51 protein-coding genes and 2 pseudogenes (1 of these 53 only partly in view) are annotated in these 57671 nt (G+C 51.5%); 18 read left to right on the top strand and 35 right to left on the bottom strand.

Annotation, left to right across the window (positions count from 1 at the left end):
- Window positions 1–808: the 3' portion of a benzoate/H(+) symporter BenE family transporter gene (locus tag GUC46_RS11535; protein WP_003020244.1), read on the top strand. The gene continues 359 nt to the left of window position 1, outside the view; the window shows 808 of its 1167 coding nt (coding positions 360–1167); its start codon lies beyond the left edge, outside the window; its stop codon occupies window positions 806–808.
- On the opposite strand, the gene GUC46_RS11530 is transcribed toward GUC46_RS11535, so the two are convergent.
- Window positions 791–1660: an AraC family transcriptional regulator gene (locus GUC46_RS11530; RefSeq protein WP_003836123.1), complete on the bottom strand. Its 870-nt coding sequence runs from the start codon at window positions 1658–1660 to the stop codon at window positions 791–793. The genes GUC46_RS11535 and GUC46_RS11530 overlap by 18 nt on opposite strands.
- A 185-nt stretch (window positions 1661–1845) precedes the next feature.
- Here GUC46_RS11530 and GUC46_RS11525 point away from each other — a divergent pair.
- Window positions 1846–2754 (top strand): annotated as a pseudogene (locus tag GUC46_RS11525) (DMT family transporter).
- Between the two features lie 37 nt (window positions 2755–2791).
- Here the strand turns inward: GUC46_RS11525 and GUC46_RS11520 are convergent.
- The 3 genes from GUC46_RS11520 to tehA form a co-directional block, all read right to left on the bottom strand.
- Entirely contained in the window at window positions 2792–3463 is a 672-nt protein-coding gene (locus GUC46_RS11520; RefSeq protein WP_003020253.1) for a DUF3313 domain-containing protein, read from the bottom strand.
- A 168-nt stretch (window positions 3464–3631) separates the two neighbouring features.
- Window positions 3632–4228, bottom strand: coding sequence for a tellurite resistance methyltransferase TehB (gene tehB, locus GUC46_RS11515; protein ID WP_003836119.1), 597 nt, complete (start codon window positions 4226–4228; stop codon window positions 3632–3634).
- On the bottom strand, window positions 4228–5229 hold the full coding sequence (gene tehA / locus GUC46_RS11510) for a dicarboxylate transporter/tellurite-resistance protein TehA (protein ID WP_003020259.1): 1002 nt from the start codon (window positions 5227–5229) through the stop codon (window positions 4228–4230). Before tehA ends, tehB begins: the two co-directional genes overlap by 1 nt.
- A 113-nt stretch (window positions 5230–5342) precedes the next feature.
- On the opposite strand from tehA, the gene ydcK reads away from it, so the two are divergent.
- On the top strand, window positions 5343–6323 hold the full coding sequence (ydcK, locus tag GUC46_RS11505) for a YdcK family protein (RefSeq protein ID WP_160180199.1): 981 nt from the start codon (window positions 5343–5345) through the stop codon (window positions 6321–6323).
- On the opposite strand, the gene rimL is transcribed toward ydcK, so the two are convergent.
- Complete coding sequence (gene rimL, locus GUC46_RS11500) at window positions 6315–6860, bottom strand: 50S ribosomal protein L7/L12-serine acetyltransferase (protein ID WP_003836113.1); 546 nt, start codon at window positions 6858–6860, stop codon at window positions 6315–6317. The two genes, ydcK and rimL, sit on opposite strands and share 9 nt — an antisense overlap.
- Before the next feature lie 218 nt (window positions 6861–7078).
- On the opposite strand from rimL, the gene alr reads away from it, so the two are divergent.
- Entirely contained in the window at window positions 7079–8305 is a 1227-nt protein-coding gene (gene alr / locus GUC46_RS11495; protein WP_057101467.1) for an alanine racemase, read from the top strand.
- A gap of 66 nt (window positions 8306–8371) precedes the next feature.
- Here the strand turns inward: alr and GUC46_RS11490 are convergent, their stop codons facing one another.
- The 4 genes from GUC46_RS11490 to GUC46_RS11475 form a co-directional block, all read right to left on the bottom strand.
- Window positions 8372–8596 (bottom strand): YdcH family protein, encoded by a 225-nt coding sequence (locus tag GUC46_RS11490; protein WP_003020276.1) that lies wholly within the window; start codon window positions 8594–8596, stop codon window positions 8372–8374.
- A gap of 167 nt (window positions 8597–8763) precedes the next feature.
- The gene (locus tag GUC46_RS11485; protein WP_003836107.1) at window positions 8764–10419 is read right to left on the bottom strand and encodes a glucan biosynthesis protein D; all 1656 of its coding nucleotides are present in this window, start codon (window positions 10417–10419) and stop codon (window positions 8764–8766) included.
- A gap of 193 nt (window positions 10420–10612) precedes the next feature.
- Window positions 10613–11956 carry a VOC family protein gene (locus GUC46_RS11480; protein WP_003020282.1) on the bottom strand — a complete coding sequence of 448 codons (1344 nt, stop codon included), beginning with the start codon at window positions 11954–11956 and terminating at the stop codon, window positions 10613–10615.
- A gap of 120 nt (window positions 11957–12076) precedes the next feature.
- Window positions 12077–12979: a manganese-dependent inorganic pyrophosphatase gene (locus tag GUC46_RS11475; RefSeq protein ID WP_130714627.1), complete on the bottom strand. Its 903-nt coding sequence runs from the start codon at window positions 12977–12979 to the stop codon at window positions 12077–12079.
- A 231-nt stretch (window positions 12980–13210) separates the two neighbouring features.
- Here GUC46_RS11475 and pcaQ point away from each other — a divergent pair, with 231 nt between their 5' ends.
- The gene (gene pcaQ / locus GUC46_RS11470; protein ID WP_003020288.1) at window positions 13211–14134 is read left to right on the top strand and encodes a pca operon transcription factor PcaQ; all 924 of its coding nucleotides are present in this window, start codon (window positions 13211–13213) and stop codon (window positions 14132–14134) included.
- Window positions 14135–14174: 40 nt separating this feature from the next.
- Here pcaQ and GUC46_RS11465 read toward each other — a convergent pair whose 3' ends face one another.
- From GUC46_RS11465 to GUC46_RS11440, 6 genes and pseudogenes are all read right to left on the bottom strand, one after another.
- Window positions 14175–15863: a methyl-accepting chemotaxis protein gene (locus tag GUC46_RS11465; RefSeq protein ID WP_044710829.1), complete on the bottom strand. Its 1689-nt coding sequence runs from the start codon at window positions 15861–15863 to the stop codon at window positions 14175–14177.
- A gap of 169 nt (window positions 15864–16032) precedes the next feature.
- A complete protein-coding gene (locus tag GUC46_RS11460) occupies window positions 16033–17151 on the bottom strand; it encodes an S-(hydroxymethyl)glutathione dehydrogenase/class III alcohol dehydrogenase (protein WP_003020293.1) in 1119 nt (372 codons plus the stop codon).
- 32 nt (window positions 17152–17183) lie between these two features.
- Window positions 17184–17459 (bottom strand): metal/formaldehyde-sensitive transcriptional repressor, encoded by a 276-nt coding sequence (locus tag GUC46_RS11455; protein ID WP_003020296.1) that lies wholly within the window; start codon window positions 17457–17459, stop codon window positions 17184–17186.
- A gap of 121 nt (window positions 17460–17580) precedes the next feature.
- Window positions 17581–18039: a DUF302 domain-containing protein gene (locus GUC46_RS11450; protein ID WP_233588478.1), complete on the bottom strand. Its 459-nt coding sequence runs from the start codon at window positions 18037–18039 to the stop codon at window positions 17581–17583.
- Window positions 18040–18073: 34 nt separating this feature from the next.
- The gene (gene rclC / locus GUC46_RS11445; protein ID WP_032939118.1) at window positions 18074–18673 is read right to left on the bottom strand and encodes a reactive chlorine resistance membrane protein RclC; all 600 of its coding nucleotides are present in this window, start codon (window positions 18671–18673) and stop codon (window positions 18074–18076) included.
- Window positions 18674–18849: 176 nt separating this feature from the next.
- A pseudogene (locus GUC46_RS11440) lies at window positions 18850–19025 on the bottom strand (DUF4113 domain-containing protein); the annotation flags it as partial.
- A 175-nt stretch (window positions 19026–19200) separates the two neighbouring features.
- Between GUC46_RS11440 and fdnG the strand changes: the two are divergent.
- The 3 genes from fdnG to fdnI are packed head-to-tail and all read left to right on the top strand — an operon-like array spanning window position 19201 to window position 23797.
- On the top strand, window positions 19201–22251 hold the full coding sequence (gene fdnG / locus GUC46_RS11435; protein WP_016150294.1) for a formate dehydrogenase-N subunit alpha: 3051 nt from the start codon (window positions 19201–19203) through the stop codon (window positions 22249–22251).
- A gap of 12 nt (window positions 22252–22263) precedes the next feature.
- Window positions 22264–23151 carry a formate dehydrogenase subunit beta gene (gene fdxH, locus GUC46_RS11430; RefSeq protein ID WP_003020306.1) on the top strand — a complete coding sequence of 296 codons (888 nt, stop codon included), beginning with the start codon at window positions 22264–22266 and terminating at the stop codon, window positions 23149–23151.
- On the top strand, window positions 23144–23797 hold the full coding sequence (fdnI, locus tag GUC46_RS11425; RefSeq protein WP_003843753.1) for a formate dehydrogenase-N subunit gamma: 654 nt from the start codon (window positions 23144–23146) through the stop codon (window positions 23795–23797). Before fdxH ends, fdnI begins: the two co-directional genes overlap by 8 nt.
- Before the next feature lie 122 nt (window positions 23798–23919).
- On the opposite strand, the gene GUC46_RS11420 is transcribed toward fdnI, so the two are convergent.
- The 3 genes from GUC46_RS11420 to cybB form a co-directional block, all read right to left on the bottom strand.
- Window positions 23920–25188 carry a Y-family DNA polymerase gene (locus tag GUC46_RS11420; protein ID WP_115489489.1) on the bottom strand — a complete coding sequence of 423 codons (1269 nt, stop codon included), beginning with the start codon at window positions 25186–25188 and terminating at the stop codon, window positions 23920–23922.
- A 2-nt stretch (window positions 25189–25190) separates the two neighbouring features.
- Window positions 25191–25610 carry a translesion error-prone DNA polymerase V autoproteolytic subunit gene (locus GUC46_RS11415; protein WP_003020321.1) on the bottom strand — a complete coding sequence of 140 codons (420 nt, stop codon included), beginning with the start codon at window positions 25608–25610 and terminating at the stop codon, window positions 25191–25193.
- A 172-nt stretch (window positions 25611–25782) separates the two neighbouring features.
- Window positions 25783–26313, bottom strand: a complete 531-nt coding sequence (gene cybB, locus GUC46_RS11410) for a cytochrome b561 (RefSeq protein WP_044700084.1) — start codon at window positions 26311–26313, stop codon at window positions 25783–25785.
- 189 nt (window positions 26314–26502) lie between these two features.
- Here cybB and gap point away from each other — a divergent pair, with 189 nt between their 5' ends.
- Entirely contained in the window at window positions 26503–27504 is a 1002-nt protein-coding gene (gap, locus tag GUC46_RS11405; RefSeq protein WP_003020325.1) for a type I glyceraldehyde-3-phosphate dehydrogenase, read from the top strand.
- Window positions 27505–27630: 126 nt separating this feature from the next.
- Complete coding sequence (locus tag GUC46_RS11400) at window positions 27631–28557, top strand: alpha/beta hydrolase (RefSeq protein ID WP_003843756.1); 927 nt, start codon at window positions 27631–27633, stop codon at window positions 28555–28557.
- Between the two features lie 41 nt (window positions 28558–28598).
- Here the strand turns inward: GUC46_RS11400 and aldA are convergent, their stop codons facing one another.
- The 3 genes from aldA to hrpA form a co-directional block, all read right to left on the bottom strand.
- Window positions 28599–30038 (bottom strand): aldehyde dehydrogenase, encoded by a 1440-nt coding sequence (aldA, locus tag GUC46_RS11395; protein WP_160180197.1) that lies wholly within the window; start codon window positions 30036–30038, stop codon window positions 28599–28601.
- 199 nt (window positions 30039–30237) lie between these two features.
- Window positions 30238–31035, bottom strand: coding sequence for a YdcF family protein (locus tag GUC46_RS11390; RefSeq protein ID WP_171820670.1), 798 nt, complete (start codon window positions 31033–31035; stop codon window positions 30238–30240).
- An 80-nt stretch (window positions 31036–31115) separates the two neighbouring features.
- On the bottom strand, window positions 31116–35018 hold the full coding sequence (gene hrpA / locus GUC46_RS11385; RefSeq protein WP_057101459.1) for an ATP-dependent RNA helicase HrpA: 3903 nt from the start codon (window positions 35016–35018) through the stop codon (window positions 31116–31118).
- A 201-nt stretch (window positions 35019–35219) separates the two neighbouring features.
- Here hrpA and azoR point away from each other — a divergent pair, with 201 nt between their 5' ends.
- Window positions 35220–35825 (top strand): FMN-dependent NADH-azoreductase, encoded by a 606-nt coding sequence (gene azoR, locus GUC46_RS11380; RefSeq protein ID WP_003843763.1) that lies wholly within the window; start codon window positions 35220–35222, stop codon window positions 35823–35825.
- Between the two features lie 43 nt (window positions 35826–35868).
- On the opposite strand, the gene GUC46_RS11375 is transcribed toward azoR, so the two are convergent.
- The 10 genes from GUC46_RS11375 to GUC46_RS11330 all read right to left on the bottom strand — a co-directional run bounded on the left by GUC46_RS11375 (window position 35869) and on the right by GUC46_RS11330 (window position 45016).
- Window positions 35869–36060 carry a hypothetical protein gene (locus tag GUC46_RS11375; RefSeq protein WP_003020344.1) on the bottom strand — a complete coding sequence of 64 codons (192 nt, stop codon included), beginning with the start codon at window positions 36058–36060 and terminating at the stop codon, window positions 35869–35871.
- Window positions 36061–36158: 98 nt separating this feature from the next.
- Entirely contained in the window at window positions 36159–36560 is a 402-nt protein-coding gene (locus GUC46_RS11370; RefSeq protein ID WP_044710836.1) for a hypothetical protein, read from the bottom strand.
- On the bottom strand, window positions 36536–37840 hold the full coding sequence (locus tag GUC46_RS11365; protein ID WP_032935646.1) for a phosphatase PAP2/dual specificity phosphatase family protein: 1305 nt from the start codon (window positions 37838–37840) through the stop codon (window positions 36536–36538). The genes GUC46_RS11370 and GUC46_RS11365 overlap by 25 nt, the downstream gene beginning before the upstream one ends.
- The gene (locus GUC46_RS11360; protein WP_130714625.1) at window positions 37830–39590 is read right to left on the bottom strand and encodes a bifunctional alpha/beta hydrolase/class I SAM-dependent methyltransferase; all 1761 of its coding nucleotides are present in this window, start codon (window positions 39588–39590) and stop codon (window positions 37830–37832) included. The genes GUC46_RS11365 and GUC46_RS11360 overlap by 11 nt, the downstream gene beginning before the upstream one ends.
- Complete coding sequence (locus tag GUC46_RS11355) at window positions 39583–40224, bottom strand: 1-acyl-sn-glycerol-3-phosphate acyltransferase (RefSeq protein ID WP_044710840.1); 642 nt, start codon at window positions 40222–40224, stop codon at window positions 39583–39585. Before GUC46_RS11355 ends, GUC46_RS11360 begins: the two co-directional genes overlap by 8 nt.
- A 3-nt stretch (window positions 40225–40227) precedes the next feature.
- The gene (locus GUC46_RS11350; protein ID WP_044710842.1) at window positions 40228–41145 is read right to left on the bottom strand and encodes a phosphatidate cytidylyltransferase; all 918 of its coding nucleotides are present in this window, start codon (window positions 41143–41145) and stop codon (window positions 40228–40230) included.
- Window positions 41142–41747 carry a CDP-alcohol phosphatidyltransferase family protein gene (locus GUC46_RS11345; RefSeq protein WP_032935638.1) on the bottom strand — a complete coding sequence of 202 codons (606 nt, stop codon included), beginning with the start codon at window positions 41745–41747 and terminating at the stop codon, window positions 41142–41144. Before GUC46_RS11345 ends, GUC46_RS11350 begins: the two co-directional genes overlap by 4 nt.
- 107 nt (window positions 41748–41854) lie before the next feature.
- The gene (locus GUC46_RS11340) at window positions 41855–42181 is read right to left on the bottom strand and encodes a YdbL family protein (RefSeq protein ID WP_096890377.1); all 327 of its coding nucleotides are present in this window, start codon (window positions 42179–42181) and stop codon (window positions 41855–41857) included.
- A gap of 7 nt (window positions 42182–42188) precedes the next feature.
- Complete coding sequence (locus GUC46_RS11335; protein ID WP_003020350.1) at window positions 42189–42380, bottom strand: YnbE family lipoprotein; 192 nt, start codon at window positions 42378–42380, stop codon at window positions 42189–42191.
- Window positions 42377–45016 carry a YdbH family protein gene (locus GUC46_RS11330; protein WP_130714624.1) on the bottom strand — a complete coding sequence of 880 codons (2640 nt, stop codon included), beginning with the start codon at window positions 45014–45016 and terminating at the stop codon, window positions 42377–42379. The genes GUC46_RS11335 and GUC46_RS11330 overlap by 4 nt, the downstream gene beginning before the upstream one ends.
- A gap of 615 nt (window positions 45017–45631) precedes the next feature.
- Between GUC46_RS11330 and GUC46_RS11320 the strand changes: the two genes are divergently transcribed.
- Together GUC46_RS11320 and hslJ are read left to right on the top strand one after the other, a co-directional pair.
- Window positions 45632–46621: a 2-hydroxyacid dehydrogenase gene (locus tag GUC46_RS11320; protein ID WP_003020354.1), complete on the top strand. Its 990-nt coding sequence runs from the start codon at window positions 45632–45634 to the stop codon at window positions 46619–46621.
- Window positions 46622–46733: 112 nt separating this feature from the next.
- A complete protein-coding gene (gene hslJ / locus GUC46_RS11315) occupies window positions 46734–47153 on the top strand; it encodes a heat shock protein HslJ (RefSeq protein WP_160180194.1) in 420 nt (139 codons plus the stop codon).
- A gap of 13 nt (window positions 47154–47166) precedes the next feature.
- Here the strand turns inward: hslJ and GUC46_RS11310 are convergent, their stop codons facing one another.
- Complete coding sequence (locus GUC46_RS11310; protein WP_003020360.1) at window positions 47167–47433, bottom strand: DUF333 domain-containing protein; 267 nt, start codon at window positions 47431–47433, stop codon at window positions 47167–47169.
- A gap of 274 nt (window positions 47434–47707) precedes the next feature.
- Between GUC46_RS11310 and nifJ the strand changes: the two genes are divergently transcribed.
- The 5 genes from nifJ to ttcA all read left to right on the top strand — a co-directional run bounded on the left by nifJ (window position 47708) and on the right by ttcA (window position 54737).
- Window positions 47708–51232, top strand: coding sequence for a pyruvate:ferredoxin (flavodoxin) oxidoreductase (gene nifJ, locus GUC46_RS11305; RefSeq protein WP_044710855.1), 3525 nt, complete (start codon window positions 47708–47710; stop codon window positions 51230–51232).
- Window positions 51233–51598: 366 nt separating this feature from the next.
- Window positions 51599–52729, top strand: coding sequence for a porin OmpC (ompC, locus tag GUC46_RS11300; protein ID WP_160180192.1), 1131 nt, complete (start codon window positions 51599–51601; stop codon window positions 52727–52729).
- 145 nt (window positions 52730–52874) lie between these two features.
- Entirely contained in the window at window positions 52875–53087 is a 213-nt protein-coding gene (locus GUC46_RS11295) for a KTSC domain-containing protein (RefSeq protein ID WP_003020366.1), read from the top strand.
- Between the two features lie 81 nt (window positions 53088–53168).
- On the top strand, window positions 53169–53603 hold the full coding sequence (gene uspF / locus GUC46_RS11290) for a universal stress protein UspF (protein ID WP_003020369.1): 435 nt from the start codon (window positions 53169–53171) through the stop codon (window positions 53601–53603).
- Between the two features lie 198 nt (window positions 53604–53801).
- Entirely contained in the window at window positions 53802–54737 is a 936-nt protein-coding gene (ttcA, locus tag GUC46_RS11285) for a tRNA 2-thiocytidine(32) synthetase TtcA (protein ID WP_003833209.1), read from the top strand.
- Window positions 54738–54830: 93 nt separating this feature from the next.
- On the opposite strand, the gene dbpA is transcribed toward ttcA, so the two are convergent.
- The 3 genes from dbpA to zntB form a co-directional block, all read right to left on the bottom strand.
- The gene (gene dbpA / locus GUC46_RS11280) at window positions 54831–56204 is read right to left on the bottom strand and encodes an ATP-dependent RNA helicase DbpA (RefSeq protein ID WP_130714622.1); all 1374 of its coding nucleotides are present in this window, start codon (window positions 56202–56204) and stop codon (window positions 54831–54833) included.
- 28 nt (window positions 56205–56232) lie between these two features.
- Window positions 56233–56400 carry a hypothetical protein gene (locus GUC46_RS24200; RefSeq protein WP_008322343.1) on the bottom strand — a complete coding sequence of 56 codons (168 nt, stop codon included), beginning with the start codon at window positions 56398–56400 and terminating at the stop codon, window positions 56233–56235.
- 275 nt (window positions 56401–56675) lie between these two features.
- A complete protein-coding gene (zntB, locus tag GUC46_RS11275; protein WP_003020379.1) occupies window positions 56676–57659 on the bottom strand; it encodes a zinc transporter ZntB in 984 nt (327 codons plus the stop codon).
- Between the last annotated feature and the right edge of the window lie 12 nt (window positions 57660–57671).

Genomic DNA, 57671 nt, shown 5'->3' with positions numbered 1-57671 from the left:
TCCCCACTCGCTGGCATCAGCCATGTTGGCTGGGATCTTACTGCGTTTTGGTTTGCAGGCATTTAATAGCCTGAACAGTGAGCTTATTTTGTGCGGTAGTATGCTGGTGGCATGGCTGGTGCTAAAAGTTATTGCCCCAAGATATGCCGTTATCGCTGCGATGTTAGTGGGTATTGCCATCGCCTTGATGAAAGGTGACATTGTCACTAATGATGTTAATCTGTCACCGGTTATCCCAGCGTTTATTACCCCGCACTTTTCATTAGCCCACAGTATCAGCATTGCACTACCGTTATTTCTGGTCACTATGGCTTCGCAAAATGCCCCCGGTATTGCGACCATGAAAGCATCAGGATATTCGTTACCCGTTTCCCCTCTGATTGTTTTTACGGGTCTACTGGCGCTGCTATTTTCACCTTTTGGCGTCTATTCCATCTGCATCGCCGCCATAACCGCCGCAATTTGCCAAAGTCCTGAAGCGCATCCGGATGCAAATCGACGCTGGCTCGCCGCAGCGGCAGCTGGCGTCTTCTATCTTCTGGCTGGGGTGTTTGGCGGTTCGGTTACAGGACTGATGGCAGCCCTGCCCGTAAGCTGGATCCAGATGCTTGCTGGTCTTGCATTACTCGGCACGATTAGCGGTAGTTTATATCAAGCCTTACATAATGAAGCTGAACGCGATGCGGCCATCGTGACTTTTCTGGTTACGGCCAGTGGTCTGACGGTATTTGGCATTGGGTCTGCATTCTGGGGGCTGGTTGTCGGCGGTATTTGCTACGCAGTGTTGACGTTATTTCGCCGCGCGTAGCTGCGTTGGTGTTTTACCTGTCACTTGTTTAAACCGGTTACTGAAATGACTCGCCGAACTAAATCCGCAGGCCATTGCAATATCCGACAGGCTGCGTGATGAATAACAGACCAGTTGCTGCGCTAGCGCCATACGGCGTTGCATGACGTACTGATGCGGCGCCATATTCATCGACTGGCGAAACATTCTGGCAAAATGGAATTCGCTTAGCGCTGCTTCACCAGCCAGATCGCTCAACGTTATGGGATACGCCAGATGTGCTTCAATATAGGCCAGCACGTTACGCAAGGTGGCAGGTGCAAGCCCTCCGGTGACAACGGGAAGCCGCCATTGAACGTTGCTGTAATGCTGGATCAGATGCGTTAACAGTAGTGAAGATGCCGCGCTAAGCGTGAGGTGATTAGCGGGTTGCAGCCAGTCGTTACCAAGCAAAAACTGACGGTAAACCGCCGTGATCCCCGGGTCACTGCCAAAAGTATGCTCGTCCAGCGTGAAGCTATAGGGGCTTTTGTCCCAGACTTTTTCACCCACTTCGCGCAGGTGAGCGTCGGTACAATAGAGATGAACAAAGGAAAGATCGTCGCGAATATCCCAACTGGACTCACTCTCTTTTGGCATCAGGCAAAAACGATCCGGTCCGCCGCCATTCTTCCAGCCTCCCGCCGTTTTGTGATAACTCTCGTAGCCATCCGCGATGTATAAACTGAGCGTGTGGTGATCGCAATACTGGGTAATGGTGTCGCGCTTGTTTGACCAGGCAGCCAGTTGGATCCCCGAATGTAACGCAACCGACTCGTGCAGCACGGCATTGTGTTTGCGTAAGTTTTCAAAGGCACCATAGGGCTGAGACATACCATCACATTCAAAATAAGTTAGCAGGCTTTCAGTCTATATCAGCTACATATCGTTAACAGCTTCCTTTTCACCTTTACACTAAAAAAAGCGCAAGATTTTGCAAGTCCACCGCAAGCCGATGAAAGCCCCCTGCTACCCGACGTGGCACAGTGTGCGCCTGAAGACCAAAAAGAGAGAGTTGTATGAACGGACTGTTGTACTGCCTGGTGGTGGTGATTTGGGGAACGACATGGATTGCGATTTACCTGCAACAAGGCCCGGTTGCGGCGCCAGTTTCCATCTTCTGGCGCTTTGCCATCGCCAGCACCGTGATGATAGCCATCCTGCTGATCAGCGGGAAATTGCGTAAGCTTTCCGGACGCGACCATCTGTTTTGTCTGTTACAAGGTGGATGCGTTTTTTGCTTTAACTTCTGGTGTTTTTACACTGCCGCTGCGTGGATCAATACCGGTCTTGAATCCGTCATTTTCTCGATGGCGGTCCTGTTCAATGCGGTTAATAGCTACCTGTTTTTTGGTCAAAAACCACCAGGACGCTTTTATGTTGCCGCCGGGCTGGGGCTGACAGGTATCGTCACCTTGTGACGGCAGGATTTGGTCAACAGCGGGTTGAATCACTCGCTGCTGCTGGGGATTGGTTTAAGCGCCCTCGGCACTTTTGGTTTCTCACTGGGCAATATGATAAGTCTGCGTCATCAGAAAAAAGGTCTCGAGGTGATGACCACCAACAGTTGGGCGATGCTGTACGGCACCGTGTTGATTGCTACCATTGCGCTGGTGCGCGGCGACAGCTTCACGCCACATTGGACCTTCAGTTATCTCAGTGCGCTGTTGTATCTGGCTATTTTTGGTTCGGTAATCGCCTTCGGCGCCTATTTCACGCTGGTCGGACGCATTGGTCCCAGTAAAGCGGCATACAGTACACTGCTTTTTCCACTGGTGGCGCTAACGCTGTCTACGTTGTATGAAGGGTATGTCTGGCAGGTTAATGCGATTGTGGGATTAGTATTGATTTTGCTGGGGAATCTGGTGATGTTTGCCCGACCAGAAACGCTGATGGGTAAACTCGTATATCGTCGCCGGGCGGCATAAAAAAACGCACCATCCAGGGATGGTGCGTTCTTCGTTATTATTGTTTTTTATTTACGTCAAACATGGAAGCATCAGTCGCCATGTCATCAACAACTTTCTTCAACGTTTCGAACGCCATCGGCGTACTTTCGTTGTTCAGGTCTTTGCCTTCACCCTGACGTACAACTTTAATGACAGGTTTATTGGTTGCCGCATCAATCAACTCACCTTCGAAAAAGAGGTGCGTGTCCATGGTACGGTGCCCCGTCGCCATTTGCGTACCCGCAACGAGCAGTGCAACCGGGACCACTTCATAGAACTGCAGCCCTTCTTTGCTGGTAGCAACACCGGTGATTGCCCCGCGGAAAATCAGACTGCGCGAGCCTGGCGTCGTAACCAGCGGTTTACGTTTTGCCAGGGCAGTTTTCATTTGGGTATTGGTATAGCTCAACAGCTTATCAAGAACCTGCTGACCGACCTGGGTGGTTGGTTTAGGAACCGGATAATACGTGATCGGGTTATAAACGATGTTATCGTATTTAGACTCATTAAAGTTGGGATCAACCCAACGCAGCACCGGCTGTCCGGTTGCAGATTTTGTTTCCTTCAGGCCGGAGTAATCTTTTAAAAAACCTGAATATTTATCAGGCTGCGTTATTTTTGAAGCACAGCCTGATAACGCCAGTAAACCCGTAAGCACTGCAACTTTAAATAAAGTTTGAGCACGCATGGAACGATCCCTTAGTATTTGCAGATATGCATCTGAAATAATAGCAAAAGGAAATCATTTTGGATGAACTAAAAATGGTAAGGCCCGCACAATTTTATCTTAACGTTTTCTTAATATTCAGCACGAAAAAAATGCTGAACGTAGAAAGAGTTATCACAAATGGGCAGGTCAGACCGTTTTACGCGCCAGCATTGTTGCAAAGCGTAGTTTAATTCGGTTGCCGTGCTCATCCGTACGATGAAGCTCACCTACGTCTTCGTTATATTTCAGCAGATCCCAACCTGTGTAGTAACGGCGTAACTCCCCTGTTTTAAACGCAAACGGGAACCCAACGGTACACGGAAAATCATCGGTATCCATTGCCGCGACGATCAGGTTATACCCACCTGGGTTGGTGCAGCGCTGCATATTTTCAATCAGGCCCGGGATGGTTTTCGCGTCCAGGAACATCATCACCACGGTAGAAAGAATAAAATCGTATTCACCGTCAAAGTTTAGCGCATTGAGATCCGCCACCTCAGCGTGCAGATTAGTCAGCCCTTCCGCGTTTTTAATGCGTTCCAGATTGGCGATGCTCATCGGATTCTTGTCCCATGCGGTAACGTCATAACCGTTGGCCGCCAGGTACAGACTGTTACGGCCATTCCCGCAGCCCAGATCTAACGTTTTGCCTGGGGCAACAATTTTTGCCGCGTCGACAACATCGGAATGCGTGCGGGTCAAATCATATTTCTCAGTAAAGTAGTTTTCGTCACAACGGATCATTATTTATCCTCAGATTTCAGTAATGCAGCACGTTCGGTGCGAATAAGCAGTTTTCCCTGCATCAGCAATGCAAACGTACGTATCAGTAATAGCGCAATGATAAAATTGGTAAAAATAAACAGCGGGATCGCCAGCGTATGAAAAAAACCTGACTCGCTGCCGTGCCCTAAATGCAGCCCCGTAGTCGCCAGTGCCGACACGCCGAACGAGAAGCTCCAGAAAGACGCATTAAACGGCTGTGACAAATACCACGGCATCAGGCGTAGCATAAACAGAAGTTGCAGCAGACCATAGCCGAACAGCATTTTAGCTAACGTATCTCCCTCGCCACCGTTCACACTAAGCCACGCGCTACAGGCGACCAGCGCGGGTGCCAACTGTATACCAAGTGAAGTCCGTAAAACCGTCGGCAGCTCGCCGCAGCTTCGTAAACGCTGCAGAATAACCGGCTCGAGGCTGAGCCAGGAAAATACCCCTGCGCCCAAAAACACCAACCCGGCATCGTTGAAGCCAAGCGCACCACAGGCCATGGCGCTGATAAAGTTATTGGCTACGGTTGGCAGATACAGGCCCGGTGTGGTGGCCTCTTCCGGGTGCTCGCCACGCCATAATCCAGCCGTTTGCCAGGCTGCGTACGCCAGCTGTATCACCACGCCGATGCTGAACAACACAATCGCCAGCGGTCGATACCACGGGACAAAACCAATCGCGACCAGCATCGTTGTAGCCGGAAACAGACTGACAAAACTGCTCATCACCGGATGACGAATTTCCGCCAGTACGCTATGAGGAAAACGCAGTAAACGACTAATAAAGGCCAGCGTCAACAATCCCCAGATGACCATCGCAAGGATCACTAAACCGTCGCCAATCCAGTGGCTTACAGGCCATACCTGGCTGGCATATCGCCACGCGAACCCCATCCCGATGATGCCCAGTACCATGCCAAAATAACCGGCCGGAAGATTGAGGACTCGCTCACTTTGCTTGCTCTTACTCATTTTGTTTATTTTTTAAAGTATATTTGAAATGCATTTTATGGAATTTCCACGAATTTAGCCAGTACGGAAAACTTTGCTACGTTTAACTAAGGTGCGCAACATGGAAATGAGCTATGACCAAATATCGTCTGGGCGATGAACCTCGCGCCTTTAGTTACCAGGATAATGGCAATAAAAAGAGCGTATTACTACGCCAGATAATTGCGCTCATTGATTTTAATGATGTCAAAGCCGGTACGCTCGGTGGCTGGATTGATGATGAAAGCGTGCTATCGCAAAGTGGCGATTGCTGGATTTACGATGAGAATGCGCTCGCGTTTTCCGGCGCGACGATATCCGGAAATGCCCGTATTACACAGGCAAGCGTGGTCAGAGATGGCGCGCAGATTGGTGATGCCGCCTGGATTGACCGAGCAGAAATCAGCCATAACGCGCAAATACGTGACAACGTCACCATTCGGGATTCTGTTGTTCGCGGTGAGTGCCTTCTCTGCGGTGATGCGCGCGTTGTGTGTGACTCTGAAATTATCGCCGCCAAAGGACTTACTCGTGAAAACGACCAGCTCCTACAAATTTACGATCGAGCGATAGTCAGCAATTCACGCGTGGTGCATCAGGTGCAGATCTATGGTGATGCAATTATCAACTATGCCTTTATAGAACATCGGGCTGAAGTTTTTGATTTTGCACGGGTAGAAGGTAACGAAGAGAATAATGTCTGGATCTGCGATTGCGCTAAAGTCTATGGACATGCGCGTGTCATCGCCGGAACTGATGAAGACGCCATTCCTACCCTGCGCTATAGCTCGCAGGTGGCGGAATACGCGGAGGTTGAAGGTAACTGTGTGCTGAAGCACCATGTGCTGGTCGGGGGGCATGCAAAATTACGCGGTGGCCCAATTCTGCTGGATGGGCACATCCTGATTGAAGGCCACGCCTGTATTCTCGGTGAAGTGCTGATCGAGCATCATATTGAGATAACCGGTCAGGCCCAAGTTGAAGCCTTTGATGGCGATGCGATCCATCTGCGCGGGCCAAAAGTGATCAACGGCGAACAACGTATTACGCGCACCCCTATCGCCGGTTTATTCTGAGGAGTCATCAATGATGCGGGCATAGAGATTCACATCATAGTAATCGCCATTGAGGAACTCCGCTTGTCGTAAGCATCCTTCCAGTTGGAAGCCATTGCGCAACGCCACCTGGTTGCTCTTGACGTTATCTACACGACATTTAATCACGAAGCGGCGAATCTCCTGGCGCTGCGCATAATGCTGAATCAATGCCTGTAACGCCTGAGACAGAATACCTTTGCCCTGGTGATCTTCGTCCAGCCAATAACCTATATAAGCGGCTCTGTTCAGCGGTTCTATCTGGTTAAACGAGATAACGCCAGCCACCTCCCCTTGTTCGAAAATAAGGAACATTTTGGCGTAGCCGCGCTGATGCAACATCATATTGCCCTGCACATTCTTGCGGGTGTCCTCCACAGAAGTCACAAACTGCGGCCAGTTCAGCGACTGCTGGAGCCAGACTTTATTTTTAAGCACCAACTGATGCAGAGGGGTGACGTGTTGTTCTTCGACGGCACGCAGTTCCAGCGCGTCACTAACGATAATTATTTCTGACATGTTTATCTCCTTTGCAATCATAAACGGGGCATTTCTGACTGGCAGTAGCCGATATTACTCTGTTTAGAGTCGGGGAGGTCTTATTTTTATGCTGTAACAGCAATCACTTAGAAAGAATCTCTGGCGTGGAACCCGTTACTCTGGTGATCCGGGTATCCCCTCATGGATAGACCGTAATGATGACAATAACACTTTCACTTTATTGCTAAGGAGCAAGCATGGCAGCACCTTTGGGTCGTTTAGCACTTATTCCGCTTTTACTGATTACCGCCTGTCACCAACCCGTTTCCTCCACTCAAGCAGGCCCCGTTCCCTTTGCAGTCAATCAGCATCAGGTCGTGGATAATACCACGCTGGAAATTTCCCGTAGCGCACTGGAATATAACATTCATAAAGTTCAGCAACTGCTGGCAGATAAAACCCGGATGTGCGCCATTCTTAAAGGAGACGCGTATGGCCACGATCTCTCACTGGTAACACCGGTGATGATGCAAAACGGCGTGCAATGTATTGGCATCGCCAGCAATGAGGAGATTAGAACCGTTCGCCAGTCAGGCTATACATCACAGCTCATGCGCGTTCGCAACGCGACGGAAAAAGAGATGCGCCAGGCAGCGGACTTCGATACCGAAGAGCTGATCGGTAATCTGGATATGGCTAAGCGTCTGAGTGCCATTGCTCAGGAGAAAGGTAAAATCATTCGTATTCATCTGGCACTGAACTCTGGCGGTATGTCGCGTAACGGTCTGGAAGTCAGTACCGCTGCAGGTCTGGAAGAAGCCCGCGCCATTTCCGCATTACCCGGCCTGAAAATTGTTGGCATCATGTCGCATTTCCCGGAAGAAGATGCTGCGGTGGTTAGACGCGATCTGGCCCGTTTCAACACGCAATCGGCCCAGGTACTGAAAATTACCGGGCTTAAGCGCGAAGATGTCACCCTGCATGTCGCGAATACGTTCGCCACCCTGACCGTTCCAGAATCCTGGCTCGACATGGTTCGTGTTGGCGGTATTTTTTATGGCGATACCATCGCCAGCACCGAATACAAACGCGTCATGACATTTAAATCCGCCATCGCGTCGGTAAACCATTACCCCAAAGGAAACACCGTCGGATATGACAGAACCTATACCCTTAAACGTGATTCCGTTCTGGCCAATATCCCGACAGGTTATGCCGATGGTTATCGCCGTGTATTCAGTAACGCGGGACACGTGCTGATTCGCGGCCAGCGGGTTCCAGTACTGGGTAAAACATCCATGAATACCGTGATCGTCGATGTAACCGATTTACCGCAGGTTGCATCTGGCGATGAAGTGGTGCTGTTCGGTAAACAGGGAAATGCGCAGGTTAGCGCAGAAGAAGTCGAAGAAATTAGCGGCGCGCTGTTCACTGAAATGTCGATCCTCTGGGGGGCGACGAACAAACGCGTGATGGTCGATTAACACCTAAAACAGGAAGGGCTTCCTTTTCTCGCTGGAAGCCCTTTTACACAGCAAGCGCCATTCTACTTAGCTCTCACTGACACTCTCTCTTTGCAAAATTTTGAGCAAATCTTCCTTCAGGTGGAGTTTCTGTTTCTTAAGACGAACAATGTCCAAGCTATACCCCCGACCATCCGAACCTTCCAGTCTGGAGATCTCATGATCAAGGCTGTTGTGTTTTTCGAATAAGGACAGAAAGCGAGGGTTCTCGGATTTCAGTCGGGAAATAAGGTCTCTGTATTCTGGAAACATACTTTCTCCCTGTTAGTGGACAAGAACGTGTATAAGAAATACACACTCACAGAGTACCCATTTGCCATACAGAAAAATGCGAACAGGATCGAGTAAATAGTGTACAGAGTTGTTATGAGGATGAATGCAGATACGGCTCCCCATCAGGAGAGCCGTAAAGAGAGTGATTAACGCATCTCGCGGTCGTCAACGTACTGACGTTTATCCGGCGCTGGTGGGAAGTACTGATACAGCCAGGTTTCGCTGATGGCGTCACCCTGACAACGCAGGAACATACGCATATCTACCGGATCGGTTGAGTCAGAGGTCGGATACCAGTCAAACTGTATGCGATAACCGTCGATTGGCTCCACGTAGAGGATCTCAATCTGTTTCGCTTCACCGCTTGAGAGCGTAATCACCGGTTCAATGCCTTTCGGCGCAGCAGCTTTTAGATCGCCACCAACAAAATCAACGGCAAAACGGCGCGCCCATTTTTCCGGGTAGTGCTCGCCCGGTGCCCATCCTTCCGGAAAACCGCCCATGCCTGTCCGGGTCGCCATCACACGAGCCAGCGGTGAACGCACCGGTGGCTGAGCGCTCCAGTACAGGCGATATTTGAATTCCAGCTCATCGCCGGCTTTGATCTTCTTCTCAGGCTGCCAGAAGCAGACAACGTTATCCAGCGTTTCGCCGGTCGTCGGGATCTCCATCAGGCCGATGGTCCCCTTGCCCCACTGGTTGCGCGGTTCGACCCACAGGCTTGGACGCTTGTTATACCAGCCCATGATGTCCTGGTAATGGGAGAAGTCACGGTCGAGTTGCAGCAAGCCAAACCCTTTCGGGTTGTTATCGGTATAGGCGTTGAACTGCAGCTTTTGCGGGTTATTCAGCGGGCGGCAGATCCACTCGCCATTGCCCCGCCACATCGCCAGACGATCGGAGTCATGAATTTGCGGGTGAATAGTGTCGCACATTCGACGCTCATTGTTGCCGCAGCTGAACATGCTGGTCATCGGCGCAATGCCGAGCTGCTTGATGTCTTTGCGCGCATAGATGTGGTTTTGTACATCCATAATCACCTGCGTTTTCTCGCAGTGGATCACGAACTTGAATGCACCGGTTACGCTTGGGCTGTCGAGAAGTGCATACACGGTAAAGGAGGTTGCGCCCGGTTTAACCGTCTCGAACCAGAAAGAGGTGAAATCAGGAAATTCTTCTTTGCTGTCGGTGTAGGTATCTACCGCCAGACCGCGGGCCGATAAACCGTACTGATAGGTGTCATCCACGGCGCGGAAATAGCTGGCACCCAGGAAAGAAACGACATCGCGGCGGGCCAGTTCTGGCGCTTTAAAAACACGGAACCCGGCGAATCCGAGGTCAGTCTGCCCTTCCAGCTGTTTGGTATCCACGCCCGCATCGTTATATTTAAACAGTTCCGGACGGAAGTGAATTTCACGCGCCATATGCGTACTGCCATCAACCGAGAACATGCGTACACGGCGACGAAAACCCATTCCCACGTGGAAGAACTGCGCATCAAGCTGACGATTTTCAACGTTGTTCCACAGAGACTGCTCTGCGTCATATTGAATGCTGTTATAGGCCTGCGGCGTCAGTTTCGCCAGCGTGTCCGGTAACGCGCGCGGTGCGCCGCCCCAGGGTTTCTGTGCTAAGTCATGGGCCATCGATTGCAGAACGGAAAAATCAAAACGTACGGTTTTTCCGTCTGCAATGTCAGACTCTGCCGCAAAGGCGGCGCGGGAAAAGAGTGATGCAATACCACTGGTTCCGCACACGGCGGCCATTGCCATTGAACCTTTAATAAATCGTCTGCGATTCATGCCTGAAAGTGAGTCCTTCTGGTCGTGTAAATGGTCCCGCGCCGGTCAAAATCAGCGGCAAGAGAGTGCACATTTCTGACCGCTCACTCTAGACAAAATTCATTAATAATCCAATTGTTGGTCGCCGATTATCTGTACAAAATCGAAAATATTTTATGTCGATGGGAACAGACCGAATCCCATGTAAATTCCATTAAAGTAAACCACACCGACGTTTACTTCGCTCTTGCGCTTCCTGATACAGCGCAAACTCATCATAAACCGCGCAACCCAGCGCCTGTTCAAACGCGTCGCGGCTGGAATTCCCGTGGCTGCGAGCCTGCGTTTCATTCCCCAGATTGGACTGGAAAATCCCTGCGGCGCTCACCGGTAAAAAATCTTCGTAGGTGATGGGTTGCGCAACCAGCCACCCTCGCTCAATGAGCGGTTGCGGGTCGTCATCCGGACGGATTGCCTGGCGATGCGCTTCGCCTGATGGCGTCAGCCGATAACGAAACCAGGCGAGTCCCTGCTGGCGCAGCAGAAACTCACTGTCCGGGAACGCCTTGAACACCTCCTGAAGATGTAACTGGTGCGTCAGATTGTCTTTCCCCGTTCCCGCTTTATTCAGCAATTCGTCGTATAACGCTCTGCCTTTCGGCGTCAGGGCCACACCGCGCTGTTCGATTTCACCGAAACGTGCCGTGTGAGTGCCGCGCATTTCACCGGCAAACAACACCGGTTCTTCCAGCGCTTTGAAACTCGTCTGACGTAACAAAATGGGCACCTCGCGGCGTGGCGGCCCTTCAATCAGTATTTTCGGTTCAATGCCGCATTCCGGCATCATCGACTGCACCCGGTCGATATCCAGCGTACGCGGCGTCAGGTGGTTGATATGGCAACCGGGGAAACACACTACATCAGCAATCAGCCGGTGTTCGTTATGCAATGCGTGATAGGTCTCTTCATCGACCGTGGCGTGCTGATGCCAGCGGAATGTTTCCAGCGCTTCATGCACAAACTCTTGCGCCTGTTCAGATGTAAAACTGCCCTGCGCATCAAATTCATCCAGCAGCTCGTGACAACGGCGAGTGAAAATATCGCGTTTCGCGAGGATCTCAGCGGCTTTTTGCCGCAGCGCGGCGTTTTCGATTAGTTCGAGCCGTAATAACGAGGTGAATACCCGAAACGGGTTGCGCGATAGCGAGGCATCGTCGATGGGACGAAAGGCTGTGGAATGTACGGGGACGCCTGCCTGGGAGAGATCGTAATAACTCACCGGATACATGCCCATAACGGCAAACATTCGGCGCAGCGTAGAAAGCTCCTGCGCGGTACCCACTCGAATAGCGCCATGGCGCTCAACGTTTAGCCGGGCCAGTTCATCCGCATTCGCCAGTTTTTCATGCAGCGTCGGATTATTTTCCAGTACCGCCAGATTCACATCAGCGACAAGTTCCAGCAACGTGCCGTATTGCGGGACTTCCTGCTGGTACATTGCTGACATTGCCTGCGAAAATTGTTCCCGAATCTCATCTGCCGTGATGGTGTTCGCCATAATGTCATGCCTCCAGTGAATATTACCTGGAGTGTAGAAAACACCGCTGACTCCGGTGGGAAGAATTTACAAAGTGTGACCCCGCGTAAACTTCCCACCCATATAAACGATGAACAGTACCTACTGACGGGGTTTCAAATGACTTTCCAGCCAGGGGAGCATCTGTTTTTTACGGCTAAGCATACCTTCTACCTTGCAGGGTTGCGGGATGTCTGAAAGTTCTGCTCCAGCAAACCACAGGCTGGTGTCACCCAGATTGATGTCGGTGAGCATCAGCACGACCAACGCAGCATTCTTTTCCTCTGCATAGCGCGCCATTTCCTGACGGAGATCGTCCAGCACCGCATCCACCTGTTGCAGCGCATACAGTTCAAGCTGCGCTACACAGACTGAATGTCCATGGATGGTGAAGGTTTTAATGTCTTTCTGCAAAAGTTCGCGGGCGCTCATCCCTTCCACGCTTGTTTTGGCTGACAGCAGGTCGCGACTGAAAGCGTCAAGATCCACTCCGGTTTTTTGGGCCAGCGCATCAACCGCCAGGCGATCGTCAGTGCTGGTCGTTGGTGAACGAAGCGTGACAGTGTCACTCAATGCGGCGCCGAGCAGTAAAATAGCCTCAGCGGAAGATAACTGGTTGCGTTCATCTTCCGTCATCAGTTGCCACAGCAGGGTTGCGCTACTGCCGACGGGCTTCACCCACACTTCCGGTGGCAGACTGGTGACTAACCCACCAAGTCGGTGATGATCGATAATTCCCACCACGTTACTTTCTGTCAACGATTCCGGCCCCTGGGCAGGCTCGGTGAAATCGACCAACCAGACATCACGATCGGTCAGTTCAAACGTCAACCGTTCAGGCATCGTCAGCCCCGCATGCTCAAAGATAAACTGCGTTTCGCGGTTAGGCTCGCCCAAACGCCATGCCGTCGCCTGCTGGCCACGTAAACTAAGCCAACGAGCCGTCATTGCGGCGGTGCAGATGGCATCGCTATCGGGATTAAGGTGCCCTATTACATGTATCATTCATCAGTGCCTTGTGAAGAGAAATCGTTCAAAAGTAAACAATAACCAAAGTATAACGACTGAACATACTCCCTTCCATGATCCCACCACCCAGCAACGCTGTACAAAACATAAGCAAAATAAATCAGTTGTAAGTAAAACATGATAAATGTTAATAATATTTTGCTATCAGGTTATCAAAAACAAACAACTTTACTTGTCACCGATACGGCTCTGTTTTTAACATCGCTTATGGAAAAAAATGTTCTGTTCAATCAGCGCATTCGCTTGCGCCATCTTCATACTTTTGTCGCCGTTGCACAGCAGGGAACGTTGGGGCGCGCGGCTGAGACCCTTAACCTGAGTCAACCGGCTCTCTCCAAAACGCTAAATGAACTGGAGCAACTGACCGGGACCCGGCTCTTTGAGCGTGGCCGCCTTGGCGCGCAGTTAACGCTGCCAGGAGAGCAGTTTCTTACCCACGCGGTAAGAGTGCTGGATGCGCTCAACACTGCCGGACAAGCGTTAAATCAGCGCGAAGAATCGCAGACTGATGTCGTACGGATTGGGGCCTTACCCACCGCGGCACTGGGCATTCTTCCTGCGGTAATTGGTCCTTTCCACAAGCAGCAAATGGAGACCACGCTACAAGTCGCCACCATGAGCAATCCGATGATTCTGGCAGGTTTAAAATCCGGGGAAATCGACCTTGGCATTGGTCGCATGGCCGATCCGGAATTGATGGTCGGTCTGAATTATGAATTGTTGTTTCTGGAATCACTTAAACTGGTCGTGCGCCCTAACCACCCGTTGTTGCAGGAAACCATCACGTTAAGTCGGGTAATGGAGTGGCCGGTGGTGGTTTCGCCAAAAGGAACCGCGCCTCGCCAGCACGCAGAAGCATTGTTGCAAAGTCAGGGCTGTAAAATGCCGCCTGGCTGCATTGAAACACTGTCAGCATCGCTCTCCCGCCAACTGACGGTTGATTACGACTATGTATGGTTTGTCCCTTCAGGTGCGGTTAGAGAGGATTTACGCCAGGCGACGCTGGTATCGTTGCCGATACCTACCCACGGGGCGGGTGAACCCATCGGGATTCTTACTCGTGTCGATGTGCAACTCTCTCAGGCCGCGCAGATCCTTATCGCCGCAATACGCAAAACCGTACCATTTTGATGCCAAAAATAAAGGGACCAGATGGTCCCTTTATTGATGATTAAAACGTTTCCCAATTATCGCCGCTGGCCGTTGCCGCCTGCGGATGTGAATGACCCGGCGTAGTAGTTACCGGAACGCGTTTAATTGCGCTTGTCCCGGTTAAACGGAATGTGCCGACGGCTTCCGTTAAGCGTGCGGCCTGCTCTTCAAGAGAGGCCGCAGCAGCCGATGCTTCTTCAACCAATGAGGCGTTTTGCTGTGTGACCTTATCCATCTCTGAAATCGCCTGGCTTACCTGGACGATGCCCCGGCTTTGTTCATCAGAGGCCGCCGCAATTTCCAACATAATGTCGGTCACGCGTTTTACCGCATCGACAATATCCGTCATCGTATTGCCCGCAGCGACCACTTCTCCGGAACCCTGGTCAATCAGTCGGACAGATTCGCTGATCAATCCTTCAATCTCTTTTGCCGCCTGAGCGCTGCGGCTTGCCAGCGTACGGACCTCACTAGCCACCACTGCAAACCCACGCCCCTGCTCTCCTGCCCGCGCCGCCTCAACCGCCGCGTTCAGCGCCAGGATATTGGTCTGGAAGGCAATGCTGTTAATAACGGCGGTAATTTCAGAGATTTTCTTCGAGCTGGTTGAGATATTGCCCATGGTTTTAACCACGCCAGAAACCATCTGACCGCCCCGGCTGGCCTTGCCGGACGCATCTTCCGCCAGCGTACTCGCATGATGCGCGTTGTCGGCGTTTTGCTTCACCGTAGCCGTCAGCTCTTCCATGCTGGCCGCCGTTTGTTCAATCGCCGCGGCCTGTTGTTCGGTACGTGAAGACAGATCGGTATTACCCGCCGAAATCTCACTGGTACCGCGGTAGATTTCTTCCGCGCCCTGACGTACCGTGCCCACTGTTTTCGCCAGCGACCGTTGCATTGTCTGCAGATGACGGCTCAGGCGCCCAATTTCGCTGCGCCCGGTTGGTTCCTCTGGCATTGTCAGGTCCCCTTCTGAAATTTGCTCAATGCGCTGGGCCGCACGTAACAGAGGATGAATAACGGTACGGCGCAGAACAATAAACGTCATCACGGTCAGTGCCAGCGCAAGAACGAACGCCCCCAGCATAAAGGCCATGCCAAGCTGTGTACGTTGGTGCGCCTGTTCGCTTAACTGATTCGCCCTGGCGGTACGAATATCGATCGCCTTTAACAATACCTTGTTGTAAGCAGAGTCCAGCGGTCTGGCCTGTTCATTTTCATGGTTGATGATTGCTTCGAACATGCCGTTTTTAGCGTACTTGAGCATAGGCTGTAAGCCATCGATATAGGCTTTGAAATTGGCGCTCAGTTCAGCGTCTAACGCCTCTCCGGCAGTAGTTTTCACCGCACGAGCCATATAAGTATTGAAACCGTCCTGCGATTGCTTAATACGTTTTTCTGCCTCGGCAATATTGGCCTTCATGTCATCCATTTCAGCAATACGGCTCGCCGCACCAGCATGGATCATGTTGATGCGCGCGGTGCGTAAGTGGTTAGAGCTGTTAGATAACCCCATCCGGACCTGAATCTCATCGGTTACATCGCGCTGATCGCGATCGGCCTGCATAAGAAAATAACCTGCCAGCCCGGAACTTAAGGCGAATAGCAGAAGGATGCCACCGAGAATGGAGGAAAACAGCGGAACCAGCCGAATTTGATGCAGAAAGCCCAGTTTATGCAGGGCTTGCATCGATGTAGTGTTGTCCATGACCGTCGACTCTCTTGTAGGGTTTATGCGTGAAAACACGCCCGTTAGATAGTCATCGGCAATCCGGGAAGTTTACTTACCGTGAAAAGCGCCGGATTCGTCACACTTTCACAACATAATTCTAAAAAATTCAGGAAAGTGCCAGCGGTGAAATCCGCTGGCCAATGAATCAGTTATCACCAAAATGGATAACGGTACGGATGGATTTACCCTGATGCATTAAATCGAACGCTTCGTTAATCTGCTCCAGAGGCAGGCGATGCGTAATAAACGGATCTAACTGAATTTTTCCGCTCATTGCTTCTTCGACCATACCCGGCAACTGAGTGCGCCCTTTTACGCCGCCAAACGCGGAACCGCGCCACACGCGACCGGTTACTAACTGGAACGGACGTGTTTTGATCTCCTGACCGGCACCCGCCACCCCAATGATGATGCTTTCGCCCCACCCTTTATGGCAACACTCCAGCGCCGCACGCATCACGTTAACGTTGCCGATACACTCAAAGCTAAAGTCCACGCCACCGTCGGTGAGCTCAACAATCACGTCCTGCACCGGCTTATCGTAATCGTTCGGGTTGATGAAATCGGTCGCGCCCATTTCACCAGCCAATTTGAATTTCTCCGGATTGGTATCAACAGCCAGAATACGCCCGGCTTTTGCCTGCACCGCGCCCTGAATCACCGCCAGGCCAATACCGCCCAGACCAAATACGGCTACGGTATCGCCTTCCTTCACTTTCGCGGTGTTATGGACCGCTCCGATACCGGTGGTCACGCCACATCCCAGCAGACACACTTTATCCAGCGGAGCCTGCGGGTTAACCTTCGCCAGCGAGATCTCTGCGCAAACGGTATATTCGCTGAAGGTACTGGTGCCCATATAGTGATAAATCGGCTCGCCGTTATACGAGAAGCGCGTTGTGCCATCAGGCATCAGACCTTTGCCCTGTGTCGCCCGCACGGCCTGACACAAGTTAGTTTTACCCGATTTACAGAACTTGCACTCGCCGCACTCTGCGGTGTACAGCGGGATCACATGATCGCCCGGTTTCAGGCTGGTGACGCCTTCCCCCACTTCAACCACAATGCCGCCGCCTTCATGGCCCAGTACCGCCGGGAACACGCCTTCCGGATCGTCGCCTGAGAGGGTAAAAGCATCAGTATGGCACACGCCGGTGTGGGTAATTTTAACCAGCACTTCACCTTTCTTTGGTGGTGCGACGTCGATTTCAACAATTTTTAACGGTTGGCCGGGGCCAAATGCAACTGCTGCACGTGATTTCATTTGTCTCTTCCCATTATTGCAAGGTGATGGTGTTATTTTAGATAAGCACGCAGAAGATGGCCGATCTCAGCCATGCGGACAGCTCGCTGGTCTGGTGTTGTCTCCCCACTGACCAGTTCATCTTTCAGGTGGATCTCAACCATTTCGCCCATCAGACCATTGGATGCGCCGCGTACGGCGGCAATTTGTTGCAGGATCGACAGGCATGGTTCGCCAGATTCCAGTGCGCGCTCAAGCGCATCAACCTGACCGCGAATACGGCGTACACGAGTGAGAATGCGTTTTTTATCTTCGGGTGAATGCGGCATACGCCCTCCATATACTATAGGGGGGTATACTATCAGAATTTTTATGTAATTGTAAAAAACTAACATCTATTTAATGAGGGGGTGACGACCAGGCCTCGTCAGATGAGCCCTGGTCGCCAGGTCACTGAATGGCTTTCTGAACTAATTTTTCCAGATTTTTTAAGGGTTGAATTGCCGCAGTATCTGGTCCATAAGTCTGTAATATCTCAACCGGATGATATCCAACGACTACACGTCCATCCGACTCTTCCCGAATCAATACTCTAAAGGGAAGATCGAGCGCCATATCAGGATATGCCTGCATTAATGGTGTGCCACCTTTAGGATTGCCAAAAATAATGACTGTTGTGGGTAACATGGTTAGTCCAGCATTTTTAGCCTCTTTCGCATGATCAAATTCGCCAAAAAAAACAAGATTATGACTCTCAATGGCAGCAATGAGATGCTCTCTGGTCTGCTGGTAATTATAAGTACTATACGTTTTGATCATAGTATTCCCGGTGTTGGCAGCATGACTGGTTACCGTCATAAGCAGATACAGTGCAGCTGTAATAAATATATTTTTTATAGACCGAAGCATCACAACATCCTTAATTTAACGATAGTCTGGAAAGCTATCTAAGACCAGCGGATACTTTGCCGGTATAATCTCTCTCGTGCTGATTCTGTGCAAGGATACACTTGGCAGAATGCACCATCGCAATAAGACCCGCAGCCATCATTATCGTGTCTTTTAAGACCAGTCGCCCGGCGCCAGAAAGATAGGGAAACCCGGTGTGAGAATCCTGGCCACTTACCCATGTTTCTGGTGTAAATATCAGGAATGTCAGAGTGACAAAAGGAGTTAAGAAGGCAAGTGTTGCCCCCCAAAAGCCGATTTTTGGTGACACATAATGAGCAAGGATTAATAATGAAAAAATGACTTCAACAATACCAAGTCCGGTAGAGTACCCATAAGTATTATTCGCATGATGCCATGCGCGGTTAGCCTCTATTAATTCGCCCTCATGGTTCATAAACTGAGTATAATTACTCGGATCGTTATAAAAGAAAGACATAAATGGGCTATTAGCTACAAAAGGAACGATGCTATCTGCTTCATAGGGAATGAACTTCAACAATCCTATCCACATAAATACAATGGCAATAGAAATGCGACAAAGATTTATTCCCACGTTTTCTTTCGTTGAAACATATTGGTATAGTTTATCCATCATATCCAGAGGTCCTGTGTTGTAGAAATCACGACCTTTATAACCTTGTTATTTATATGCCTATATGTTCAGGAATCTATAATTTTTGTTTGATCGTCTGGATAGGTCAAAATATAGACTATGGATAAGTTCGGTTGAGTGGAATGAACTCTTTGTTTTTCAGTTTGGCTATCAAACTACTTGCAGCAACTGATTGTATAACGTGGTGAAAGCATGTCTCTCTTCATCGCCCACGGTTGCTGTATCCCTTGTCCGGCAAAGCAGAGCGTTCCTTTACCCTTTTCCCAGATACCTCCATCAGTTTATCGCTGTTACGCCGCGGCGTTAGGTTGTCGTCAAAAAGATTCAGTTCACCGTACGTATCGGCAACCAACCTGACATGATCAATTTTTACCAATCCATACCCCAGGCTTACAGCATTAATATGCTCCCACGTCAATAACCACTAAAAGTTAATGGTTTATAAAACAATTTAACCTTACAATAACCATACTTTTTCATGTCTTAAGTTTAAGCTGGAGAAAAAAATGGAGCTCAGCCGGAGGCAGTTCTTTCGAATCTGCGCGGGCGGTATGGCAGGAACAACTGTTGCATCTCTCGGATTCTTATCATCTTTTTCCGTTCACGCGGAAACCCGTCAATACAAACTCTTAAAAGCAAAAGAGACACGTAATAACTGTACGTACTGCTCAGTAGGCTGCGGCATGCTGATGTACAGCCTTGGCGATACAGCCAAAAACGTCAAAGAAAGTATCTACCATATTGAGGGCGATCCGGATCATCCGGTGAGCCGTGGATCGTTGTGCCCTAAAGGCGCTGGCGTGCTGGATTATATTCATAGTGAAACCCGTCTGCAGTATCCCGAATATCGCGCACCGGGTTCGGATAAATGGCAGCGTATTAGCTGGGATGATGCGATTAATCGTATTGCCCGACTTATGAAAGATGACCGCGATGCCAACTTTATTGAGAAAAATGCCCAGGGTGTTACCGTCAACCGATGGTCCACCACGGGCATGCTATGCTCCTCAGCGGCAAGTAATGAAACCGGGATCCTCGACGGTAAATTTGCTCGCGGACTAGGTATGGTCGCTATCGACTGTCAAGCACGGTTATGTCATGGCCCCACCGTTGCTGCTCTTGCACCAACGTTTGGACGTGGTGCGATGACCAACAACTGGGTCGATATTAAAAATGCCAACGTAGTGCTTATTATGGGCGGTAATGCCGCTGAGGCACATCCGGTAGGCTTTAAATGGGTAGTCGAAGCGCAAACTAAAAACGACGCCACCGTGGTGGTAGTCGACCCGCGTTTTAACCGTAGTGCCGCCGTCGCCGATCTGTATGCGCCAATACGCGCGGGTTCCGACACCGCATTCCTGCTCGGTGTAATCCGTTATCTGCTGGAAAACAACCAGGTGCAGCACGACTATGTGCGCCATTACACCAACGCCAGCCTGATTATCCGTGATGACTATCAGTTCGACGACGGCTTGTTCAGTGGCTATGACGATAAAAAGCGCCAGTACGATAAATCGAGCTGGTTCTATCAGCTTGACGAACAGGGTAATGCCCTGCGTGATGAAACATTGTCTCATCCACGCTGCGTGTGGAATTTGCTGAAAGCCCACGTCGACCGCTATACGCCAGAAATGGTTAACCGGTTGTGTGGGACCTCAGTGGCAGATTTCAATCGTATCTGCGAAATTCTCGCCAGCACCAGCGTGCCTGACCGCACCGCTACTATTCTGTATGCGTTGGGTTGGACACACCACTCCGCCGGGGCACAGATTATCCGCGCCGCCGCTATGCTCCAGTTGCTACTGGGCAATATAGGCATGGCGGGCGGTGGCGTTAACGCCTTACGTGGCCACTCCAATATTCAGGGCTATACCGATCTTGGCTTGTTGTCGACGAACCTGCCGGGCTATATGCCGCTGCCGTCGGAAAAACAGCCAGACTACCAGACCTATATTTCGCAAATCACGCCGCCTGCGCTAGGCGTGAATGAGGTCAATTACTGGCAAAATACGCCGAAGTTCTTTGTTAGCATGATGAAAAGTTTCTGGGGCGACAATGCAACAGTGGAAAATAACTGGGGCTACGACTGGCTACCTAAATGGGATCGCCTGTATGACGTAATGACCCAGGCTGAATTGATGCTCGAAGGGAAGATTAATGGTTACATCGTTCAGGGCTTCAATCCGCTGGCGGCGTTTCCAGATAAAAACAAATCAACTCGCGCGCTTTCAAAACTGAAATATATGGTGGTTATCGATCCGCTGGTCACTGAGTCGTCCAATTTTTGGCAAAATCATGGCGAGATGAACGATGTAAACCCGGCAGATATTCAGACCGAAGTTTTCCGTCTGCCCTCTTCCTGCTTTGCTGAAGAAAATGGTTCAATCGCTAACTCAGGGCGTTGGTTGCAGTGGCACTGGGCTGCGGCAGAACCACCAGGTGAAGCCTTACATGACGGGAAGATCCTTGGTCGCCTGTTTATGCGGCTGCGCGAGTTGTATCAACAGGAAGGTGGAGCGAATCCGCAACCCTTGTTGAATATTGCCTGGAATTATAAAGATCCCTACGACCCACACCCAGAAGAGATTGCGCGTGAAGCAAATGGCCAGGCGCTTGAAGACCTTTATGATGACAAAGGCCAGCTTATAGCCAAAAAAGGCCAGCAGCTCAGCAGCTTTGCACAGTTGCGCGATGACGGCTCGACCAGCAGTTTCTGCTGGGTCTACTGCGGAAGCTGGACAGAACAAGGCAACCAGATGGCCAATCGCGACAACAGCGATCCGTATGGTCTGGGCTGCACACCGGGCTGGGCGTGGTCATGGCCTGCCAACCGCCGTATTCTCTACAATCGCGCTTCGGCCGATCCATCAGGAAAACCGTGGGATCCCAAACGAACCCTGCTGCATTGGAATGGCAAAAAATGGGCCGGTATGGACGTAGCCGACTACGGCCAGGCCGCACCGGGCAGCAACGTTGGTCCGTTTATCATGAATCCGGAAGGCGTAGCGCGTCTGTTCTCCATCGACAAAATGAACGACGGGCCATTCCCGGAACATTACGAACCCATTGAGTCGCCTATTGGTACCAACCCGCTGCACCCGGATGTTGTATCCAGCCCGGTTGCGCGTATCTACCATGACGATATCGCCAATATGGGTAAAGCGGATGCCTTCCCGTACGTCGCCACAACTTACTCCATTACCGAACTGTTCCGCCACTGGACCAAACATGCACTGCTCAACGCCATTGCTCAACCCGATCAATTCATCGAAATCGGTGAGGCGCTGGCGAGCAAAAAAGGCATTGCGGCAGGTGATACGGTGAAAGTGATGTCGAAACGCGGCTTTATCAAAGCGAAGGCGGTGGTCACCAAACGTCTGCAAACGCTGACGATCGATGGTAAGCAAGTCGATACTATCGGTATCCCTTGTCACTGGGGCTTTGAAGGCGCCACACGCAAAGGGTTCCTCGCCAATACGTTAACGCCATCGGTGGGTGACGCGAACTCGCAAACACCGGAGTATAAAGCGTTTCTGGTCAACATCGAGCGAGCGTAAGGAAGGGAACTCATGGCTATGCAATCACAAGATATTATTAAACGCTCGGCGACGAACAGCATCACGCCGCCGCCCCAGGCGCGGGATTACCGTGCAGAAGTGGCAAAATTAATTGATGTCACTACCTGTATTGGCTGTAAAGGCTGTCAGGTCGCCTGCTCAGAGTGGAACGATATTCGCGATGAAGTGGGCTACTGCAACGGCGTCTACGACAACCCGACCGATCTCAGCGCTAAGTCCTGGACGGTGATGCGCTTTAGCGAAACCACCCAGAACGACAAGCTGGAATGGCTGATCCGCAAAGACGGCTGCATGCACTGCGCCGATCCCGGCTGTTTGAAAGCCTGTCCATCCGCTGGAGCAATCATTCAGTATGCCAACGGGATTGTCGACTTTCAGTCCGAGCACTGTATTGGCTGTGGCTACTGCATTGCTGGCTGCCCGTTCAATATTCCGCGACTTAATCCCGAAGATAACCGGGTCTACAAATGTACGCTGTGTGTTGACCGGGTCAGCGTGGGCCAGGAACCGGCCTGCGTGAAAACTTGTCCGACCGGCGCTATCCAGTTTGGCACCAAAAAAGAGATGCTCAATGTAGCGGAAACTCGCGTGGCGCAGTTGAAAAAACGCGGCTATGCCAATGCGGGCATCTACAACCCACAAGGGGTCGGCGGCACCCACGTGATGTATGTACTTCATCACGCGGATCAACCATCGCTGTACCACAATCTGCCGGATGAGCCAAAAATCGCCGCACCAGTGAACCTCTGGAAGGGGATTTTAAAACCACTCTCCGCCGCCGGATTTATCGCCACCTTTGCCGGGCTGATTTACCACTACGTGGGAGTCGGCCCAAACAAAGAGACGGATGATGATGAAGAGGAGAACGGTCATGAGTAAAAGCAAAATGATTCTGCGCACCAAATTCATCGACCGTGCTTGTCACTGGACGGTGGTAATAAGCTTCTTCCTGGTGTCGCTTTCCGGTATTGCGCTGTTCTTCCCGACGTTGCAATGGCTCACCGAAACTTTCGGTACACCGCAAATGGGGCGAATTCTACATCCGTTTTTCGGGGTGATGATTTTCATCGTGCTGATGTTTATGTTCGTCCGTTTTGTACACCACAACATTCCCGATAAACAGGACCTTCCCTGGATTAAAGGGATCGTTGAGGTACTTAAAGGCAATGAGCATAAAGTCGCTGATGTGGGGAAATACAACGCAGGGCAGAAAATGATGTTCTGGAGCATCATGAGTCTAATTCTGGTATTACTGATTACCGGCGTTATTATCTGGAGGCCCTACTTTGCCCATTATTTCTCAATTAACATTGTTCGTTGGAGTTTGTTAATCCACGCGACAGCAGCCATTGTGCTGATCCACGCCATTCTGATCCATATGTACATGGCGTTTTGGGTAAAAGGTTCAATTAAAGGTATGATCGAAGGGAAAGTGAGTCGACGCTGGGCGAAGAAACACCATCCTCGCTGGTATCGTGAGGTTGAACTTAATGAAGAAAAAGCACCGGAATTAGAGTCTAAATAAAAGCAATAAGGCCGCTGTTATTCAGCGGTCTTATTCTCTCAATGGCCCAGTGATATACTGCGGCGCTGCAAGACCTGATTATCAGGCGAATAAAAGGCCCTCCATTCAATAATGAACAAACCCTATCCAACCCGCAGCAAATCACTGTATCTCGTGGTATAACGCGGTGAGAGCATATCTCGCTTCATCGCCCACGGTTGTTGTATACCTTGTCCGGCAAAATAGAGCGTTCCTTTACCCTTTTCAGCATTGAGCGTATCCAGAACGGCCATCAGCTTATCGCTGTTATGCCGTGGAGCGTTGTCATCAAAAAGATTCAACTGTGCAACACCTGAGCTAAAAAAATCGCCCAGCATGACCCCTGCTTTTTGATAACGTAGCCCCTCTCGCCATATTGCGTCCAGGCTACATGTGGCCGCCCTTATAATTTCCCGACTATCCTGGGTTGGTGTCAGCAGTTTTATCGATGCGCTGTTACCGTAATACGGTTCATTCAGGGAAAATGGGCTGGTTTTGATAAACGTAGAGATAAACCGGCAGAACTGGTGCTCTCTGCGCAGCTTTTCCGCAGCACGTGAAGCATAGGTACAAATTGCCTCTCGCATCGCGTTGTAATCCGTGAGTTTTTCACCAAACGATCTTGAGCAGATAATTTCCTGCTTAACTGGCGCAAACTCCTCCAGCTCCAGGCAAGGTTCACCGCGCAATTCCCGCACAGTGCGCTCAAGCACAACGTTGAAATGTTTGCGGATAAAGCGAATATCGGTATCTGCCAGGTCGCAGACCGTTTTAATGCCCATAGCGTCAAGTTTTTTACTGATACGGCGTCCAACACCCCAGACTTCATCAACCGGAAGCGCAGTCATCAGCTTACGCTGGCGCTCAATATTCGAGAGATCCACCACCCCGCCAGTCTGTTCCTGCCACTTTTTGGCAGCATGGTTAGCCAGCTTGGCCAGGGTTTTGGTCTGGGCGATACCGACCCCAACCTTGAGGCGTGTTTTTTGTAAAATGGTTGCTCTGATTTCCCGACCAAAATCCGTCAGCTCCCGGCAGTTTCGCACGCCCGTTAAATCGCAAAAGGCTTCATCAATACTGTACATCTCCACGCGCGGCGACAGCTCCTCCAGAATCGACATCACCCTGCTGCTCATATCCGCATACAATTCGTAGTTCGAACTAAAACAGAACACGCCATAGCGCCTGAACAGATCTTTCTGTTTGAAATATGGTGCGCCCATATTAACGCCAAGCGCTTTTGCCTCCGCACTACTGGCAATGACACAGCCATCGTTATTTGAAAGAACGACAACGGGTTTGCCCTTAAGATCGGGCCGGAATGCCGACTCACAGCTGGCATAAAATGAATTAACATCCACCAGCGCAAACATAATCAGCCCGCAGATTTAATGATGAATGTCACCACGCCAAATATATCCAGCGTGTCCTCGCTGCCGATCATGATCGGCGCGTAGGCGCTGTTCTCTGGCTTCAACATCACCACCGGATGCAATTGCAGGCGCTTAACGGTGAATTCGCCTTCAATAGCAGCAACCACAATGTCTCCGTGGGCCGCTTTTCTGGCACTGTCGACTACCAGCAAGTCGCCAGCACCGATCCCTGCCCCCATCATGGAGTCGCCAGACGATTTAACAAAATAGGTTGCGCTGGGATGCTGCACCAACAGATCGTTGAGATCGATACGTTTCTCAACGTAATCCTGCGCAGGAGAGGGAAAACCGCAGGGCACGAGATCGCTAAATAGCGGGAAGTGTTTGATTTCGCGGTGTTCAACTGGCTGGAAAAACAACATAATAATCTGCCTCTCATATAACTGTGTTTATATACAGTAGTTTTAATGAAGACAGTGATCAAGTGACAAGTGTGGCGAATTGAGCGTTGTTTAACCATCTTGTCGATAAGCTTTTATGATGTCTGGAAAAATAATCGGCTAAAAAAATGCCCCACATTTGCGGGGCATTACCTCAGGAGCGTTTTCGCGGCATCATGCGCAACAACGTATTGTCCTTCCAGAAATAGTGATGCATCAGGGCAGCACCAGCATGCAGAGCAATAACAAAATAACCCAGATTTGCCAGCGTCACGTGCCAGGACTTCAGCATATCCACTAAATCAAAGTTCGCCTCTGGCGCATGCGGCATAACGATGCCGAATGCAATCCACGGGTTACCCCGGTTGTACATCATCACCAGCCCAATAATCGGCAGGACAATAAACAACAGATAGATAACCAGATGCCCCAGATGCGCCATTCCGGTCATCATCGGCTTCGGTTTTGGCACAATCGGCGGAGCCGGGTATTTCAGCCTGACCAGCAGACGCGCCACCATCAGCGTTAAAATAGTGATACCGCAGGAGACGTGCACCATGTTGAACAAGGGGCGATAGCTGCGCGGGAAAAATCCGCGAAACTCCATGGCGCTGTACGCCACAATAACCAACAAAAAGACCAGCCAGTGAATACCGATTTGCAGGCCAGAATACTTATTCCCCATAACACTTCCTGAATAAAAACAATAATGCGTCAACATAACGGGCTTTTGTTAAAAATTCATTAACTTTTGTTCACCCATTTTCAGTCGCTTACGCTTAACCGCAAGAACCGCTATTGCCGAGGATGCCTGTCTGGACTAAGCCTGGTAGGGAAAATATGTCGTACCGCCTCATCCTGACAGGAGAAAACCATGAGTAAAATTGGCATTAACGGTTTTGGTCGTATCGGTCGTCTGGTATTGCGTCGACTACTGGAAGTCAAAAGTAACGTGGAGGTTGTGGCCATTAATGACCTCACCTCGCCCAAAATTCTCGCCTATCTGTTAAAGCACGATTCAAACTACGGCCCGTTTCCCTGGAGCATCGACTTTACCGAAGACGCGCTGATTGTCGACGGTAAAAAAATCGCGGTTTACGCAGAAAAAGAGGCCAAAAATATTCCGTGGAAAACGACTGGCGCTGAGATAATCATCGAATGCACCGGTTTTTATACCTCGACAGAAAAAGCCAACGCGCACCTGGATGCAGGGGCCAAAAAAGTGCTGATATCCGCCCCGGCTGGCGATATGAAAACCATCGTCTTTAACGTCAACGACGATACAATGGATGCGAACGATCGGATTATCTCGGTCGCATCGTGCACCACTAACTGCCTCGCACCGATGGCGAAAGCCCTGCACGACAGCTTCGGTATTCAGCTTGGCACCATGACCACCATCCACGCCTACACGGGAACGCAGTCGCTGGTTGATGGACCTCGCGGGAAAGATCTGCGCGCCTCACGGGCAGCAGCGGAGAATATCATTCCCCATACCACCGGAGCCGCCAAAGCCATTGGTCTGGTCATTCCGGCATTGAGCGGAAAATTAAAAGGCCACGCCCAGCGTGTTCCGGTGAAAACAGGATCCGTCACGGAACTGGTATCGGTATTGGGGAAAAAAGTCACTGCTGAAGAGGTCAACAACGCGCTGAAAAAAGCCACGCAAGACAATGAGTCATTTGGTTATACCGATGAGGAAATCGTCTCGTCAGATGTCATTGGCTCGCATTTCGGTTCGGTATTTGATGCGACACAAACCGAAATTACCGAAGTGGGCGATCTGCAACTGGTAAAAACAGTCGCCTGGTACGATAACGAATACGGTTTTGTCACCCAACTTATTCGTACGCTGGATAAATTTATCAAGCTCTAATGTTCTGGCGGAGGCTCGCCTCCGCCCTCTTTCATTTTCCGCGAATTCAATACGTTGTGAGTCTCTCCCCGTTTTCGATTCACTGACTGTGCTATAGCTAACCTTTGCCACTGAGGGAGCATAGTAATGGAAGCACTGAGTCGTGAAACGTTAGAAAACATGATGGAGCAAGCCGTTGCTAAGGCCACCACCGTCTCATTCTGGCCGCAGGGTGAAGCCCCCGGAGCAAAAAACAGCGATGCGGTGTTTACGCCTGAACCCCGACATACAGGAACATCTCAGTATGATCGTGCGGTCACCGGTATTCGCGCCCCGGAAATTACCGTTTATGCCCCCGCAAAACCTAACGGCATAGGAATCCTTGTCACGCCAGGCGGCTCTTATCGTCGCGTGGTGATGGATAAAGAAGGCAGCGTACTGGCACCGTTCTTTAACGCTCGCGGTTATACCCTGTTTGTGATGACCTACCGCATGCCGGGTGATGGCCATGAGGAAGGCGCAAACGCGCCGCTGGCCGATGCCCAGCGCGCCATGCGCTACATTCGCGCCAACGCCCATGAATGGAAAATTAACCCTGATCGTATCGGTGTGTTGGGCTTCTCTTCCGGTGGTCACGTGGCCGCCAGTCTGGGAACCCGGTTTGCCGAAACGGTTTATATGCCGATAGATAACGTAGACGAGCAACCTGCGCGCCCTGCGTTTATGGCACTGGTGTACCCGGTTGTCACTCTGCGCGAAGACATCGGTCACTCGGGATCTCGTCTTGAGCTGGTTGGCGCTAAGCCCGAAAAGGAAGATCTGCGCCACTATTCTCTGGAAGAACGCGTGGATAGCACAACGCCGCCGACATTCCTGCTACACGCCATTGACGATCCGGCGGTGAAGGTAGAAAACAGCCTGGTCTTCTTTAATGCGCTACGTGAGCAGGGCGTTCCGGTCGAAATGCATCTGTTTGAACGGGGTAAGCACGGATTTGGTATTCGCGATGCGCAAGGGTTACCGCTGGCCATCTGGCCGGAAATGATGATGAACTGGGTAGCCACTAAAGTGTGAGGATGGCGCCGGGTGGCGTACAGACTCACCCGGCGAAAAACTTAGGACTGCAGATACACCACTTGCGTTTGCAGGTATTCGTTCAGGCCATGTTTACCATCAGCCCCGCCAATCCCGGACTTACGCCAGCCAGCGTGGAAGCCCTGCATCGCCTCGAAGTTTTCACGATTAATATAGGTTTCGCCAAACTTCAGCCCCTTAATCGCCTTCATTGCCGTATTCAGATTCTGCGTATAGATCGATGAGGTCAGACCGTAGTCGCTGTCATTGGCCATTGTCAACGCCTGTTCCAGCGTATCAAACGCTACCACTGGCAGCACCGGACCAAACGTCTCCTCGTGCATAATCGCCATCTCCTGGCGCACGTCTAACAGTAACGTCGGCGGGTAGTAATAACCTTTGCCGACAACAGCCTTACCGCCCAGCACCACTCTGGCCCCTTCCTGCACCGCTCGTGCGACTTTCTGCTCCACACGATCCAGCGCAGCGGCGTTAATCAGCGGCCCCATCGCAATGTCATTGCGTTCGGCCGGATTGCCAAACTGCACGGCTTTCATCGCCTCACCCAAACGATTAACGAACTGGTCATAGATACCTTTCTGAACGTATACGCGCTCAGCACAGTTGCATACCTGTCCGGTATTGATCACCCGCGAGTCAACAATGGCCTTCACCGCCAGCTCAAGGTCAGCATCGTCCATCACGATAGCCGGAGCTTTACCACCCAACTCCAGACAAACTTTAGTGATGTTTTTGGCCGCTGCGGCCATAATTTTTTCGCCCGCGCCGACGCTGCCGGTCATACTCACCATCGCCACCTTCGGGTTTCCGGCCAGCTCCTGACCGACCGTTTCACCGCGTCCCAGCACCAGATTAAAGACCCCGCGCGGTAAACCAATGTCATCAACAATTTTGGCAAAGGCGATGGCGTTATTCGGTGTGAATTCACTCGGCTTAATGACAATGGTATTCCCCGTCAGCAAGGCGGGAGCCAGTTTGCGGGCAATCAGGAAAAACGGGAAGTTCCACGGCAGAATACCCGTCGTCACGCCCAGTGCACGCTTAAACAGCAGGATATTCTCACCCGGGCGATCGCTTTGCAGGATCTCGCCTTCATAGCGACGCGCCCACTCCGCCATGTAATCGATATAGTCGGCAGTAAACGCGACTTCAACGTCAGCCAGTTGTCGAATTTTTCCACCTTCCGCCACAATCAACGCGCTGATTTCATCGGCTCGCTGGCGGATACCCACAGAAATTTTGCGTAACCAGTTTGCCCGTTCAATGGCAGGCAACGCTTCCCATTGCGGCTGAGCGCGATCCGCGGCATCGATCGCTTTACGCGCGTCTTCGGCACGCCCATCGGGAATACGCGAGATAATCTCTTCCGTGGCCGGATTGACGACATCAATCCAGGCGTCATCGTGCCAGGTCACAAACTGCCCATCGATATACATAGGATGTTGTACGGGTACTGACATGCGGCTCTCCTGTGATTGATTTGTTTTTAACAAGTAAAACTATTGTTAATTAATATCAATCATGCATGGCGCATTATCGCTGGAGTGGCGGTTCTGTGAACTGCTTCATAAAAGCGCCTGGCAAAGTGATGATGAAGAGAAAAAACGGGTGGGCTTTCTGCCCGTTTGCCGTAAAACGCCGACAAACGGGCAGAAGGGATTACAGCGAACGGCTCTCAAGTAAGTCGGTCAGCGCGGTATCATTTTTTAGCTGCTGCCAGGCTTGCTCAACGTCCTGAGGAATATCAACATGGGCGATAAAATCGCGGCCGCAAGGCCCGTAGCCGGTTGCATCATCACGCAGGCGCGGAAGCTCACCGGTAATGAGAGACAGGTAACGATCCACCGACCACAGACCTTCGGCGGTCGGGGCAAAATCCACGCCGTCGCCCTGCTCAATCAACTCGGGGACAAAACCGGGGAAACTGATCCAGCGTGGGGCCTGAGGGTCGTCACGCGTGACGCGTTCAAATGTCGCCATGGTGCGGCGCTGCATGGTAGGGTCTTGCACCACAATGACGGTCCCCATGGTTTGGGTCGCCTGACGCAGTAACGCACAGCTAAACCGGGCGTTCTCCCCACAGTTGGTGGACTGATCCTCTACCCAAATCTTCTCACCAGGAATGTGCCAGAACTGGTGCGCGATATCGGCAAGGATCGCCGCTTCCGCGCGACCAGTGGTACGAATCGTGTGGTAGCGTGGATGCTCTGCGATGGCGGCATACAGAAAGGTCGTTGAGTGACCGATACCGCCGCTAATCAGCAAGGGAACCTGTTGCTCTTTCGCTATCCGACAGGCTGCATCGATGGTCGGGATCACTGCGTTCCCGGCCAGAATCACGCAATCTGTCTGCACCGTAATATTTTCAGCGAAATCATTTTGCGCCAGCCATTGCCCCACGGTGTTAATCGCCGCAAGGGTGCTAGCGGAAAGTGGCGGAAACTGTCTCATGTTCATGACTCCTGGAGTTTGTTCTTTACCAGATACAGATGCCGGATGGCGGCTACGCCTTATCCGGCCTACGGTCCAGCACTGCGTTAACCCGTAATCTGATCCATTGCCTGCAGGATACGCTTATCCGAAATCGGATACGGCGTGCCAAGCTGCTGGGCAAAGTAGCTGACGCGTAGCTCTTCTATCATCCAGCGGATCTCTTTGACATCGTCATCTTCGCGGCGCGCGGGCGGCAGTTTATTGAACCACTGCTGCCAGGCCTGCTGCACGCTGTCCACTTTCAGCATCTGCGCGCGATCGCGGTGTGGATCGATGGCCAGTTTCTCCAACCGTTTTTCAATCGCCTGCAAATAACGCAGCGTATCGCCCAGACGTTTGAAACCGTTGCCGGTGACGAATCCACGGTAGACCAGCCCGCCCATTTGCGCTTTGATATCCGAAAGCCCCAGCGCCATGGTCATATCTACGCGACCTTTCAGACGTTTGTTGATATTAAACACTGCGGTCAGGATCTGTTCGACCTGCTTCGCAATCTCCACCACCGTATCGTTCAGTTCAGCCCGCACTTTTTCATGCAACGCCGCAAAGCCTTCTTCGGTCCACACCGGACCGCCGTTGGCGTCAATTAGCTGATCCACACCGCAGGAGATACAGTCGTCAATCAAATCCAGAACTTTACCGTACGGGTTAAAGTACAGCCCCAGCTTGGCTTTATTGGGCAGCTTCTCGTGCAAATATTTGATTGGCGATGGAATATTCAGCAGCAACAGGCGGCGTAAACCGCACCACATCGCCTGCTGTTGTTCCAGCGGATTATCAAACAGTTTGATGGCAACGCTGTCACGCTCATCGACCAGCGCCGGCCACGCTTTCACCTTATAGTTACCGCGTTTTTGTTCGTAACTTTCCGGAAGCCGGCCGAAGCTCCAGATGTGCAATCCACTCTGTTCGATACCGTCATCGGCCACCGCAGACAATGTTTCCTGAACTTTGCCCTTCAGCGCATCTTTCAAATCCTGTAGCGAACGCCCTTCCTGCAGCTTCTTGTTCTTATCATCCACCACCCGGAAGGTGATTTTTAGGTGATCAGGCACCTGATCCCAGTGCCAGTCTTCACGGTCAACGGTGACGCCGGTCATGCGGCGCAGTTCACGCTCCAGCGAGTCCAGCAGCGGCATTTCCAGCGGCGTCACTCGGCCTAAAAACGCTTCCGCATAGTTCGGTGCGGGTACAAAGTTGCGTCGTACCGGTTTTGGTAACGATTTAATCAGGGCGATCACCAGTTCGCGGCGCAGCCCTGGAATTTGCCATTCAAAACCGCTCTCGTCGATCTGGTTGAGCAGCGGGAGTGGAATATGTACGGTCACACCGTCCGCATCGGCTCCGGGTTCGAACTGGTAGCTCAGGCGCAGCTTAAGGTTACCCTGATGCCAGAAGTTCGGATAATCCAGCTTACTGATTTTCTCCGCGCCCTCTTTGATGAGCATGCTCTTTTCAAAGTTGAGCAGATCCGGTGTTTCACGGCTGACCTTTTTCCACCAGCTATCAAAGTGACGAGCAGAAACCACCTCATGGCTGATACGTTGGTCGTAGAACTCAAACATCGTTTCGTCATCGACGAGAATGTCGCGGCGGCGTGATTTGTGCTCTAACTCTTCCACCTCCGCTCGTAGTTTCAGGTTATCGCGGAAAAACGCATGGCGCGTTTGCCAGTCACCTTCCACCAGCGCATGACGAATGAACAGTTCACGCGATAACGCAGGATCGATCTGACTGTAATTCACCTTACGGGCCGCAACAATCGGTAAGCCGTAGACAGTGACTTTTTCTGTCGCCATCACAGCACCCTGCGCGCGTTCCCAGTGCGGCTCACTGTATGAACGTTTGATCAGATGCTGGGCTACCGGCTCCACCCATTCAGGATCGATACGCGCGGCAATGCGTCCCCACAAGCGGCTGGTTTCCACCAACTCCGCTACCATCGTCCACTTCGGCGGTTTTTTGAATAAACCTGACCCCGGGAAGATCGAGAAGCGAGCGTTACGCGCCCCGGTAAACTCCTGTTTATCGGTATCTTTCATCCCGATATGAGACAGTAAACCGGTCAGCAACGCGACGTGGATCTCCCGATATTCAGCAGGTTCGCTGTTAACCGGAATACCCAACTCTTTCACCACCTGGCGCAGTTGTGTGTAGATATCCTGCCACTCTCGCACGCGCAGATAGTTCAGAAAGTCGACTTTGCACTGGCGACGAAACTGGTTTGACGACAACGCTTTTTGCTGCTCGCCGAGATAGTTCCACAGGTTCACAAACGCGAGGAAATCAGACTCTTTGTCGTGGAAACGGCGGTGCTTCTCGTCGGAAGCCTGCTGCTTGTCCATTGGACGCTCGCGCGGATCCTGAATGGACAGCGCCGAGGTAATGATCATCGCCTCACGTACGCAGCCATGTTTTTGCGCTTCCAGCACCATGCGCGCCAGACGCGGATCCACCGGCAGTTGCGACAGCTGACGGCCCAACGGCGTTAACTTGTAAGCTGTTGCCTGTTCGTCGGTGGTTATCGCCCCCAGCTCTTCGAGCAGGCGTACACCGTCCTGAATATTGCGCTTATCCGGCGCTTCAACAAACGGGAACGCCGCGATATCGCCCAGCCCCAACGCGGTCATCTGCAAAATAACGGATGCCAGGTTGGTACGCAGGATCTCCGGGTCGGTAAACTCCGGACGCGACAGGAAATCGTCTTCGGAATACAGACGAATACAGATCCCTTCCGAAACACGACCGCAGCGGCCTTTACGCTGGTTGGCAGAAGCCTGCGACACCGGTTCAATCGGCAAGCGCTGAACTTTGGTGCGGTAACTGTAGCGACTGATACGCGCGGTGCCTGGATCAATGACGTATTTGATTCCCGGAACGGTCAGCGACGTTTCTGCCACGTTGGTCGCCAGCACGATACGGCGACCACTGTGCGACTGGAATACACGGTTCTGCTCACTGTTTGAAAGACGCGCATACAGCGGCAACACTTCGGTATGGCGTAAATCCAGCTTATTCAGGGCATCGGCGGTATCACGGATTTCACGTTCGCCGCTCATGAAGATCAGAATGTCGCCCTGACTTTCACGGCCTAGCTCATCTACGGCATCAAAAATCGCCTGCAGTTGGTCACGCTCGGTGTCATCTGCATCTTCAACAATCGGGCGATAGCGCACTTCCACCGGATACGTTCGGCCGGAGACTTCGATAATCGGCGCGTTATTGAAATGCTTTGAAAAACGTTCAGGATCGATGGTCGCCGAAGTGATGATAATTTTTAGATCCGGGCGACGCGGCAGAAGTTCTTTCAGATAGCCGAGCAGAAAGTCGATATTCAGACTGCGTTCATGCGCTTCATCGATGATGATGGTGTCGTACTGCATCAGCAGTCGATCCTGCTGGATTTCCGCCAGCAGGATACCGTCCGTCATCAGCTTGACCATGGTGTTATCACTGACATGATCGCTGAAACGAACTTTATAACCAATACAGCCGCCCGGCTCGGTCTGCAGCTCTTCCGCAATACGGTTCGCCACGGTGCGCGCCGCCAGACGACGCGGTTGGGTATGGCCGATCAGCCCTTTTACCCCGCGCCCCAGTTCCATACAGATTTTGGGTAACTGGGTGGTTTTCCCCGAGCCGGTCTCGCCAGCAACAATCACCACCTGATGATCGCGAATTGCGTCCAGAATATCCTGTTTTTTCTGGCTGACGGGCAGGTTTTCCGGATAGCTGATTTCCGGACGCGCCGCTTCACGCAGCACAACTTTACCGGCTGCCTGCTCAATCTCTTTCGCCATCTCCTGGTAAATGGCCTGTTGTGCATCAGGATTTTTAACCTTCTTCACACCGTGCAGGCGGCGGGCAAAACGCTGTCTGTCACGCAGCATCAATGAATCCAGCTGTTGCTGCAACATGTTGAAGGTTAATTTTTGTTGTTCTGTCATAGCGTTAAAAGGCAGTGCTCTGCCGGGTTAAATCTCTTTTAGATGATGGGTATAGAGTACCACATCGGCGCTTTTCATGTGTTGTTCAATAATTTCGAACATAGGATTCGATATATTGCGCTATCACTGCGACAGGATTGTGAATAAAGTGTCAACAAGCAACGGGGCTCACCCCCTTCAAACACATAAAAGGAAACACCCATGAGCAAGGTATTAGTTCTTAAATCCAGTATTCTGGCAGGGTACTCTCAGTCTGGTCAGTTGTCTGATTATTTTGTTGAACAGTGGCGTGAAAAGCACTCTGCTGATGAAATCACTGTCCGTGACCTGGCAGCAAATCCTGTACCGGTACTGGATGGCGAACTGGTGGGTGCGATGCGCCCGAGCGATGCACCGCTGACGCCGCGTCAGCAGGAAGCGCTGGCGCTGTCCGATGAGCTGATTGCTGAGCTGAAAGCGCATGATGTGATTGTTATCGCCGCGCCGATGTACAACTTCAACATCCCAACTCAGTTGAAAAACTACTTTGACTTGATTGCCCGCGCTGGTGTGACTTTCCGTTATACCGAGAAAGGCCCGGAAGGTCTGGTGACGGGTAAACGCGCTGTGGTGCTGACCAGCCGTGGTGGTATCCATAAAGATACACCAACCGACCTGATCACGCCGTACCTGAACGTATTCCTGGGCTTTATCGGCATCACCGACGTGAATGTCGTCTTTGCTGAAGGTATTGCTTACGGCCCGGAAGTGGCGTCTAAAGCACAATCCGACGCGAAAGCCGCTATCGACAGCGTAGTCGCTGCCTGATAATTTCCCCTCTCACCGTCCGGTGAGAGGGTTTCTCCGGCACTTACTTCTTTACCTGTACCCGTATCTGTTTGCCGTGAATGCGATTAATATCACGCCAGATGGTTGCATAATCCCTGCATTTCGCCAGATTCTCTTCCCAGCAATGAAGCAAAAATTGTTCAGGCTCCGCGACATCCCGGCTTAACAGTTTGAATACCCAACGATTCCAGACATACCACTTGAGAAGCCACATGATTTCACCCCACAACGCGACCGGTGTTGGACTATATCAGCATCCATTTTATGCCGTGTGGCAACTATTGCGATGTCGATGAGTAATTTAGATGGATACTACACAAGCAGTACCAGCCAGACAGCCCACAGAACAATAACCAAACGAAGCGTGTACCGACACTGTTGCAATGCGCCTGACTGCCGGTCGGCCAGCGTTAACGTTTTCAGTCGCTCACGACGCCAGATAAAGCACAGCGCATCGCCTGCCTGCACATTGTTATGTGCAGTGATCAGCGAAAAATAGCGCTCGTCGAGCCATAATCGCCAACAGCCAAACCAGACAATGGCGCACAGCAGCGCGATAATGGCACGCAGGATACCTGGCGGTGCGGCAAAGAGCACCCACACCATCGGAGCGAGGGAAAAAAGCAGGATGAAGCGCCAGCTTGCCAGCGTGTGCCGCAGCAAACCATGCCGAAGCATCTCATCTTCTGTTACGTTGTCACTTTCCGTTGCCATTGTTGCAGCATCTCCAGATGTTTATCAGTCAGCACCACCTGCGGTCGACACGCACGGATCTGTGCCACGGCCTGCTCTACCGTGGTTGCATGGCCATGGCGTAACAGCCACGCCGCAATCACCATCGCACTACGCGATAGTCCTAAAGCACAATGCACCAGCACCGTACCCTGCGTCTCACGCAGGGTCTCCAGACTGCTCACCGCCTGCTGAAGTTCAGCTTCATTCGGGATCACTAAATCCAGCATTGGTACGCAGTGATACGTTCGTGAGGCCGTCGCCCGTCCACGAGGAAACTCAAAGGTCACGTCCAGTACCGCATGTTGTGCTGGCTCCTGGCGCGGAAAACTACCGAGATACACTCCGGGTACCACCGAACTTACCGCAGGCAAACGGCGGGTAAACCAACGCATCGACAGCCACATTCCTGCTCGCCATGGCAATGACAGCCAGTAAACAGCAGGAGGGAGTCGGCCCTGCGAATCTTTCGCCGTCGTTGCCGCACCGAATCCAGCGTAGCCGCACCCGGCGATCAATAACGCCAGCGCAGGCCATAACAACCATGGCGTCAGCAACACTGCGGCAATGAAACATACTACCGCCCCCATCAGGTATCGCCGCAGCAACCTCACGCGCGCTGCATCCGGTTTACACCAGCGCCAGCGGCGTCGTTCCGGTACCATCCAGTCAATCAACATTCCTGCCGCCAGTCCGGTAATAATATCGATAAAATGATGTTGCCAGGTGGTAAGAACGGATATAGCGATCAGCAAAAACCAGCTATCACAGAGTCTGCGCCAACCGCCTGACAGATAGCGACTGAAATGCCGCCACAACAGCCAGCAGAGAATAATATGCAGTGATGGCGACTGGTTATATGGCAGATCGAACTGCTCCAGTTGTGCAAACAGCCAACCCGCCGCCCCCGTCACTTCGGGACGCGTAAAGCTAAACTGCAACGGAAACAGTAAAAAACCACCGCAAGCAATCACCGATGCCAGTACCAGCCGGAGCACCAGTCGACGCTGCTCGAAACGCGTGGTGCAAATAAACAGGGATAATCCGTAAAACAGATCCAGACTCCAGTAAGGAAGAATGGTCCATGGAATAAAAGGAATGGCCGACTCCCAGTTAAAAACGATACTTCCAACGTTCTGATATTGCGCGTCTTGCCAGGCGGTAAACTGATTTACCTTGCCATACGTAAGGAAAAAAAAGGGCGCCAGCAGCAGTAACCAACCGACTGCCTGCACCATGACTTTACGCTGCTCAGGAAGCACGACGCACCGCCATGGAAACGGTGAAAATCCCCCACTCATCAATCAGTTGCGTACGCTTTTCAAAACCCGCGTCACGAACCAGCGCATCCATTTCCCCCTGCGTACGCACACGCATCACCCACGCTTTACCGTCTTTATGGCTGGTCAGCGACCAGGCGATCGTTTTTAGCTGTGGATGCCAGGGCTGCCCGGTATAGATCAACACGCCCCCCGGCGCTATCGCCTCAGCCAGCCCGGCCAAAGAGTTTTTGACCAGCGTGTTTTCAGGAAACAACTCGTATAAACCGGAGACAATCCCTAATGTGGGACGAGGTTCCAGCGCTGCCAATTGTTCGCGGTTGAAGGCATCACCTTGTTCAAAGTGCGCAATGTCAGTCATGCCTCTGCTGGCGATCATTTCGCGACCTTTATTCACGTTCAGCTCACTGTAATCGCGCAATAAAATTGAACTTACCGCAGGTTCTCTTTCCAGCGCATCGAGTACATAGCGTCCATGTCCGGCAGCAATATCCACCACATGCACTGGCGCGCCCTGCTCCGCCAACTGTGCGACTGCCTGGCTAGTCAGCCTCTGCAAATGAACCTTACGCTGGCGGATCCCCTGCCAGCCGACATTGTTCAGGTAGTTTTTGTCAATTAAACGCCCCAACGCACTGCTGCCCTGAGGCTGGTTGCGATAGACATAATCCAGCGTACTACCGGAATCAAAACCGGTGTCAAATCCCAGACGTACGCCCATAGATTGCGTCCCCAGAAGCTTCATGCCATAGCGCAAACCGCGGTACGCTAGATCTTCAAGAGAATACGGCTCAGGTCCGCCATTGAGCATCCGCCAGGTATCCGCTCCCGGGCTCCAGCGGTCTTCGTTACTGTAATCAAAACGCTGTGCCGGCGTAGCATAGAGCGTCGTAATAAAATCGCGCATTTTATCGAACGCCAGGTGCCGATCTTTTTCGCCCAGCGTGTCGTGGTAAAAACCCGGCAGCACGTGCAATTCTTTAAGTGGGTTTCTCAGACGTTGATAAAAATCAATCTGCGGCTGGCGATGCACAACGAAATCATCCGCGGACACCAGCAACTGTACAGGTAACGTAATGGCAGCGGCATCGCTGACAATTCGCTCTGCCGTTTTGTAGAGATCCAACAGGATGTTTACCGCAATGGCCCGGGTGATCTGAGTATCAAGGTTAAAGCTGGCCACGCGATCAACATCGTGCGTCAGGTATTTGCCTTTAACATAAGAATTAACGAAGAACAGGCCACGCAGCCGGTGCAGTAACGTTAACCCCTGGCGGGCAAACGGCACATACAATTTCACTTTGAAAGCCGGTGACGCCAGCACCAGTCCACGAATATCAGGCGCATAGTCATGTGCCCAGGTTGCAGCCAGTACCGCGCCTACGCTTTGGGCTACGACGACCACATCTTCCATTGCGGCCTGGCTGTCTGCTGCGGCGAAACGTACGAATTCTTCAACATCCTGCACCGAGCGCGCCAGCGAGGGGCTATAACCACGCTGGCCCGGCGAGTGTCCGTGACCACGTGCATCCCAGGCATAGAATACGGTGTCCGGCATCGCCAGTTCGTCCACAATATGCTGCAGCCGCCCGGAATGTTCGTGTCCACGATGGAACAGAACAATCACTTTGGGTGTCATGCCCGGCGCAGGCGCAGGCCAGTGACGATAAAACAGCACGGCGTTATCGCTGGTCAAAAAATGTCGCTCGTCTGGCACTCGTGTATTATTCATGTGGCTGCATTCCTGTGGTTTGTTGCTGTAGCAGCAACAACTGCTGCCTGAGTTCGTCCATGAAGCGGTGTTTATCATCATGAAAACGCAATGATCTGCCAATATTGACGTCAATAAACAACGGCAGCGGTATACGATTCCCTTTCGCCATTACGTGTTCCGTCCCACGTAGCCAGACGGGAATAATCGGCACGTCCGACACTCGCTGGCTCAGATGCCATAACCCAGATTTAAGTGGTGACAGTTTTCCCGGCTCGCCGCGCGTGCCTTCCGGGAAGAGGATCAGGATCTTGCCGTCGCGTAATGCCTGTTCACACTGCGCCAGTGGATTGGTTTCTCCGCCCTTACGCGAAATGGGAATAATGTTGAGTATATTCAGCGCAAACCAGGCCATCACCTTATTACGCAGGAAATAATCAGCAGCAGCCACAGGATGAATAGACGCCTGGCGGCGCAGCGGAAAGAGCGAAAGGAGTGCAAACACGTCCATATGGCTGTTGTGATTGGCGACAATAATCGCCGGGCCACGAGTGGGTAGACGCTCCCGATGCCTGATACGCAACCCAAGCCACAGCCATATCACTGGCCAGACAATGCAAAGCGTAAACAGCGTTCGCAGAATTGAGCTCATCATAAGTTAGTAGCAAAAGTAGCGGATGAAATGGAAAAAAACAGGAGCGGTGAAGATCAGAGAATCCAGTCGATCAAGAATGCCACCATGGCCTGGCAGCAGTGTTCCGCTATCCTTCACGCCGATATCACGTTTTATTGCCGACATCACCACATCGCCACAAAAACCGCTGAGGCCGATAATAAAACCTGCCAGCAGCGACAACGGTAAGTTTAATGGCGTCATGACTGGCCCAAGCACCGCCGCCATCAGCGTAGTCGTTGCCACGCCGCCGACCAGTCCCGCCAGCGTCTTGTTAGGGCTGACCTTAGGCATAACCTTGATACGCCCAATCGATTTGCCCCACAGGTACTGCGCAATATCGTTGAATTCCGTTAACCCCACCAGGAAGAGCACCAGTAATGCGCCAGTTTGTTTGCCATCATCAGGTAGCACCAGCAAAAATGCGACATGGCTGAACGCAAATACGGTGGTCATCAGGCTCCAGTGATGCTGCGAGACAAAACGTAAGAAGCCCTGCGTATCACCCGCAATCACCATACGAACCGGTAAGAATAAGAATGCATAGACCGGGATAAAGACGACAAACATGCCGTACCAGTTGATGCCAATCAGCCAGTAGTTAATCGGAATAGCAATGAACATCCACAGCAGCGGCATGCGATCGGTTTGACGCGACGGTGCCAGCGTCAAAAACTCCTTTAGCGCCATAAAACTCACTAACGCAAAAAAGGTTAACGCTAGCCAGTGTGGACTTAAAATAGCCAAAGAAAACAAGACGATGATTACCCACCAAGTGCGAATACGTAACGTCAGTTCCCGCCAGTCTTTGCCTGGTCGTCGCCACACCAGTAATCCATTCACCACCGTTGCAATCAACAGCAGCGCAAAAATGACCGCGAGTGACTTCTCTAACAGCATCATTTCACGACCTCGTTACGCAATGCACTTTTACAGCGATTAATTACCGTCCATAGCAGTAAGAGCGTAGCAATACCCCAAAGCACATTGTTCCACTGCACAACCTGTGGCCACAGCGCCAGTGCCAAACCCCACGCGCCAAATACCAACGCTCTGTCGCTTTTACCCAGCGGTCCGGCATAGCTGCGGACGCCATTAATCGTTTGTGCCAGGACGCCGCAAAACTCCGTCATCACCGCACAGAACAGCATCATCATAACCAGTAATACGTTACTGTCGGGGAGCAGCATAAACGGCAGGTAAAGCGCAATGTCGGAAAGAATGTCTCCGCTTTCATTGAGAATGGCCCCAAGTCGCGATTGTTGGTTGCATTCCCGCGCCAGCATGCCGTCCAGCGCATTGAGCGCCATCCGTATAAACAACACGATGGGCAGAAGAACAAAACACTCAGGTTGGGGGAAAATAACCAGCACGGCACCGGTCACAAAAGAAAGCGCCATCGCGGTAAGGGTAACGTGATTCGCCGTGACGCCTTTTTTATGTAACCAGAACATGACAGGTCGCAAAAGCGCCTGAAAGGCGGGCTTTATCTGATAAAGCGTCATCATCACTCCTTGATAATTTGTTGATTTAAATATAGTGGATTAATTAACCGTTGCCGCCTATTACTTTTTATGGGAGTAACTGAATAAATTGAGTTAATAAAAATACGCTATTGTTTTTTCAACCACTTACCATTTATACCCTGAACGTATTCACCCGGTTTAGCGCGAGCAACCAGCTTTTGCCCGGCCATTTTTGCTACTTCATCTGGCGGAATATTATTGCTCTCTGCCAGTTGCTGATAGCTGGCGTTGCGCGCTTTATTAATCTCACTCACCAGTGCCTGCGTTTCGGCATCGGTTTGCAATGCAACCAGATAGCCATTGAGCGTTTCTCCTACTCGACCCTGAGTTCTGGCTTCATTCAGGGTCAATGCCCACGCATTGCTACTGAGTAAACTCAGAACGACCAGCGCCACTGCAAACTGTTTTCTCATCATGACCTCAGAACAAATCGCTGCGCGATTTCAATAAGCTTTCGACGTCTTTATCAACTTTGATATGGATCTCATGCTCGATTTTGACGTTCATATTAATAGTGATGGGCTCTTTTGGCGCAGCCACTTCGATTCTGGGAGTGCACCCTACCAGCAGAGATGAAGCCAGCAGACCCAGCATGGCAGCTATCGTTTTCATTGTTGTTCCTCACATTCCTTGCCTTCCGGGCAATGGGTTTCCGGCAGCGCTGCATTTTGTTCAAGCCATGCCTGTAAATTGTCGCCAAAACGCAAGCTGCGCCATAGCGTAAAGACGTTTTCCTCGTGGGTATAATTCAAATTAACTGTACCTACTTTGCCATCCACCCGACTATTGCCAGTCACGGTTGACTGCATGGTTAAGACACCGAGGTTATCCAGATTTATTTTCGTCCACGAATGGCTTATTTCCATATAACGCAGCCAGTTAATGGCCGCCCCCGCCGCCATGTTATCTTTGACGACCGCATCAGCGGTATCCTTATCAATACGCAACGTCATCGGCCCTGGATTAGTCAACCAGCCGTCTTTAATGATCCATTTTTCATTATCCAGCCATAATGGCAACGCGCCACTGACCGGGCCAGACATGGCGAACTGTTTGGGGTTAACCGCACTGATAAGCTCGCTGGAAGAGATATTCTGCACTCGCAATAAGGCCGGATCGTGCTGCGGCATCCGCAGTTGCTGCATGATGATTTTACCCCCCAGCAGATCAGCACTGACATCGCTCAACAATAACGGGTTGTTTTCACTCCAGGGGTACGCCCCCTGCAGATCGGCGGCGATATTTTTCACTGTCACCTGATTCACCACTTCCGCAATACGCAATGAAATAGGTCCACGCGTACCCAGTTGCCATGCACCTTCACTAAACCGGAAAGGCAATACAAAATCGACACCGTTGATTTGGTTATCGGGCATCCAGGCGCTACCGCCTTTTAACACTCCATGACCGCCCGCTTCAAAGCCCTGCTCCGGGGCTGCCGAAAACGCGACCTGCGCATACAGCTCACCTTCTCGTAGCTTCATTTTCCAGTCAGGTGGGATCAGCGGTTGGAATACGGTGAGCGATTGTTTTGGCCACCAGGCCTGTCCGCGCAGGCGGATACCGTCCCAACGACCATTCAACTGTACGGGCCCAATCGCCCCAGCGTGAAGCTGGCCTTTGAACTGGAAGATTGTCGGATCGCTACCATCGACGCTGAACTTCAGCGTCGATGGTGGTAACACGCTTCCCCCGGTGAAGGTGGTGTTCCCTGCGTCCAGCGACAGCGCGCCGCTAAATGTCGGTTTGGTTGCATCCCGCACCCAGACTATCGGTTCGTCCATCACCAGACGTGGGTTTTCCACCTTCATCGTGCCGTATTGCAGATGATCAAATCCGGTGGAAAGATCAAATAGCTTCAGGGTGTTGTCATGCCATTCCCCCTTACCCGCTACGTCCCAACGGGCATGCATCGGCGTAAAGCTGCCTTCACCCCAATATCGCCACTGCCAACGACCAGCATCAGGAAGAAAATCATTTGCCAGGCCATCCAGATGCAGTTCAAAGCCCCCCATCTGGTTTTCATGCGCACGTAAAATAGCCTGCAGACGCCCATCCACACCGCGTTGCGTGACTTTTACCCCTGCCAGCGGCCAGCGAATCTCGTCAATATCCAGCGAATCAATCACCCGCCCACGTGAGCGCAGCAGCGCCCCTGGCTCGAAAGCCAATTGCGGATCGTTCAGACTTCCGGTGAGTCTCGCGGGTAATTTCGCGTAGAAGATCAGATCGCCCTGTTTCGCTTCACCGGTCAACTGTAGCGGCATCTCGCTACTATCCATGCCAAGCTTACCCGGCCCCAGCGTTAATACGGCATTTCCTTTACCGGCGTCGCCATGCGTCAGAACGTTCAGACGCCCACTCACCACCGCGTTTTCCAGTCCTGCCTGCCAGTTTTCAACTTTCATGCCCAGCCGGCCACTTAACGGGAATCCCTGATAAGGCCAGTTCCAGCGTCCGTCGCTGATGGTCAGTTGCTGGCGTGTTATTTCCCACGGAAGGTCAAGCAGCGGATCGGCATTATCCCGCGCCATGACGATCAGTTGTCCGCTGTTTTGTTGCCACTCCAGTTCGGCGTCCACAAGCGTAGGTTCTTGCGGCAAACTTAACGTCGCAACCGCATGACCGCTTACCGGCAGTCCATCGGGCACCAGTGGCATAGTAAATTCACCGACCAGTCTTACCGGCGGCTGGCCTTCAAATGCCGCAACATCCAGCTCAGTTACTGTGAGGTTTTGCCCGTGCAAACGCCCCTGGAATTTAACTTTGTCCCCCTGGTAACGCAGCTGTTGAGTAGAGGGTGTAAGCGAGAGTGACAGTTTTCCCTGCCATTCCTGCCATGGAGAGAGAATAAGTTTGTCGATGTTAATCCAGGTATTAGGCAGCATTGACTGCCATTCAGCCAGCGTTTTGGGCGCTACTGGCGACGGCTCTGTCTGTGGCAATTTGGCCAGGCAAGCTGAGTCCAGCTCGATGGTCCCGACATTCAGCAACCAGCGGCTGGGGTGAGACAGATCCGCCTGAGTAATACGCGCTAGCGGACAATCTTCAACCAGATAGCGGAGTTCAGGTATATGTAACCCATGCCGTGTCAGCCGCGGGCTCTCGTCCAGCGCGATGCGTGTTCCAACGGGTAACCAGATACCCACCAACGTAGGCACCCACAGGCCAAGCGTCATCACTAGCGTCAGCGGCACGAGAATCAATAATAAGAGGAGTGCCAGAACGGCTTTATATTTACCCTTCATGGGTAGTTAATATCCTGATTTAGCAAAAATTTAAGCCGGTTTAGGCCTGTATTGTGGCATGTTTAACTGGATATGCCCACATTAAGGATAGATAACCGTTTTATAGGCACGCTGTTACACGTGCCGTCGGGGATATTAAGATTCAGACTCAATGGGGCCTCAGTTGTCCATCGCTATGTTTAGGTCCTATACGACCAGCTTCTATCAGAATTTCTTCAATGAGTTCTTCGAGGCACTCCCTACCATGATGATCGCAGACCAGATGTACCTGCCGGGAAATCTCATCAGGTTTCATACCATCGCATAATGCCGCCTTCAGCATTAAGGTGGCCCATCGTTTTGCTTCAGAGTGAGTTAGCATGACTCCTCCCGATATTTGCTACCTGTATAAGCGTAGCTGTCAGGATGTGATTCGGCTGGCTTTTTAACCACGTTGTCTTTACCGGCATGAGCTGGATGAAAATTCTCCAGTTGTTGAAAACGCGTAATCTGCCCACACTAACCAGATATACGTTGGAATTATTCATTACGTCTATGACTATCAATAACTTTTTATATTTTGTAAAATAATTTGAATTGGATTAATGTGACGTCAAAATCACTGGAGAAAGTCTTATGAAACTCGCCATCTATAGTACAAAACAGTACGACAAGAAGTATCTGCAGCAGGTTAACGAGGCTTTTGGTTTTGAACTTGAATTCTTTGACTTTCTGTTGACGGAAAAAACAGCCAAAACCGCCCATGGCTGCGAAGCCGTGTGCATTTTCGTCAACGACGATGGTAGCCGCCCTGTTCTGGAAGAGCTGAAAAAGCATGGCGTGAAATATATCGCGCTACGTTGCGCCGGGTTCAACAACGTCGATCTCGACGCTGCAAAAGAGCTGGGTATGCAGGTCGTACGTGTGCCAGCCTATTCACCGGAAGCCGTCGCTGAGCATGCGATTGGCATGATGATGACGCTGAATCGCCGCATTCACCGCGCTTATCAGCGTACCCGTGATGCCAACTTCTCTCTTGAAGGGCTGACCGGCTTTACCATGTATGGCAAAACGGCTGGGGTGATCGGTACCGGTAAAATCGGTATTGCGGCCCTGCGGATCCTGAAAGGTTTTGGTATGCGCCTGCTGGCGTTTGATCCCTACCCAAGCGCTGCTGCGCTGGAGTTAGGCGTTGAATATGTCGATCTTAAAACGCTATTTGCCGAGTCCGATGTCATCTCTCTGCACTGCCCGTTAACACCGGAGAATTATCATCTGCTCAATCATGAAGCCTTTGAGCAAATGAAAAACGGCGTGATGGTTATTAACACCAGTCGTGGTGCATTGATCGACTCGCAAGCCGCTATTGATGCGCTGAAAAACCAGAAAATTGGTTCTCTGGGTATGGACGTGTATGAAAACGAACGCGATCTGTTCTTTGAAGATAAATCCAATGACGTGATTCAGGATGATGTGTTCCGTCGCCTGTCGGCCTGTCATAACGTGCTGTTTACCGGGCATCAGGCGTTCCTGACCGCCGAAGCGTTAACCAGCATTTCTGAGACTACGCTACAGAATCTGGCACAAATCTCCAAAGGCGAAACCTGTCCAAACGCCCTCTTCTGATTTCCGTGCTCCCCTGGATTCAGGGGAGCATTTTCAGACAATCACCGATGATAAAACACTCAGTATCATTATTATATTGAATGTATTCCCGTCACAAACCCAGAGAAATAGAATGAAGAAAGTTGTCACGTTGATTGCGCTCAGCATGCTGATGGCTGGCTGTGTGAGCAATGGAAAAGTGTCCGTCAATCGCGAACAGTTGCAGCATCACCGCTTCGTTTTGCAGAGCGTCAATGGCAAGCCGGTAACCGTCGCCAATAACCCACCTGAATTAAGTTTCGGTGAAAATATGACGGTGTCGGGAAAAATGTGTAATCAGTTCCATGGTCAGGGCAAGCTGTCCGACGGTGAATTAAAAGTGAAAGACATGGCAATGACGCGCATGATGTGCGCCGATCCACAGCTTAACGCGCTCGACGGCATCGTCAGCGAGATGTTTAAGCAAGGCGCACAAGTTGATCTGACTGCTGACCTGTTAACACTGGCTACGGCAGAACAAACGTTGACGTTTAAACTGGCAGATTTAATGTAGTAAAAGCAGTGGCTCAATAATTCCCACAGCTTCCGGCGGCAAGCGACTGCTCACTACAGCGTTTGCCGTTAGGTAATGCACACATGCCGATGGCAGAACCATCCAGTTGGCGTGCCACGGAGAGCGAACCTCCAATCATGGCGCAATTTGCCTCTCCAGAACTGGACATTGCGGCCTTCATCCCCGGTGCGACATGAGCGGCTGTTGCCTGCTGAACAGGTTCACTGCTGCACGCCGATAATAATAACGCGGCACACCCTACCCAAAACGCTGCGCGCATCTTACTCCCCTCTGAATATTAACCAAACGACACAGCCATAAATAATAGGCAGCGGAAACACTGCCGTCGAGAGGCAAAATGCGCATTTATGCGTGCTGTTTACATTTTCTGGCAATTTTTTGGCTACTCCTTTGATCAAACCATTCATTCTGATTATTCCCAGGACACAAAAGCGAAAATCTGTCTTTAGCGCTTTTGCTAAAATAGAAAGATAACTACAGGATTCGCCGCAGTTACGCGAGTCCCTCTTTTTGCGCAATGTAAGGGTGTCAGTATGATCACAATTGACGGTAATGGTGCGGTTGCTTCAGTCGCATTTCGTACCAGCGAAGTTATCGCCATCTACCCGATTACGCCCAGTTCGACGATGGCGGAACAGGCAGATGCCTGGGCCGGAAACGGGCTTAAAAACGTCTGGGGAGATACCCCTCGCGTCGTAGAAATGCAGTCAGAAGGCGGCGCAATCGCGACCGTTCACGGTGCATTGCAGACCGGTGCGCTCTCTACGTCGTTTACCTCATCGCAGGGTCTGTTGCTGATGATCCCAACGCTGTACAAACTGGCCGGTCAGTTGACGCCATTTGTGCTGCACGTTGCCGCGCGTACCATTGCTACTCATGCGCTGTCTATCTTCGGTGACCATTCCGACGTAATGGCAGTGCGCCAGACAGGGTGCGCGATGCTGTGTGCCAGCAGCGTGCAGGAAGCACAGGACTTTGCGCTCATTTCACAAATGGCCACTCTGAAAAGTCGGGTTCCGTTTATTCATTTCTTTGATGGTTTCCGCACATCGCATGAAATCAATAAAATTGTGCCGCTGGCCGATGACACGATCCTCAGCCTGATGCCGCAAGCTGAAATTGATGCGCATCGTGCCCGCGCGCTGAACCCTGAACATCCCGTTATTCGCGGGACATCTGCGAACCCGGATACCTACTTCCAGTCGCGTGAAGCGACAAACCCCTGGTACAACGCGGTTTACGAAAACGTCGAACAGGCGATGAACGACTTCGCCGCGGCGACGGGCCGCCAGTATCAACCCTTTGAGTATTACGGTCATCCACAGGCGGAACGTGTCATTATCTTGATGGGTTCTGCAATTGGTACCTGCGAAGAAGTCGTCGAAGAGTTACTTGCTCGTGGAGAGAAAGTTGGCGTCCTGAAAGTTCGGCTGTTCCGCCCATTCTCTGCCAAACATTTACTGCGCGCCCTGCCGGAAACCGTACGCAGCATCGCCGTTCTGGATCGCACTAAAGAGCCGGGTGCCCAGGCAGAACCGCTGTATCTGGATGTAATGACCGCGCTGGCGGAAGCCTTTAACTGCGGCGAGCGGGAAACCCTACCACGCGTAATTGGCGGGCGTTATGGCCTTTCTTCCAAAGAGTTTGGCCCGGACTGCGTCATGGCGGTCTTTACTGAGCTGAGTAGCGCGAAGCCGAAACCTCGCTTTACGGTTGGTATCTATGATGATGTCACCAACCTGTCACTACCGCTACCGGAAAGCACCCTGCCCGGTACCGCGAAGCTCGAAGCGCTGTTCTACGGTCTGGGCAGTGACGGCAGCGTGTCGGCCACCAAAAATAATATCAAGATTATCGGTAACTCGACGCCGTGGTATGCGCAGGGTTATTTCGTGTATGACTCGAAAAAAGCAGGCGGTCTGACGGTTTCTCACCTGCGCGTCAGCGAGCAGCCTATTCGATCAGCGTATCTGGTTTCACAAGCCGATTTTGTTGGCTGTCACCAACTGCAATTTATCGATAAGTATCAGATGGCCGAGCGCCTGAAACCAGGCGGGATCTTCCTGCTTAATACTCCTTACAACGTGGATGAAGTCTGGGCGCGTTTGCCGCAGGAAGTTCAGGCAGTACTGAATCAGAAGAAGGCCCGTTTCTACGTGATTAATGCGGCCAAAATCGCTCGCGAATGCGGTCTGGCAGCGCGTATTAACACCGTTATGCAAATGGCATTCTTCCATTTGACGCAAATCTTACCCGGCGACAGCGCGTTGGTTGAATTGCAGGGTGCGATTGCGAAAAGCTATAGCAGTAAAGGTCAGGATCTGGTTGAACGTAACTGGCAGGCGCTGGCTCTGGCGCGTGAATCCGTCGCCGAAGTGGCACTCCAGCCAGTTGACCCGCACAGCGCTAACCGCCCACCGGTGGTTTCTGATGCCGCGCCGGATTTCGTGAAAACCGTTACCGCGGCAATGCTCGCCGGTCTGGGTGATGCTCTTCCCGTATCCGCGCTGCCGCCAGACGGCACCTGGCCAATGGGCACCACGCGTTGGGAAAAACGCAATATCGCCGAAGAGATCCCCATCTGGAAGGAAGAGCTGTGTACCCAGTGTAACCACTGCGTTGCCGCTTGCCCGCACTCGGCAATCCGCGCCAAAGTGGTTTCACCAGAAGCGATGGAAAACGCCCCTGCCAGCCTGCATTCTCTGGATGTGAAATCACGCGATATGCGCGGTCAGAAATATGTCCTGCAGGTTGCGCCTGAGGATTGCACCGGTTGTAATCTGTGCGTCGAAGTGTGCCCGGCGAAAGACAGGCAGAATCCGGAGATCAAGGCCATCAATATGATGTCGCGCCTTGAGCATGTTGAAGAAGAAAAAGTTAACTACGACTTCTTCCTCAATCTGCCGGAAATAGACCGCACTAAACTGGAACGCATTGATATTCGTACCTCACAGTTGATAACGCCGCTGTTTGAATATTCCGGCGCCTGCTCGGGCTGTGGTGAAACGCCGTATATCAAGCTGCTTACGCAACTGTACGGCGACCGCATGCTGATCGCCAATGCGACCGGCTGTTCATCGATTTATGGCGGTAACCTGCCCTCAACGCCGTATACCACCGACGCTAACGGTCGTGGGCCCGCGTGGGCAAACTCACTGTTTGAGGATAACGCCGAGTTCGGTCTGGGCTTCCGTCTGACGGTAGATCAGCACCGTGTGCGCGTTATGCGTTTATTGGAACAGTTTGCCGATAACATTCCGGCTGAACTGAATGACGCCCTGCACGCTGAAGCGACGCCAGAAGTACGCCGTGAACAAGTTGCCGCGCTGCGCCAGCACCTGAAAGATGTCGAAGGCGCACAGCAGCTGTTAACCGATGCCGACGCGTTGGTCGAGAAATCCATCTGGCTGATTGGCGGCGACGGCTGGGCTTACGATATTGGTTTTGGCGGTCTGGATCACGTCCTGAGTCTGACCGAGAACGTCAATATTCTGGTGCTGGATACTCAATGTTACTCCAACACGGGTGGACAAGCGTCGAAAGCCACACCGCTCGGGGCTGTCACCAAATTTGGCGAACACGGCAAGCGCAAGGCGCGTAAAGATCTTGGCGTCAGTATGATGATGTACGGGCACGTGTATGTTGCACAGATCTCTCTGGGCGCACAGTTGAACCAGACGGTGAAAGCGATTCAGGAAGCAGAAGCCTATCCGGGTCCGTCGCTGATTATCGCCTATAGCCCATGTGAGGAGCACGGTTACGATCTCGCGCTAAGCCACGATCAGATGCGCCAGCTGACGGCGACCGGATTCTGGCCGCTGTACCGCTTTGATCCGCGTCGTGCAGATGAAGGTAAATTGCCGCTGGCGCTGGACTCTCGCCCACCGTCAGACGCGCTGGCCGAAACATTGCTTAACGAGCAGCGCTTCCGCCGCCTGAATGCCCAACAGCCAGAAGTTGCTGAGCAGCTGTGGAAAGACGCCGCCGCCGATCTGCAAAAACGCTACGACTTCCTGGCCCAACTGGCAGGTAAAGCAGAAAAGAGCGGTGCCGAGTAATACATTTATCTCAATATTTGCCTGGAACCAAAAAAAAAGCCCGAACAGTTGTTCGGGCTTGTCAATTTATTCGCTGGCTAATTAATAATTACCATCAATATACCAACGAAAAATAAAACGTGACAATAAAGGCATATAACACGCGCAGAATAGCCCAACAAAATTCAATTGTATAATTTTTATTTTATATATTTTCACGCAACACATTCATCGCAATTATCATCATTTCCGTAGAATTATTTATTTAAGGTTTTACTTAAGGCGTAACAATTCATATTTATCTCTTTACGGAACTTCTCCTTTAGCATGCTTTTACTCCCTACATGGGTAGTCACAGGTTAATAAAAAAACTAAAGGATTATTTCAATGAACAGAAAAGTACTGGCTCTCGTAATTCCTGCCCTGCTGGCTGCAGGCGCTGCTCACGCGGCTGAAGTTTATGATAAAGACGGCAACAAATTAGATCTCTACGGTAAAGTAGACGGCCTGCGTTATTTCTCTGATGATGCAAACAAAGATGGCGATCAGACTTATGTTCGTGGCGGCTTCAAAGGTGAAACTCAGATCAACGATATGCTCACCGGTTACGGTCAGTGGGAATATCAGGTCAATGCCAACACCACTGAAGGCAACCGCAACAATAATTTCACTCGTCTGGCCTTTGCCGGTCTGAAATTCGGCGACTACGGCTCATTCGACTACGGCCGTAACTACGGCGTACTGTACGACGTAGAAGGCTGGACCGATATGCTGCCTGAGTTCGGCGGTGACTCCTACACCTATGCTGATAACTTTATGACCGGCCGTGCTAACGGCGTAGCAACTTACCGTAACACCGATTTCTTCGGTCTGGTAAACGGTCTGAACTTTGCACTGCAGTATCAGGGCGCAAACGAACAAGCGGGTGATGAGCAGGAAGGTACCGGTAACGGTAACGGCGGCGACCGTAACGTTCAGAACTCTAACGGCGACGGCTTCGGTATCTCCTCTACCTACGATCTGGGTATGGGCGTGAGCTTCGGTGCGGCATACTCTACTTCTGACCGTACTAACGAGCAGGTTAACGCAGGTAAAGCTGGCGGCAACGTTGCTGGCGGTGATACCGCTGACGCATGGACTACCGGCCTGAAATACGATGCCAACAACATCTATCTGGCAACCATGTACTCCGAAACCCGTAACATGACTCCGTACGGCGACAGCGGCGTAGCCAACAAAACCCAGAACTTCGAAGTCACTGCACAGTACCAGTTCGACTTCGGTCTGCGTCCGGCTGTGTCTTTCCTGATGTCTAAAGGTAAAGACCTGAACGCTACCGACGGTGACAAAGACCTGGTTAAATATGCTGATATCGGCGCTACCTACTACTTCAACAAAAACATGTCCACCTATGTTGATTACAAAATCAACCTGCTGGACGAAGACGACAGCTTCTACACTCGTAACAACATCTCTACTGATGACGTAGTTGCATTAGGTCTGGTTTACCAGTTCTAATCCGTCAGCCCGCTGGCAACAGCGGGCTCTCTTTATGTTCTAACAATTCTGTTTTATCCAGATCAAAACATTATATCTGTTGCGTTAAAACATCTCTCTGATAGATGATATCTTGCATTAAGACCTGTAGTAGAGGATACCTGCAATGAATCATCATCCTGTAAAATCATCCCGTATTGCATCCGTCGGCTATGACGAATCCTCTCACACGCTGGAAATTCGCTTTCACCAATTGGCTACCCTGCAATATCAGCCTGTCCCTGCCCGTATTTTTCGTGATTTCCTGAGCGTGGTCTCGAAAGGTCGATTTTACGACGGCGTAATAAAAGGCAAGTTTCCTGAAATCAAAATAAAGTGATGCCAAAATGTGATCTTTGTCATTGTACATAAAGTGCCATTACGCGGTAAGCTTTAGGTGGATACTTAAACAGGAGGTTTTATGAACAGAACGATTCTTGTACCCATCGATATTTCAGACTCAGAATTAACTCAACGCGTTATTGCCCATGTTGAAGCAGAGGCCAAAATTGACGATGCGCAGGTCCATTTTCTGACCGTAATTCCGTCACTGCCCTATTACGCTTCTCTGGGACTGGCCTACTCGGCAGAGTTACCGGCCATGGACGATCTGAAAGCCGAAGCAAAATCTCAACTGGAAGAGATTATCAAGAAGTTCAATATCCCAACGGACAGAGTGCACATTCATGTCGCAGAAGGTGCGCCGAAAGATAAGATTCTGGAGATCGCCAAAAAATTACCGGCTGATATGGTCATTATTGCCTCACACCGACCTGACATCACCACCTACCTGCTGGGCTCTAACGCCGCAGCAGTAGTGCGTCATGCGGAGTGTTCGGTACTGGTAGTCCGCTAAGCTTTCAGGCCCGCACATCGCTGCGGGCTTTTTGTTTCTACCACTTATACCCCACGATTCCTGTCCTAAATGTGCTGACATTTTTCCCGCTTATCCGTACCATACACGCCACAGTTTTTATATCAGACTTCTTTTGCCGGACTATCCGGCGTGATGCATACTCTTCTGATGCCACACTATGAATTGAGCCTCTATTAAATGTCGCAAAATCAAGATATTAGCAAGAAAGAACAATACAACCTGAACAAATTGCAAAAACGTCTGCGTCGTAACGTGGGCGAAGCCATTGCCGACTTCAATATGATCGAAGACGGCGATCGCATTATGGTGTGTCTTTCCGGCGGGAAAGACAGCTATACCATGCTGGAGATCCTGCGTAATTTGCAGCAAAGCGCCCCGATCAGTTTTTCCTTGGTTGCGGTTAACCTCGATCAAAAACAACCTGGCTTCCCAGAGCACATTCTGCCGGAGTATCTGGAACAGCTGGGCGTTGAGTACAAGATTGTCGAAGAAAACACTTACGGGATCGTCAAAGACAAAATCCCTGAAGGCAAAACGACCTGCTCGCTCTGCTCTCGCCTGCGTCGCGGCATTCTGTACCGTACGGCAACCGAGTTAGGTGCCACCAAGATTGCGCTCGGCCACCATCGCGACGACATCCTGCAAACGCTGTTTTTAAACATGTTCTACGGCGGAAAAATGAAAGGTATGCCGCCGAAGCTGATGAGTGATGACGGTAAGCACATCGTGATCCGCCCGCTGGCTTACTGCCGTGAGAAAGATATCGAGCGCTTCTCCGAAGCGAAAGGTTTCCCGATTATTCCGTGCAATCTGTGCGGCTCACAGCCTAACCTGCAGCGTCAGGTCATTGCTGACATGCTGCGTGACTGGGACAAACGCTATCCAGGTCGGATTGAAACCATGTTCAGTGCGATGCAGAACGTTGTGCCTTCACATCTGAGCGATATCAATCTGTTCGATTTTAAAGGCATTAAGCACGGTTCAGAGGTTGTAGACGGCGGTGATTTAGCGTTCGATCGTGAAGAGATCCCGCTGCAGCCTGCGGGCTGGCAGCCAGAAGAAGATGATGCTCAACTGGATGAGTTACGCCTGAACGTGGTGGAAGTGAAGTAAGTCGATTATGTAAACGTCTTATCAGGCCTACAACGAGCATATACCCGTTGTAGGCCTGGTAAGCGGAGCACCATCAGGCACTCCAATGGGTATTTATTTCAATAAACGAACTCGGCAAGTCTTGCCTTTAATCTTACCGTTTTGCAATTGTTTCCACGCCTTGTGCGCTATGTTCTGGCGAACGGCGACATAGACGTGTGCCGGATGAACGGCAATTTTGCCGATATCGGCGCCATCCAGGCCAATATCACCGGTCAGAGCCCCCAGAACATCACCAGGACGCATTTTAGCCTTTTTGCCACCATCAATGCATAACGTCGCCATCTCTGCTTCCAGCGGCAGGATGGACACGTTAGCTGGCGCTGGCAGCCAGTTCAGCTTCAATTGCAGCATTTCAGAAAGAATATTGGCACGCTGCGCTTCTTCCGGCGCACAGAAACTAATCGCCAGACCGCTGTTACCGGCTCGCGCGGTACGTCCGATACGATGGACATGAACCTCCGGATCCCACGCCAGTTCGAAGTTAACTACCAGTTCGAGTGATTTAATATCCAGGCCACGTGCGGCCACATCGGTGGCAACCAGAACGCGTGCGCTGCCGTTGGCAAAACGCACCAGCGTCTGGTCGCGATCGCGCTGTTCAAGATCGCCATGCAGTGAAAGTGCGCTTTGCCCCGCCGCATTCAATGCGTCACACACGGCCTGACAGTCTTTTTTGGTGTTGCAAAAAACGACGCATGAAGCAGGCTGATGCTGGCTGAGCAATTTTTGCAGCAGCGGAATTTTTCCGTGGCTGGAGGTTTCGAAAAACTGCTGTTCAATCGCCGGTAACGTATCGACCGTATCAATTTCAATGGTTAATGGATTTTGTTGCACCCGGCCACTGATAGCGGCAATGGCTTCCGGCCAGGTCGCAGAAAACAGCAAGGTCTGGCGAGAAGCTGGTGCAAAGCGAATGACATCATCAATTGCATCGCTAAAGCCCATATCCAGCATGCGGTCGGCTTCATCCATAACCAGCGTATTCAGGGCTTCCAGAGAAACGGTGCCTTTTTGCAGGTGGTCGAGTAAACGCCCCGGCGTGGCGACAATAATATGAGGTGCATGCTGCAGAGAGTCACGCTGTGCACCAAAGGGCTGCCCACCGCACAGCGTTAAGATCTTGGTGTTTGGCAGAAAGCGCGCTAAACGACGCAGTTCACCCGCCACCTGGTCGGCAAGCTCTCGGGTTGGGCACAGCACCAGTGACTGCGTCTGAAACAGCGCAGCATCAATGTGCTGTAATAACCCGAGACCAAAGGCCGCCGTTTTGCCACTGCCGGTTTTAGCCTGCACGCGAACATCTTTCCCCGCCAGGATTGCCGGTAATGCGGCAGCCTGAACAGGCGTCATTTCAAGATAACCCAGCTCGTTAAGGTTCTCGAGTTGGGCAGCAGGTAAAACATTCAGGGTTGAAAAAGCAGTCACAATTTAATCTCGCGGTAAAAACTCACATTCAGCAGGCGCGTATCCTCGCAGATCTGCGCCTACGATGCGACAATTTAATAGGTTCTTCATCCGGCGGCGGATCCGGCATTGGCTGCGGACGAGGAATGGGATCGGGAATGGGAACCGGGTCAGTCGGGAGCGAATCCGTGTGCGCAGTTGCAATCAGACAGGTCATATACTCCTCCAGTCATTCAGGTTGACTCTTTTAGGGTAGACGCTGATTTCCTGCAGGCAAAAAAAAGCCGACTAATCTAAGCCGGCGTCGTACGAATCAATTGTGCTATGCAGTAATTCAAAAAAGGAAGTAAGACAATATGGAGCGCAACGCCCATCGCTTGACGTTGCATTCACCTGCGAGAGAGATATTGCCCCGAATAGGTAGATGGTTTATTGACCTCGCTCAAAATTCAGGACGTTTTCATGCGCAAAAGTCACTAAAAAACGTTGTTGTTACAACCATTTACTACGATGCAACCATAAAGTAACACCACCAATCAGGACCACTAACAGAATACAAAAAAGTGAGAAACCGAACTGCCAACCACCGCCGGGGATACCGCCGAGGTTAACGCCGAAAAGCCCGGTTAAGAATGTGCTGGGAAGAAAAACCATTGCCATCAATGACATTGTATACGTTCGACGAGCCAGAGACTCCTGCATCACCTGCGCAATTTCATCCGCCATGATACCGGTCCTGGCAATACAGGCATCGATTTCATCCAGCCCTCTCCCCAGCCTGTCAGCGATATCCTGCATCCGTCGCCGATGGTCGTCAGTCATCCAGGACAACCGTTCGCTCGCCAGGCGGGCATAGACATCACGCTGTGGCGCCATATAACGGCGCATCACAATTAACTGCTTACGCAGTAATGCCAGGAAGCCACGCGGCGGGATCTGCTGATCGAGCAGGTTATCTTCCAGATCGATAATTTTGTCGTGCAACTGTTCGATAAATTCGCTGGCATGATCGGTCAGCGCATCACAAACATCCACCAGCCAACCGCCACAATCAGCTGGCCCTGTACCTTCCTGGAGATCGCTGACCACGTCATCCAGTGCCAGCACTTTGCGCTGACGCGTTGAGACAATCAGACGCTCATCCATATATAAACGCATCGCTACCAGTTGGTCAGGCCGCTCGTCGGTGCTGCCGTTGATACAGCGCAGCGTAATTAACGTACCTTCTCCTACCCTGCTGACACGCGGGCGCGTGCTTTCACCCGCCAGCGCATCACGCACGTTATTGGGGAGTAAGGGCGTTGTCGCCAGCCATTGCGCACTTTCAGGATGAGTATAATTAAGATGCAGCCAGCAGGGATGCTGAGTGTCGATAACATCGTTATCTTCCAGTGGTTTCACCCCACCACGCCCATCCAACAGCCAGGCAAACACGGCATCCGGCACATTAACATCCGTTCCCTTAATGGCTTCCACAGCGCCTCCACA

The organism is Citrobacter sp. LUTT5 (assembly GCF_009905315.1).
In the GTDB taxonomy this organism is placed as follows: Bacteria; Pseudomonadota; Gammaproteobacteria; order Enterobacterales; family Enterobacteriaceae; genus Citrobacter; species Citrobacter freundii.
Note: the sequence above shows the minus strand (reverse complement) of the source record. Positions and strands in the feature narration are given on the sequence as shown.

Coding starts and splice junctions, on each gene's coding strand:
- GUC46_RS11530 (WP_003836123.1), bottom strand. CDS start 1,660: ATGTCTCAGCCCTATGGTGCCTTTGAAAACTTACGCAAACACAATGCC.
- GUC46_RS11520 (WP_003020253.1), bottom strand. CDS start 3,463: ATGCGTGCTCAAACTTTATTTAAAGTTGCAGTGCTTACGGGTTTACTG.
- tehB (WP_003836119.1), bottom strand. CDS start 4,228: ATGATCCGTTGTGACGAAAACTACTTTACTGAGAAATATGATTTGACC.
- tehA (WP_003020259.1), bottom strand. CDS start 5,229: ATGAGTAAGAGCAAGCAAAGTGAGCGAGTCCTCAATCTTCCGGCCGGT.
- ydcK (WP_160180199.1), top strand. CDS start 5,343: ATGACCAAATATCGTCTGGGCGATGAACCTCGCGCCTTTAGTTACCAG.
- rimL (WP_003836113.1), bottom strand. CDS start 6,860: ATGTCAGAAATAATTATCGTTAGTGACGCGCTGGAACTGCGTGCCGTC.
- alr (WP_057101467.1), top strand. CDS start 7,079: ATGGCAGCACCTTTGGGTCGTTTAGCACTTATTCCGCTTTTACTGATT.
- GUC46_RS11490 (WP_003020276.1), bottom strand. CDS start 8,596: ATGTTTCCAGAATACAGAGACCTTATTTCCCGACTGAAATCCGAGAAC.
- GUC46_RS11485 (WP_003836107.1), bottom strand. CDS start 10,419: ATGAATCGCAGACGATTTATTAAAGGTTCAATGGCAATGGCCGCCGTG.
- GUC46_RS11480 (WP_003020282.1), bottom strand. CDS start 11,956: ATGGCGAACACCATCACGGCAGATGAGATTCGGGAACAATTTTCGCAG.
- GUC46_RS11475 (WP_130714627.1), bottom strand. CDS start 12,979: ATGATACATGTAATAGGGCACCTTAATCCCGATAGCGATGCCATCTGC.
- pcaQ (WP_003020288.1), top strand. CDS start 13,211: ATGGAAAAAAATGTTCTGTTCAATCAGCGCATTCGCTTGCGCCATCTT.
- GUC46_RS11465 (WP_044710829.1), bottom strand. CDS start 15,863: ATGGACAACACTACATCGATGCAAGCCCTGCATAAACTGGGCTTTCTG.
- GUC46_RS11460 (WP_003020293.1), bottom strand. CDS start 17,151: ATGAAATCACGTGCAGCAGTTGCATTTGGCCCCGGCCAACCGTTAAAA.
- GUC46_RS11455 (WP_003020296.1), bottom strand. CDS start 17,459: ATGCCGCATTCACCCGAAGATAAAAAACGCATTCTCACTCGTGTACGC.
- GUC46_RS11450 (WP_233588478.1), bottom strand. CDS start 18,039: ATGCTTCGGTCTATAAAAAATATATTTATTACAGCTGCACTGTATCTG.
- rclC (WP_032939118.1), bottom strand. CDS start 18,673: ATGGATAAACTATACCAATATGTTTCAACGAAAGAAAACGTGGGAATA.
- fdnG (WP_016150294.1), top strand. CDS start 19,201: ATGGAGCTCAGCCGGAGGCAGTTCTTTCGAATCTGCGCGGGCGGTATG.
- fdxH (WP_003020306.1), top strand. CDS start 22,264: ATGGCTATGCAATCACAAGATATTATTAAACGCTCGGCGACGAACAGC.
- fdnI (WP_003843753.1), top strand. CDS start 23,144: ATGAGTAAAAGCAAAATGATTCTGCGCACCAAATTCATCGACCGTGCT.
- GUC46_RS11420 (WP_115489489.1), bottom strand. CDS start 25,188: ATGTTTGCGCTGGTGGATGTTAATTCATTTTATGCCAGCTGTGAGTCG.
- GUC46_RS11415 (WP_003020321.1), bottom strand. CDS start 25,610: ATGTTGTTTTTCCAGCCAGTTGAACACCGCGAAATCAAACACTTCCCG.
- cybB (WP_044700084.1), bottom strand. CDS start 26,313: ATGGGGAATAAGTATTCTGGCCTGCAAATCGGTATTCACTGGCTGGTC.
- gap (WP_003020325.1), top strand. CDS start 26,503: ATGAGTAAAATTGGCATTAACGGTTTTGGTCGTATCGGTCGTCTGGTA.
- GUC46_RS11400 (WP_003843756.1), top strand. CDS start 27,631: ATGGAAGCACTGAGTCGTGAAACGTTAGAAAACATGATGGAGCAAGCC.
- aldA (WP_160180197.1), bottom strand. CDS start 30,038: ATGTCAGTACCCGTACAACATCCTATGTATATCGATGGGCAGTTTGTG.
- GUC46_RS11390 (WP_171820670.1), bottom strand. CDS start 31,035: ATGAACATGAGACAGTTTCCGCCACTTTCCGCTAGCACCCTTGCGGCG.
- hrpA (WP_057101459.1), bottom strand. CDS start 35,018: ATGACAGAACAACAAAAATTAACCTTCAACATGTTGCAGCAACAGCTG.
- azoR (WP_003843763.1), top strand. CDS start 35,220: ATGAGCAAGGTATTAGTTCTTAAATCCAGTATTCTGGCAGGGTACTCT.
- GUC46_RS11375 (WP_003020344.1), bottom strand. CDS start 36,060: ATGTGGCTTCTCAAGTGGTATGTCTGGAATCGTTGGGTATTCAAACTG.
- GUC46_RS11370 (WP_044710836.1), bottom strand. CDS start 36,560: ATGGCAACGGAAAGTGACAACGTAACAGAAGATGAGATGCTTCGGCAT.
- GUC46_RS11360 (WP_130714625.1), bottom strand. CDS start 39,590: ATGAATAATACACGAGTGCCAGACGAGCGACATTTTTTGACCAGCGAT.
- GUC46_RS11355 (WP_044710840.1), bottom strand. CDS start 40,224: ATGATGAGCTCAATTCTGCGAACGCTGTTTACGCTTTGCATTGTCTGG.
- GUC46_RS11350 (WP_044710842.1), bottom strand. CDS start 41,145: ATGATGCTGTTAGAGAAGTCACTCGCGGTCATTTTTGCGCTGCTGTTG.
- GUC46_RS11345 (WP_032935638.1), bottom strand. CDS start 41,747: ATGACGCTTTATCAGATAAAGCCCGCCTTTCAGGCGCTTTTGCGACCT.
- GUC46_RS11340 (WP_096890377.1), bottom strand. CDS start 42,181: ATGAGAAAACAGTTTGCAGTGGCGCTGGTCGTTCTGAGTTTACTCAGT.
- GUC46_RS11335 (WP_003020350.1), bottom strand. CDS start 42,380: ATGAAAACGATAGCTGCCATGCTGGGTCTGCTGGCTTCATCTCTGCTG.
- GUC46_RS11330 (WP_130714624.1), bottom strand. CDS start 45,016: ATGAAGGGTAAATATAAAGCCGTTCTGGCACTCCTCTTATTATTGATT.
- GUC46_RS11320 (WP_003020354.1), top strand. CDS start 45,632: ATGAAACTCGCCATCTATAGTACAAAACAGTACGACAAGAAGTATCTG.
- hslJ (WP_160180194.1), top strand. CDS start 46,734: ATGAAGAAAGTTGTCACGTTGATTGCGCTCAGCATGCTGATGGCTGGC.
- GUC46_RS11310 (WP_003020360.1), bottom strand. CDS start 47,433: ATGCGCGCAGCGTTTTGGGTAGGGTGTGCCGCGTTATTATTATCGGCG.
- nifJ (WP_044710855.1), top strand. CDS start 47,708: ATGATCACAATTGACGGTAATGGTGCGGTTGCTTCAGTCGCATTTCGT.
- ompC (WP_160180192.1), top strand. CDS start 51,599: ATGAACAGAAAAGTACTGGCTCTCGTAATTCCTGCCCTGCTGGCTGCA.
- GUC46_RS11295 (WP_003020366.1), top strand. CDS start 52,875: ATGAATCATCATCCTGTAAAATCATCCCGTATTGCATCCGTCGGCTAT.
- uspF (WP_003020369.1), top strand. CDS start 53,169: ATGAACAGAACGATTCTTGTACCCATCGATATTTCAGACTCAGAATTA.
- ttcA (WP_003833209.1), top strand. CDS start 53,802: ATGTCGCAAAATCAAGATATTAGCAAGAAAGAACAATACAACCTGAAC.
- GUC46_RS24200 (WP_008322343.1), bottom strand. CDS start 56,400: ATGACCTGTCTGATTGCAACTGCGCACACGGATTCGCTCCCGACTGAC.